General features: G+C 32.5%; 59 protein-coding genes, 1 other RNA gene, 1 riboswitch and 2 other annotated features (2 of these 63 only partly in view). Of the genes, 56 read left to right on the top strand and 4 right to left on the bottom strand.

The window, feature by feature from the left end:
* From SAMSHR1132_RS07915 to SAMSHR1132_RS07815, 21 genes are all read left to right on the top strand, one after another.
* A protein-coding gene (locus SAMSHR1132_RS07915) for a replication initiation and membrane attachment family protein (protein WP_000533505.1) crosses the window boundary here: on the top strand, positions 1–1,121 show its 3' portion. It extends 286 nt beyond the left edge of the window; only the last 1,121 of its 1,407 coding nucleotides appear in the window; its start codon lies beyond the left edge, outside the window; its stop codon occupies positions 1,119–1,121.
* Positions 1,121–2,041 (top strand): primosomal protein DnaI, encoded by a 921-nt coding sequence (gene dnaI / locus SAMSHR1132_RS07910; RefSeq protein ID WP_000808617.1) that lies wholly within the window; start codon positions 1,121–1,123, stop codon positions 2,039–2,041. Before SAMSHR1132_RS07915 ends, dnaI begins: the two co-directional genes overlap by 1 nt.
* A 107-nt stretch (positions 2,042–2,148) precedes the next feature.
* On the top strand, positions 2,149–2,265 hold the full coding sequence (locus SAMSHR1132_RS14230; RefSeq protein WP_031787571.1) for a hypothetical protein: 117 nt from the start codon (positions 2,149–2,151) through the stop codon (positions 2,263–2,265).
* A gap of 192 nt (positions 2,266–2,457) precedes the next feature.
* Positions 2,458–4,395, top strand: a complete 1,938-nt coding sequence (thrS, locus tag SAMSHR1132_RS07900; RefSeq protein ID WP_000435144.1) for a threonine--tRNA ligase — start codon at positions 2,458–2,460, stop codon at positions 4,393–4,395.
* A 106-nt stretch (positions 4,396–4,501) separates the two neighbouring features.
* A riboswitch (Lysine riboswitch) is annotated at positions 4,502–4,677 on the top strand.
* A gap of 145 nt (positions 4,678–4,822) precedes the next feature.
* Positions 4,823–6,316 carry an amino acid permease gene (locus SAMSHR1132_RS07895; protein WP_000049102.1) on the top strand — a complete coding sequence of 498 codons (1,494 nt, stop codon included), beginning with the start codon at positions 4,823–4,825 and terminating at the stop codon, positions 6,314–6,316.
* Between the two features lie 75 nt (positions 6,317–6,391).
* Positions 6,392–6,517: a sequence feature (ribosomal protein L20 leader region), on the top strand.
* A gap of 28 nt (positions 6,518–6,545) precedes the next feature.
* Positions 6,546–7,073: a translation initiation factor IF-3 gene (infC, locus tag SAMSHR1132_RS07890; protein WP_001791162.1), complete on the top strand. Its 528-nt coding sequence runs from the start codon at positions 6,546–6,548 to the stop codon at positions 7,071–7,073.
* Between the two features lie 28 nt (positions 7,074–7,101).
* The gene (rpmI, locus tag SAMSHR1132_RS07885; protein WP_001125540.1) at positions 7,102–7,302 is read left to right on the top strand and encodes a 50S ribosomal protein L35; all 201 of its coding nucleotides are present in this window, start codon (positions 7,102–7,104) and stop codon (positions 7,300–7,302) included.
* Between the two features lie 46 nt (positions 7,303–7,348).
* Positions 7,349–7,705, top strand: coding sequence for a 50S ribosomal protein L20 (rplT, locus tag SAMSHR1132_RS07880; RefSeq protein WP_001138360.1), 357 nt, complete (start codon positions 7,349–7,351; stop codon positions 7,703–7,705).
* Positions 7,706–7,848: 143 nt separating this feature from the next.
* Entirely contained in the window at positions 7,849–8,457 is a 609-nt protein-coding gene (locus SAMSHR1132_RS07875; protein ID WP_000032667.1) for an NUDIX domain-containing protein, read from the top strand.
* 18 nt (positions 8,458–8,475) lie between these two features.
* Positions 8,476–9,405: a hypothetical protein gene (locus SAMSHR1132_RS07870; RefSeq protein WP_001280029.1), complete on the top strand. Its 930-nt coding sequence runs from the start codon at positions 8,476–8,478 to the stop codon at positions 9,403–9,405.
* Between the two features lie 4 nt (positions 9,406–9,409).
* Complete coding sequence (locus SAMSHR1132_RS07865) at positions 9,410–9,520, top strand: hypothetical protein (RefSeq protein ID WP_031787568.1); 111 nt, start codon at positions 9,410–9,412, stop codon at positions 9,518–9,520.
* 47 nt (positions 9,521–9,567) lie between these two features.
* Positions 9,568–10,869, top strand: coding sequence for a trigger factor (tig, locus tag SAMSHR1132_RS07860; RefSeq protein WP_000127584.1), 1,302 nt, complete (start codon positions 9,568–9,570; stop codon positions 10,867–10,869).
* A gap of 150 nt (positions 10,870–11,019) precedes the next feature.
* Positions 11,020–12,282, top strand: a complete 1,263-nt coding sequence (clpX, locus tag SAMSHR1132_RS07855) for an ATP-dependent Clp protease ATP-binding subunit ClpX (protein ID WP_000472295.1) — start codon at positions 11,020–11,022, stop codon at positions 12,280–12,282.
* 153 nt (positions 12,283–12,435) lie between these two features.
* Positions 12,436–13,026 (top strand): ribosome biogenesis GTP-binding protein YihA/YsxC, encoded by a 591-nt coding sequence (gene yihA / locus SAMSHR1132_RS07850; RefSeq protein WP_000867699.1) that lies wholly within the window; start codon positions 12,436–12,438, stop codon positions 13,024–13,026.
* Positions 13,027–13,243: 217 nt separating this feature from the next.
* Entirely contained in the window at positions 13,244–14,590 is a 1,347-nt protein-coding gene (hemA, locus tag SAMSHR1132_RS07845; protein WP_000545462.1) for a glutamyl-tRNA reductase, read from the top strand.
* Positions 14,591–14,611: 21 nt separating this feature from the next.
* Positions 14,612–15,427 (top strand): cytochrome C assembly family protein, encoded by an 816-nt coding sequence (locus SAMSHR1132_RS07840; protein ID WP_014373848.1) that lies wholly within the window; start codon positions 14,612–14,614, stop codon positions 15,425–15,427.
* A gap of 41 nt (positions 15,428–15,468) precedes the next feature.
* Complete coding sequence (gene hemC / locus SAMSHR1132_RS07835; protein WP_001230231.1) at positions 15,469–16,395, top strand: hydroxymethylbilane synthase; 927 nt, start codon at positions 15,469–15,471, stop codon at positions 16,393–16,395.
* 21 nt (positions 16,396–16,416) lie between these two features.
* On the top strand, positions 16,417–17,085 hold the full coding sequence (locus SAMSHR1132_RS07830) for a uroporphyrinogen-III synthase (protein WP_000805958.1): 669 nt from the start codon (positions 16,417–16,419) through the stop codon (positions 17,083–17,085).
* A gap of 3 nt (positions 17,086–17,088) precedes the next feature.
* Entirely contained in the window at positions 17,089–18,063 is a 975-nt protein-coding gene (gene hemB, locus SAMSHR1132_RS07825; RefSeq protein WP_000667123.1) for a porphobilinogen synthase, read from the top strand.
* Positions 18,064–18,108: 45 nt separating this feature from the next.
* On the top strand, positions 18,109–19,395 hold the full coding sequence (gene hemL / locus SAMSHR1132_RS07820; RefSeq protein WP_001270891.1) for a glutamate-1-semialdehyde 2,1-aminomutase: 1,287 nt from the start codon (positions 18,109–18,111) through the stop codon (positions 19,393–19,395).
* Between the two features lie 156 nt (positions 19,396–19,551).
* Positions 19,552–20,625: an AbrB family transcriptional regulator gene (locus tag SAMSHR1132_RS07815; protein ID WP_001240847.1), complete on the top strand. Its 1,074-nt coding sequence runs from the start codon at positions 19,552–19,554 to the stop codon at positions 20,623–20,625.
* Positions 20,626–20,788: 163 nt separating this feature from the next.
* Here SAMSHR1132_RS07815 and SAMSHR1132_RS07810 read toward each other — a convergent pair whose 3' ends face one another.
* Complete coding sequence (locus SAMSHR1132_RS07810) at positions 20,789–21,349, bottom strand: DNA-3-methyladenine glycosylase I (RefSeq protein ID WP_001001235.1); 561 nt, start codon at positions 21,347–21,349, stop codon at positions 20,789–20,791.
* Between the two features lie 58 nt (positions 21,350–21,407).
* Positions 21,408–21,711: a binding site (T-box leader), on the top strand.
* Between the two features lie 43 nt (positions 21,712–21,754).
* Here SAMSHR1132_RS07810 and SAMSHR1132_RS07805 point away from each other — a divergent pair.
* The 5 genes from SAMSHR1132_RS07805 (at position 21,755) to SAMSHR1132_RS07785 (ending at position 27,660) form a co-directional block, all read left to right on the top strand.
* Positions 21,755–24,385 (top strand): valine--tRNA ligase, encoded by a 2,631-nt coding sequence (locus tag SAMSHR1132_RS07805; protein WP_000425361.1) that lies wholly within the window; start codon positions 21,755–21,757, stop codon positions 24,383–24,385.
* Between the two features lie 12 nt (positions 24,386–24,397).
* Entirely contained in the window at positions 24,398–25,669 is a 1,272-nt protein-coding gene (locus SAMSHR1132_RS07800) for a bifunctional folylpolyglutamate synthase/dihydrofolate synthase (protein ID WP_001108353.1), read from the top strand.
* Between the two features lie 247 nt (positions 25,670–25,916).
* Positions 25,917–26,624, top strand: coding sequence for a prepilin peptidase (locus SAMSHR1132_RS07795; protein WP_000231534.1), 708 nt, complete (start codon positions 25,917–25,919; stop codon positions 26,622–26,624).
* Positions 26,621–27,307 (top strand): RadC family protein, encoded by a 687-nt coding sequence (gene radC / locus SAMSHR1132_RS07790; RefSeq protein WP_000692863.1) that lies wholly within the window; start codon positions 26,621–26,623, stop codon positions 27,305–27,307. The genes SAMSHR1132_RS07795 and radC overlap by 4 nt, the downstream gene beginning before the upstream one ends.
* A gap of 68 nt (positions 27,308–27,375) precedes the next feature.
* Positions 27,376–27,660 carry a hypothetical protein gene (locus tag SAMSHR1132_RS07785; protein WP_000171864.1) on the top strand — a complete coding sequence of 95 codons (285 nt, stop codon included), beginning with the start codon at positions 27,376–27,378 and terminating at the stop codon, positions 27,658–27,660.
* 129 nt (positions 27,661–27,789) lie between these two features.
* Here the strand turns inward: SAMSHR1132_RS07785 and SAMSHR1132_RS07780 are convergent, their stop codons facing one another.
* The gene (locus tag SAMSHR1132_RS07780) at positions 27,790–27,981 is read right to left on the bottom strand and encodes a hypothetical protein (protein ID WP_000025834.1); all 192 of its coding nucleotides are present in this window, start codon (positions 27,979–27,981) and stop codon (positions 27,790–27,792) included.
* Positions 27,982–28,141: 160 nt separating this feature from the next.
* Between SAMSHR1132_RS07780 and SAMSHR1132_RS07775 the strand changes: the two genes are divergently transcribed.
* From SAMSHR1132_RS07775 to SAMSHR1132_RS07665, 25 genes are all read left to right on the top strand, one after another.
* Positions 28,142–28,615: a DUF4930 family protein gene (locus SAMSHR1132_RS07775; RefSeq protein ID WP_001211025.1), complete on the top strand. Its 474-nt coding sequence runs from the start codon at positions 28,142–28,144 to the stop codon at positions 28,613–28,615.
* 71 nt (positions 28,616–28,686) lie between these two features.
* Positions 28,687–28,806, top strand: a complete 120-nt coding sequence (locus tag SAMSHR1132_RS07770) for a hypothetical protein (protein ID WP_000840604.1) — start codon at positions 28,687–28,689, stop codon at positions 28,804–28,806.
* Between the two features lie 195 nt (positions 28,807–29,001).
* The gene (gene mreC / locus SAMSHR1132_RS07765; RefSeq protein ID WP_000911031.1) at positions 29,002–29,844 is read left to right on the top strand and encodes a rod shape-determining protein MreC; all 843 of its coding nucleotides are present in this window, start codon (positions 29,002–29,004) and stop codon (positions 29,842–29,844) included.
* A complete protein-coding gene (mreD, locus tag SAMSHR1132_RS07760) occupies positions 29,844–30,374 on the top strand; it encodes a rod shape-determining protein MreD (protein WP_001259922.1) in 531 nt (176 codons plus the stop codon). Before mreC ends, mreD begins: the two co-directional genes overlap by 1 nt.
* 294 nt (positions 30,375–30,668) lie before the next feature.
* Positions 30,669–30,977, top strand: a complete 309-nt coding sequence (gene rplU, locus SAMSHR1132_RS07755) for a 50S ribosomal protein L21 (RefSeq protein WP_000457386.1) — start codon at positions 30,669–30,671, stop codon at positions 30,975–30,977.
* Between the two features lie 5 nt (positions 30,978–30,982).
* Positions 30,983–31,303 carry a ribosomal-processing cysteine protease Prp gene (locus tag SAMSHR1132_RS07750; protein ID WP_000633694.1) on the top strand — a complete coding sequence of 107 codons (321 nt, stop codon included), beginning with the start codon at positions 30,983–30,985 and terminating at the stop codon, positions 31,301–31,303.
* A gap of 11 nt (positions 31,304–31,314) precedes the next feature.
* Entirely contained in the window at positions 31,315–31,599 is a 285-nt protein-coding gene (gene rpmA, locus SAMSHR1132_RS07745; RefSeq protein ID WP_000916187.1) for a 50S ribosomal protein L27, read from the top strand.
* Positions 31,600–31,953: 354 nt separating this feature from the next.
* Positions 31,954–33,246 carry a GTPase ObgE gene (obgE, locus tag SAMSHR1132_RS07740; RefSeq protein ID WP_000496088.1) on the top strand — a complete coding sequence of 431 codons (1,293 nt, stop codon included), beginning with the start codon at positions 31,954–31,956 and terminating at the stop codon, positions 33,244–33,246.
* A gap of 12 nt (positions 33,247–33,258) precedes the next feature.
* Complete coding sequence (locus SAMSHR1132_RS07735) at positions 33,259–33,714, top strand: ACT domain-containing protein (RefSeq protein ID WP_000368896.1); 456 nt, start codon at positions 33,259–33,261, stop codon at positions 33,712–33,714.
* Between the two features lie 13 nt (positions 33,715–33,727).
* Positions 33,728–34,330, top strand: coding sequence for a Holliday junction branch migration protein RuvA (ruvA, locus tag SAMSHR1132_RS07730; protein ID WP_000271553.1), 603 nt, complete (start codon positions 33,728–33,730; stop codon positions 34,328–34,330).
* 31 nt (positions 34,331–34,361) lie between these two features.
* Positions 34,362–35,366, top strand: a complete 1,005-nt coding sequence (gene ruvB / locus SAMSHR1132_RS07725; RefSeq protein WP_000344472.1) for a Holliday junction branch migration DNA helicase RuvB — start codon at positions 34,362–34,364, stop codon at positions 35,364–35,366.
* Position 35,367: 1 nt separating this feature from the next.
* Entirely contained in the window at positions 35,368–36,393 is a 1,026-nt protein-coding gene (gene queA, locus SAMSHR1132_RS07720) for a tRNA preQ1(34) S-adenosylmethionine ribosyltransferase-isomerase QueA (RefSeq protein ID WP_001019183.1), read from the top strand.
* Between the two features lie 22 nt (positions 36,394–36,415).
* Entirely contained in the window at positions 36,416–37,555 is a 1,140-nt protein-coding gene (gene tgt / locus SAMSHR1132_RS07715; RefSeq protein WP_001112044.1) for a tRNA guanosine(34) transglycosylase Tgt, read from the top strand.
* Between the two features lie 18 nt (positions 37,556–37,573).
* Complete coding sequence (yajC, locus tag SAMSHR1132_RS07710) at positions 37,574–37,834, top strand: preprotein translocase subunit YajC (protein ID WP_001160681.1); 261 nt, start codon at positions 37,574–37,576, stop codon at positions 37,832–37,834.
* Between the two features lie 275 nt (positions 37,835–38,109).
* Positions 38,110–40,389 (top strand): protein translocase subunit SecDF, encoded by a 2,280-nt coding sequence (secDF, locus tag SAMSHR1132_RS07705; RefSeq protein WP_000749805.1) that lies wholly within the window; start codon positions 38,110–38,112, stop codon positions 40,387–40,389.
* 203 nt (positions 40,390–40,592) lie between these two features.
* Entirely contained in the window at positions 40,593–42,866 is a 2,274-nt protein-coding gene (gene recJ, locus SAMSHR1132_RS07700; RefSeq protein WP_000595019.1) for a single-stranded-DNA-specific exonuclease RecJ, read from the top strand.
* 21 nt (positions 42,867–42,887) lie between these two features.
* The gene (locus SAMSHR1132_RS07695; protein ID WP_000364420.1) at positions 42,888–43,406 is read left to right on the top strand and encodes an adenine phosphoribosyltransferase; all 519 of its coding nucleotides are present in this window, start codon (positions 42,888–42,890) and stop codon (positions 43,404–43,406) included.
* Positions 43,407–43,687: 281 nt separating this feature from the next.
* A complete protein-coding gene (locus SAMSHR1132_RS14110; protein WP_155270620.1) occupies positions 43,688–43,837 on the top strand; it encodes a hypothetical protein in 150 nt (49 codons plus the stop codon).
* Entirely contained in the window at positions 43,827–46,016 is a 2,190-nt protein-coding gene (locus tag SAMSHR1132_RS07690; RefSeq protein WP_001058598.1) for a RelA/SpoT family protein, read from the top strand. The genes SAMSHR1132_RS14110 and SAMSHR1132_RS07690 overlap by 11 nt, the downstream gene beginning before the upstream one ends.
* 11 nt (positions 46,017–46,027) lie before the next feature.
* Entirely contained in the window at positions 46,028–46,480 is a 453-nt protein-coding gene (gene dtd / locus SAMSHR1132_RS07685; RefSeq protein ID WP_000869985.1) for a D-aminoacyl-tRNA deacylase, read from the top strand.
* Positions 46,477–47,352: an N-acetylmuramoyl-L-alanine amidase gene (locus SAMSHR1132_RS07680; RefSeq protein ID WP_000717813.1), complete on the top strand. Its 876-nt coding sequence runs from the start codon at positions 46,477–46,479 to the stop codon at positions 47,350–47,352. Before dtd ends, SAMSHR1132_RS07680 begins: the two co-directional genes overlap by 4 nt.
* A 444-nt stretch (positions 47,353–47,796) precedes the next feature.
* On the top strand, positions 47,797–49,059 hold the full coding sequence (hisS, locus tag SAMSHR1132_RS07675) for a histidine--tRNA ligase (RefSeq protein WP_000590829.1): 1,263 nt from the start codon (positions 47,797–47,799) through the stop codon (positions 49,057–49,059).
* Positions 49,060–49,074: 15 nt separating this feature from the next.
* Positions 49,075–50,841, top strand: a complete 1,767-nt coding sequence (gene aspS, locus SAMSHR1132_RS07670; RefSeq protein ID WP_000044808.1) for an aspartate--tRNA ligase — start codon at positions 49,075–49,077, stop codon at positions 50,839–50,841.
* A gap of 77 nt (positions 50,842–50,918) precedes the next feature.
* A non-coding RNA gene (gene ssrS, locus SAMSHR1132_RS13810) (6S RNA) lies at positions 50,919–51,109 on the top strand.
* A 191-nt stretch (positions 51,110–51,300) separates the two neighbouring features.
* Entirely contained in the window at positions 51,301–52,074 is a 774-nt protein-coding gene (locus SAMSHR1132_RS07665) for a tRNA threonylcarbamoyladenosine dehydratase (RefSeq protein ID WP_000682641.1), read from the top strand.
* Positions 52,075–52,236: 162 nt separating this feature from the next.
* On the opposite strand, the gene SAMSHR1132_RS07660 is transcribed toward SAMSHR1132_RS07665, so the two are convergent.
* Complete coding sequence (locus tag SAMSHR1132_RS07660; RefSeq protein ID WP_000102733.1) at positions 52,237–53,511, bottom strand: replication-associated recombination protein A; 1,275 nt, start codon at positions 53,509–53,511, stop codon at positions 52,237–52,239.
* Between the two features lie 84 nt (positions 53,512–53,595).
* Here SAMSHR1132_RS07660 and cymR point away from each other — a divergent pair, with 84 nt between their 5' ends.
* The 3 genes from cymR to SAMSHR1132_RS07645 all read left to right on the top strand — a co-directional run bounded on the left by cymR (position 53,596) and on the right by SAMSHR1132_RS07645 (position 54,479).
* Positions 53,596–54,018, top strand: a complete 423-nt coding sequence (gene cymR / locus SAMSHR1132_RS07655; protein ID WP_000704122.1) for a cysteine metabolism transcriptional regulator CymR — start codon at positions 53,596–53,598, stop codon at positions 54,016–54,018.
* A gap of 101 nt (positions 54,019–54,119) precedes the next feature.
* Positions 54,120–54,302, top strand: coding sequence for a CsbD family protein (locus SAMSHR1132_RS07650; RefSeq protein ID WP_000752908.1), 183 nt, complete (start codon positions 54,120–54,122; stop codon positions 54,300–54,302).
* Between the two features lie 36 nt (positions 54,303–54,338).
* The gene (locus SAMSHR1132_RS07645; RefSeq protein ID WP_000009234.1) at positions 54,339–54,479 is read left to right on the top strand and encodes an SAS049 family protein; all 141 of its coding nucleotides are present in this window, start codon (positions 54,339–54,341) and stop codon (positions 54,477–54,479) included.
* 267 nt (positions 54,480–54,746) lie between these two features.
* Here SAMSHR1132_RS07645 and SAMSHR1132_RS07640 read toward each other — a convergent pair whose 3' ends face one another.
* The gene (locus SAMSHR1132_RS07640; RefSeq protein WP_000178132.1) at positions 54,747–55,748 is read right to left on the bottom strand and encodes an LLM class flavin-dependent oxidoreductase; all 1,002 of its coding nucleotides are present in this window, start codon (positions 55,746–55,748) and stop codon (positions 54,747–54,749) included.
* A 313-nt stretch (positions 55,749–56,061) separates the two neighbouring features.
* Between SAMSHR1132_RS07640 and SAMSHR1132_RS07635 the strand changes: the two genes are divergently transcribed.
* Both SAMSHR1132_RS07635 and mnmA read left to right on the top strand, forming a co-directional pair.
* On the top strand, positions 56,062–57,204 hold the full coding sequence (locus SAMSHR1132_RS07635; protein WP_000409154.1) for a cysteine desulfurase family protein: 1,143 nt from the start codon (positions 56,062–56,064) through the stop codon (positions 57,202–57,204).
* Positions 57,205–57,671 carry the start of a tRNA 2-thiouridine(34) synthase MnmA gene (gene mnmA, locus SAMSHR1132_RS07630; protein WP_000066108.1) on the top strand. 652 nt of this gene lie beyond the right edge of the window, so 467 of the gene's 1,119 nt are visible here — the first part of the coding sequence; its start codon is at positions 57,205–57,207; its stop codon lies beyond the right edge, outside the window. It abuts the gene before it with no gap.

The following is a 57,671-nucleotide window of genomic DNA, read 5'->3' as shown; positions in this document are numbered from 1 at the left end:
CATTTGTCAAACATGATGAACAAGAAACTCAGTTTGTTTATCAGCTGATTCAACCGCCTACAGCACATTTGTTTTTTAATGACCCGATGTTGTCAATCTTCTTATATAGTGAAGTAGAGCATCGTCGATTTCAGGAATTAAAAAAATATTTTGAATATAAAGAAGTCGACTTAACTGAATATAAACAAACAACAAGACAGTTTACTGAGGTGTTTAAAGTTCCTACAACAAAAGTTGATATTGATACGAGTGATATTCCTATTAATCAGTCATATCAAGGTATAGATTTGGCAAGTGAAACTTTTGATTTTGAAATGTTGAGACAAATGTTAAATAAACATTTTATAAGTCAAGAAATAGTGACAAAAGATGCAAAACGTTTAATTACACAACTTGCTACATTATATGGTTTGACGCCCGATGGGATGAAGCATGTAATTTTAAATTCAATCACTAGTGGACAGCAACTATCATTCGAAGAAATGCGAAAACAAGCGCGTTCATATTATTTAATCGAACATGACAATCAAATGCCTAAATTACAAGTTAAATCAGCAACTTCTTCATTACCTGAGAAACATGAGTCGAACGAATTGAATCTGGCTCCACAAAGTGATGAGTGGTTTGATTTATTAGAACAAACGAGTCCGATTGACATGTTGTCATCGTGGTCTGAATCAGAGCCAACCGTTTCACAAAAGACAATGATTGAAGAGTTAATCGAGCGTGAAAAAATGTCATTTGGTGTCATAAACATTTTATTGCAATTTGTTATGCTAAAAGAAGATATGAAACTGCCAAAGGCGTATATTTTTGAAATCGCATCAAATTGGAAGAAAAAAGGAATTAAGACAGCTAAAGAAGCGTATGAATACGCTAAAAAAGTAAATCAACCTAAGAGTGAATCGTTAAGTGCTAATTATCAAAAACGTGGTACATATTCTGGACAACGTAAACGTATTTCGAAAGAAAAAACGCCAAAATGGTTGGAAAACAGAGATAATCCAGATAATAACCATTCAACAGCAAAGCATAATAGTTCAGATGATCAACAATTAGAACAAGATCGACAAGCATTTTTAGATAAATTATCTAAAAAATGGGAGGAGGACAGTCAATAATGAAGCAATTTAAAAATATAATGGGTACATCTAATGATTTTGAAAAAAGAATTAAAAAAATAAAAAATGAAGTCATCAATGACCCAGATGTTAAACAGTTTCTACAGGAACATCAGTCTGAATTAACAAATGCAATGATTGATGAAGATTTGAATGTTCTACAAGAATATAAAGATCAACAAAAACATTATGATGGTCATAAATTTGCAGATTGTCCTAATTTCGTGAAAGGTCATGTTCCAGAGTTATATGTTGATAACAATCGCATCAAAATTCGCTATTTGCAATGTCCGTGTAAAATTAAATATGACGAAGAACGTTTTGAAGCAGAATTGATTACATCTCATCATATGCAACGAGATACTTTAAATGCAAAGCTAAAAGATATTTATATGAATAATCGAGATAGATTAGATGTAGCGATGGCAGCAGATGAAATTTGCACAGCAATTACTAATGGAGACACGGTTAAGGGATTATATTTATATGGACCGTTTGGTACAGGGAAATCTTTTATTCTAGGTGCGATTGCAAATCAACTTAAATCAAAAAAAGTGCGCTCTACAATTATTTATTTACCTGAGTTTATTAGAACATTAAAGGGTGGCTTTAAGGATGGTTCTTTCGAAAAGAAATTACATCGTGTAAGAGAAGCGAATATTCTAATGCTTGACGACATAGGCGCAGAGGAAGTAACACCGTGGGTAAGGGATGAAGTAATTGGTCCATTGTTACATTATCGTATGGTACATGAATTACCTACATTTTTTAGTTCGAATTTTGATTATAGCGAGTTAGAACATCACTTATCAATGACAAGAGATGGTGAAGAAAAAACTAAAGCTGCTCGTATTATTGAACGTGTCAAATCTTTGTCTACGCCATACTTTTTATCAGGAGAAAATTTCAGAAACAATTGAAATTTAAAATGAGTGGTGTATAATAAAAACAAATCTAAATCGTTTAAATAATTGAAGACAAGATGATCTAATCAATATTACACAGAAAGCCATTACTTGTTGAGAATATGGTTAATAAATTAGATGATTACTCCTTCATTTTTGGTATTTGTAATGAATACCCGGCTCAAGACCGTTATCTTAAGCAGAGATATTTAATGCGATTGATAGTATTAAATAACTAGGGTGGTACCACGACGATCTCGTCCCTTGTATAGGGGGCGGGATTTTTTGTTTTTCAAGCATAAATAAATGTTAGTTGGTATCGTTTTATCCCTGTTTATTTTAAAATTGGTTATTGCAGGAACGATGATTGTTGTTCAATTTTTTAACGAGGTCAGATCAAAATACTTTTAAAGCATATAGGAGGGTTTAATATGGAACAAATTAATATTCAATTTCCAGATGGTAATCAAAAGGCATTTGATAAAGGGACTACAACTGAAGATATCGCTCAATCAATAAGCCCAGGATTACGTAAAAAAGCTGTAGCCGGTAAATTTAATGGACAGCTTGTAGATTTAACTAAACCGCTTGAATCAGATGGATCAATTGAAATTGTAACTCCAGGTAGTGAAGAAGCGCTAGAAGTATTGCGTCATTCAACTGCTCATTTAATGGCACATGCAATTAAACGATTATATGGTGATGTTAAATTTGGTGTTGGGCCGGTTATTGAAGGTGGTTTCTACTATGACTTCGATATTGACCAAAACATTTCATCAGATGATTTTGAACAAATTGAAAAAACAATGAAACAAATTGTTAATGAAAATATGAAAATTGAACGCAAAGTTGTTTCAAGAGAAGAAGCGAAGGCTTTATTTAGCAATGATGTATACAAGTTAGAATTAATTGATGCAATTCCTGAAGATGAAAATGTGACATTGTATAGCCAAGGCGACTATACTGATTTATGTCGAGGCGTGCATGTTCCGTCAACAGCTAAAATTAAAGAATTCAAATTATTATCTACTGCAGGTGCATATTGGCGTGGCGATAGTGACAATAAAATGTTACAACGTATTTACGGTACTGCCTTCTTTGATAAAAAAGAATTAAAAGAACATTTGAAAATGTTAGAAGAACGTAAAGAACGTGACCACCGTAAAATTGGTAAAGAATTAGAATTATTCACTAATAGTCAATTAGTTGGTGCTGGTTTACCATTATGGTTACCGAATGGAGCAACAATTAGACGTGAAATCGAACGATACATTGTTGATAAAGAAGTAAGCATGGGCTACGACCATGTTTATACACCAGTTCTTGCAAATGTTGATTTATATAAAACATCAGGGCACTGGGATCACTATCAAGAAGATATGTTCCCGCCAATGCAATTAGATGAAACTGAATCAATGGTGTTACGCCCAATGAACTGTCCGCATCATATGATGATTTATGCTAATAAACCGCATTCATATCGTGAGTTACCAATTCGTATCGCTGAGTTAGGAACTATGCATAGATACGAAGCGAGTGGTGCAGTTTCAGGATTACAACGTGTTCGTGGTATGACTTTGAATGATTCACATATATTTGTTCGTCCAGATCAAATTAAAGAAGAATTTAAACGTGTTGTTAACATGATTATCGATGTTTATAAAGATTTCGGTTTCGAAGATTACAGCTTTAGATTAAGTTACAGAGATCCTGAAGATAAAGAAAAGTACTTTGACGATGATGACATGTGGAATAAAGCCGAAAATATGCTTAAAGAAGCAGCAGACGAGCTGGGCTTATCATATGAAGAGGCAATTGGTGAAGCGGCATTCTATGGTCCGAAATTAGATGTTCAAGTAAAAACTGCAATGGGAAAAGAAGAGACATTATCAACAGCGCAACTTGATTTCTTACTACCAGAACGTTTTGACTTAACTTATATTGGTCAAGACGGCGAACAACATCGTCCAGTTGTTATCCATCGTGGTGTTGTTTCAACTATGGAACGTTTTGTTGCCTTCTTAACTGAAGAAACAAAAGGTGCATTCCCAACTTGGTTAGCGCCAAAACAAGTACAAATTATTCCAGTTAATGTTGATTTGCATTATGATTACGCACGTCAATTACAAGATGATTTGAAATCTCAGGGTGTACGAGTGAATATTGATGATCGTAATGAAAAAATGGGATATAAAATTAGAGAAGCACAAATGCAAAAAATTCCATACCAAATTGTAGTTGGTGATAAAGAAGTAGAAAATAATCAAGTGAATGTTCGTCGATATGGTTCAAAAGACCAAGAAACAATGGAAAAAGACGAATTTATTTGGAGCTTAGTTGATGAAATTCGTTTGAAAAAACATAAATAATTAAGCTTATAATTTGATACAACATCATGGTGATATTATGATTCATGTTTTACAAGCTTGATAAAATTAAGTGAATACTGTATATTACAATATAGTTAAAATATTAAATTGAGTTAGAGGTTGCATGTTTAAAGAGTAACTTGTCAGAAGTATTTATGGTACATATGTTGAACAAGTGAAAGGTAAATATGCCGAAATAGATATAAACCATAAATTATATCTGTTGGGACAGTTTTCGAACAGGAACTGTACTGTCACTGAATGTGATGTGCTACCTTATATAGATAATAGCCAAAGTGGTTGCATATCTTATAGGTATGTAACCACTTTTTTACTTTGAATATCTTTGAAAGAAAATTAAATTGGGTATTAAGGTAATTAAAGGTTATTTATTTCTTGGCCTCTAAAACATGGAAAGGGAGCTTATATGTCAAAAGTTCAAAAGGAAAGTCACAATTCTGTCAAAAGGGGATTAAAAGATCGCCATATATCGATGATTGCGATTGGAGGTTGTATTGGTACTGGATTGTTTGTAACATCTGGTGGTGCTATTCACGATGCAGGTGCTCTTGGTGCATTAATTGGGTACGCAATTATCGGAGCAATGGTCTTTTTCTTAATGACTTCACTTGGAGAAATGGCTACTTATTTACCTGTATCGGGTTCGTTTAGTACCTATGCTACAAGATTTGTAGACCCGTCATTAGGTTTCGCACTTGGTTGGAATTATTGGTTTAACTGGGTTGTTACAGTTGCAGCTGATATAACGATTGCAGCGCAAGTTATTCAATATTGGACACCTTTGCAAGCTATACCTGCATGGGCGTGGAGTGCGTTATTCTTAGTGATTATTTTTAGCCTGAATTCATTATCTGTACGTGTATATGGTGAAAGTGAATATTGGCTAGCATTAATAAAAGTAGTTACTGTAATTATCTTCATTGCTATCGGCTTGCTGACAATTGTTGGTATTATGGGTGGACACTATGTAGGATTTGAAGTATTTAATAAAGGTGAAGGTCCAATTTTAGGTGGAAACTTAGGTGGTAGTCTATTATCTATTCTAGGTGTATTCTTAATTGCAGGTTTCTCATTCCAAGGTACGGAATTAATTGGAATTACTGCTGGAGAATCTGAAAACCCAGAGCGAGCAGTTCCAAAAGCAATTAAACAAGTATTTTGGAGAATCTTATTATTTTATATCTTAGCTATTTTTGTTATTGGTATGTTAATACCTTATGATAGCAGTGCGTTAATGGGTGGTGGCGATAACGTAGCAACTTCTCCATTTACATTAGTATTTAAAAATGCTGGGTTTGCATTTGCAGCATCGTTTATGAATGCAGTTATTTTAACGTCTGTTTTATCAGCGGGTAACTCAGGAATGTATGCTTCAACGCGTATGCTTTATTCAATGAGTAAAGACAAATTGGCGTTTGATACTTTTGGAAAAACAAATAAGAGCGGTGTACCTTACATGTCTCTATTAGTTACAGCTATAATTGTAGTCATTATTTTTGTATTACAAAGTGTTACAGAAGGTGCATATCAATATATTGTTGCAGCAAGTGGATTGACTGGCTTTATAGCATGGGTAGGTATTGCGGTAAGTCATTATCGCTTTAGAAGAGCATATGATAAACAAAATTACGACAAATCAAAATTAAAATATACAGCTAAACTATTCCCATTCGGTCCGATTTTTGCTGGTATCTTATGTGTTGTTGTAATAATTGGTCAAGATGTTGATTTTATTAAAACAGGTGATTTCAATTTTAGTCGCTTTTTGATTACTTATATGGGTATTCCTGTATTTTTAGCATTCTTTATCTATCATAAATTGAGATATAAAACGAAAAAAATCCCTCTTGAACAAGTTGATTTACGTCAAGATGTTTCGATGGATGAAATTAAAGGATAAATAAAAAATAAATAACGGTTATAGTGTTGACTTAAATGTGAATTGCTGTTATGATTAACAACGTTGAATACGAAACGAACCAAGTAGAAGCACCCGCTTCTCACCTGTAGCGACGCATAAAGCAGTTGGCAGGTTAATCACGTTACACATAACTGTGTATAAGGAAGAGCGGGTATTTTATACCTGCTCTTCCTTTTTGCTTGGTACAAATTTCGTAAAAATTTTGGAGGTGTCAACCATAGCAAAAGATCAAACTCAAATCAATGACAAAATTCGTGCAAAAGAATTACGTTTAATCGGTCAAGATGGTGAACAAATCGGTGTTAAATCAAAGCGAGAAGCTTTAGAAATGGCTGAACGTGTAGATTTAGACTTAGTGGTCGTTGCACCGAATGCGAAACCACCAGTTGCAAGAATTATGGATTACGGTAAATTCAAATTCGAACAACAGAAAAAAGAAAAAGAAATGAAAAAGAAACAAAAAATTATCAATGTTAAAGAAATTCGTTTAAGCCCAACAATTGAGGAACATGATTTCCAAACTAAGTTGAAAAACGGACGTAAATTCTTAACTAAAGGCGATAAATGTAAAGTATCTATTCGTTTCAGAGGGCGTGCCATTACGCATAAGGAAATTGGTCAACGTGTGCTAGAAAAATATGCAGATGAATGTAAAGATATAGCAACAGTTGAACAAAAACCTAAAATGGACGGGCGTCAAATGTTTATCATGTTAGCGCCAACAGCTGAAAAATAATTAAAGCTATTACAGGAGGACTTATATTATGCCAAAAATGAAAACTCACCGTGGAGCAGCTAAACGTGTAAAAAGAACTGCTTCAGGTCAATTAAAACGTTCAAGAGCTTTCACATCTCACTTATTCGCAAACAAAAGCACTAAACAAAAACGTCAATTACGTAAAGCTAGATTAGTGTCTAAGAGTGATATGAAACGTGTAAAACAATTATTAGCATACAAAAAATAAGAACAAATACAGAAATCGGTAGGAACTACCTAAGGAGGAATTTTTTATGCCACGAGTTAAAGGTGGAACAGTAACAAGAGCGCGTCGTAAAAAAACGATTAAATTAGCTAAAGGTTACTTCGGTTCAAAACATACATTATACAAAGTAGCTAAGCAACAAGTAATGAAATCAGGTCAATATGCTTTCCGTGACCGTCGTCAACGTAAACGTGACTTCCGTAAATTATGGATTACACGTATCAATGCAGCAGCTCGTCAACATGAAATGAGCTACTCTCGTTTAATGAACGGTTTGAAAAAAGCTGGTATCGATATCAACCGTAAAATGTTATCTGAAATCGCAATTTCAGACGAAAAAGCATTTGCACAATTAGTAACTAAAGCTAAAGATGCTTTAAAATAATATTAATTATAAAAAAGAGATGGCAATGTCATCTCTTTTTTATTTTAGAAAAATTAATCTGTCACATTTAATCGCTAAAACATGACAGATTTGCTAAAATGCATGTAAGAGATTAAACATAAAAGTGAGGAGTTTTTAATACGATGTCTAAATTTGATGAGCAAATTATTGTAGTACCTAGAGAAACTATATTTGATAATGAAAAAAATACTTTCAATGGGTTTTTAAATAAAAATAAGCCAATAGGACAAAGCATATTTGATGCATTGCGTCACTATGAGGTCAAACGTCGAGGAGATATGGAAGAAGATCCATCATATAAACAACTCATTTCTTATTGTTTACTTGAAAATGAACATGGCGAAATATTAGTATATGAACGGTTATCTGGCGGTGGAGAAGCGCGTTTACATGGCCAATCATCAATAGGTGTAGGCGGTCACATGAACGATGTGCCAGGTGCCGAATCAATTAATGAAGTGTTAAGAGTTAATGCTCAACGTGAATTAGAAGAAGAAGTGGGTCTTAGTGAACAAGATTCGCAAAATATGGAATATATTGGTTTCATTAACGATGATAATAATGAAGTAGGTAAAGTACATATTGGTGTTGTATTTAAAATAACAGTTAGTTCCAACGATGTTGAAGCAAAAGAAACAGATACATTAAGAATTAAATGGGTTGAAAAAGGAAGCATTGAGTCATATGATGATTTTGAAACATGGAGCGCATTAATACTTCAAGATTTATAATCAATCGAGGTGACAATCATGTCTGATATTATTCAGTTTCCGAATGTTTCGCAAAAATTATTAAAAGATATTAAGCAAGCTGAAGAAAATCGTAATTATGAACAAATGTACGAATATATTGAACAGTATGAGCGTCAATTTGAGCTGACTGAAGAAATAGCAATGATGAAGTGCCGAATGTTGTATGAGACAGAATCTTATCTTGAATTAAGAGAAGAAGCCATTGTACTTTTGAAAAGTGGTATTCAACAATATGATACATTGATGATTTATTACGTGAAAAGCTTAATTGGTTTAAATCAATATTTTGAAGCGATAGAAGTTATAAATCAAATCATTGACGAAGTGAGAGACCATAAAACACGAATGGCTTTATATCCATTGAAAGAATTTGCAAAATCAAAATTAATCGAAGATGAAAAGGAAGTAACAAAGTCGCTCACAGATTTTAATTTGCTTTCGATGCGTGAACAAACTAATCTTTTATTAAAGCTGATAGATAATGGGCATTTTCAATTCAAAGAAACGATTTTTTATTTACTAGAATCACAGTCCCATAGTTATAATATGATGAGTTTAATGATTGAGTATTTAAGGTTTGCGAATTGTACACAAGAATTAATGATTGAAAAATATGGCATTAAGACTACAATAGTGCCTGCAAATTTAAAAGGGTTGGAACACACAACTCTTAAAGAGCAAGTATTACCAAGTGTAATGGAGTCTTTAGAAAATGGTGCTATTCATATTGCTGAAGAAGCCCATCATATTATGAACAATCACTCTATCTTACTATATCCCTTTGATATTGAATCACTTTTTGATATAGAATCATGGGTTAATGCATACGAATGCTATTTTAAAAATATGTTAGGAATAGAAAGTGAATTGCAAAATTATGATACTTTTAAATTTATTCAGCAATTAGATTTGAATGGAAATAGTTAAATTGTTGCAAAATTGTAATCGACATTTTAATATAGTTTTGACGAAAAAAGTTGATTTAAAAATATATAAACGTTGTGATTTCAATGTTTGTATAGGAAATCGTCCTATGATATAATAGGGAAGTTGAAAAAATAAATTAGTTAATCATGGAGGTATATATACATGACAGCAACTTGGGAAAAAAAGGAAGGTAATGAAGGTTTATTAACTGTTACTGTTCCTGCAGAAAAAGTAAACAAAGCGTTAGATCAAGCATTTAAAAAAGTGGTTAAACAAATTAATGTGCCTGGATTCCGTAAAGGTAAAGTACCACGTCCAATTTTCGAACAACGCTTTGGTGTAGAAGCATTGTATCAAGATGCTATCGATATTTTATTACCAGATGCTTATGGTGAAGCAATTGATGAAACTGAAATCAAACCAGTTGCACAACCAGAAGTAAGTGTAACTCAAATTGAAAAAGGTAAAGATTTCATTTTTGAAGCTACAGTTACTGTTGAACCAGAAGTGAAATTAGGTGATTATAAAGGTCTTGAAATTGAAAAACAAGAAACTGAATTATCTGATGAAGAATTACAAGAAGCAATCGACCACAGCTTAGGACACTTAGCTGAAATGGTAGTTAAAGAAGATGGCGTTGTTGAAAACGGCGATACAGTAAATATCGACTTTAACGGTTCAGTTGATGGAGAAGAATTTGAAGGTGGTCAAGCTGAAGGCTATGACCTAGAAGTAGGTTCAGGTTCATTCATCCCTGGCTTTGAAGAGCAATTAGAAGGTATGAAAGTTGACGAAGAAAAAGATGTTGTTGTAACATTCCCAGAAGAATACCATGCTGAAGAATTAGCTGGTAAAGAAGCAACATTCAAAACAAAAGTTAATGAGATTAAATTTAAAGAAGTTCCAGAGTTAACTGATGAAATTGCAAACGAATTAGATGCAGAAGCAAATACTGTTGACGAATACAAAGAAAACTTACGTAAACGTTTAGCAGAGCAAAAAGCTACTGATGCAGAAAATATCGAAAAAGAAGAAGCAATTACAAAAGCTACTGACAATACAACAATTGATATTCCAGAAGCAATGATTAACACTGAATTAGATCGTATGGTTTCAGAATTTGCTCAAAGAATTCAACAACAAGGTTTAGATTTACAAACGTACTTCCAAATCTCTGGTCAAGATGAATCACAATTAAGAGAGCAAATGAAAGACGATGCAGAACAACGTGTTAAAACAAACTTAACACTAACTGCAATTGCAGAAGCTGAAAACATTGAAGCTACTGATGAAGATATCGATAAAGAATTAGAAAAAATGAGTGGACAATTTAATATCTCAGTTGAAGATATCAAGAATACTTTAGGTAATACTGACATCATTAAAAATGATGTGCGTATTCAAAAAGTTATCGATTTATTAAGAGATAACGCTAAATTAGTCGAAGGTACTAAAGAAGACTAATCTTCATTTAACATTAAATTCTAAAAGTGAGTAGCAGATGCATAGCTTATGTATCTGCTACTATTCTTTAAGCAAAATGTTTGTATGTTAATATGTTGCATTGTAATATCCAATCTAGTATAGTCTTTAACGAATAGGGGTGTAAAAAGAATGTTTAAATTCAATGAAGATGAAGAAAATTTAAAATGCTCTTTCTGCGGAAAAGACCAAGATCAAGTTAAAAAACTTGTTGCAGGAAGTGGTGTATATATTTGTAATGAGTGTATTGAATTATGCTCAGAAATCGTTGAAGAAGAATTGGCACAAAATACTTCTGAAGCGATTACAGAATTACCTACTCCTAAAGAAATTATGGATCATTTAAATGAATATGTTATTGGCCAAGAAAAAGCTAAGAAATCATTAGCTGTGGCAGTATATAATCACTATAAACGTATTCAACAATTAGGACCAAAAGAAGATGACGTTGAATTACAAAAAAGTAACATTGCCTTAATTGGACCAACAGGAAGTGGTAAAACATTATTAGCGCAAACATTAGCTAAGACTTTAAATGTACCATTTGCTATTGCTGATGCTACTAGTTTAACTGAGGCTGGTTATGTTGGTGATGATGTAGAAAATATCTTATTAAGATTAATCCAAGCAGCTGACTTTGACATTGATAAAGCTGAAAAAGGCATTATTTATGTTGATGAAATTGATAAAATTGCGCGTAAATCTGAAAACACTTCAATAACTCGTGATGTTTCAGGTGAAGGTGTTCAGCAGGCTTTGCTTAAAATTTTAGAGGGTACAACTGCAAGTGTCCCACCTCAAGGTGGACGTAAACATCCAAACCAAGAAATGATTCAAATTGATACAACTAATATTTTATTCATTCTTGGTGGTGCATTTGATGGTATTGAAGAGGTTATTAAACGCCGTCTAGGTGAAAAAGTAATTGGTTTTTCAAGCAATGAAGCTGATAAATATGATGAACAAGCGTTATTAGCTCAAATTCGTCCAGAAGATTTACAGGCTTATGGCTTGATTCCAGAATTTATCGGACGTGTTCCAATTGTTGCTAATTTAGAAACGCTAGACGTAACAGCGTTGAAAAATATTTTAACGCAACCTAAAAATGCATTAGTTAAACAATATACTAAAATGCTTGAATTAGATGATGTAGAATTAGAATTTACTGAAGAAGCTTTGTCAGCAATTAGTGAAAAAGCTATCGAAAGAAAAACAGGTGCACGTGGTTTGAGATCAATTATCGAAGAATCTTTAATTGATATTATGTTTGATGTGCCTTCTAACGAAAATGTTAGTAAGGTTGTCATTACAGCACAAACAATTAATGAGGAAATTGAACCTGAACTATACGATGCAGAAGGTAATTTAATTAATAGTAGTAAAACATCAGCTTAAACGTTGATGTGATATATAAGTGAAAAGCTCCAATCAAAGTTGATGCTCAAATAGTTTAACTTTGATTGGAGCTTTTTTATAATGTATACCGAAAGGGTTAAATATTATATAATGGTAGAGTTGAAATAGAATATAAAAAAGCGAGGATATAAAATGAAAGTTAATCCTAATAACATAGAATTAATCATTAGTGCAGTTAAGGAAGAACAATATCCAGAAACTGAATTATCAGAAGTAGCACTTAGTGGTCGTTCAAATGTTGGTAAATCAACATTTATCAATAGCATGATTGGTAGAAAAAATATGGCACGTACGTCTCAGCAACCAGGAAAGACGCAAACATTAAATTTCTATAATATTGATGAGCAACTTATCTTTGTTGACGTACCAGGGTATGGATATGCAAAAGTAAGTAAAACTCAACGAGAAAAATTCGGGAAAATGATTGAAGAATATATAACTAAGAGACAAAATTTACAATTAGTGATTCAATTAGTTGATTTAAGGCATAAACCAACAGAAGATGATATTTTAATGTATAATTACTTAAAACATTTTGATATACCAACATTAGTTATTTGTACGAAAGAAGATAAAATTCCTAAAGGTAAAGTCCAAAAGCATATTAAAAATATTAAAGAACATTTAGACATGGATCCTGATGATACGATTGTAAGTTATTCATCAGTTCAAAATACAAAACAACAACAAATTTGGGATTTAATTGAACCATATATTTCGTAATGCCCATTAAAAATTATGAATTCATAAACTTTAACATCGATTGATATAAATATACTTAAAACTTGTGTGCAATTGATAACTATTTACAACGTTCATCAATTTGTCAAAAATGTGAGTTCAAATTAGAAAGATTCTAATTTATTTAAGCATCGTACTTAATTGGATTTTAAATTATGTTATAATATTTGTATTGTTAGTATATATGGGGGCGTTTCAAATGCATTTTATTGCAATTAGTATAAATCATCGCACAGCTGATGTAGCGCTAAGAGAGCAAGTTGCTTTTAGAGATGATGCCTTACGAATTGCCCATGAAGATTTATATGAAACTAAATCTATTTTAGAAAATGTCATATTATCAACATGTAATCGAACAGAAGTATACGCTGTTGTTGATCAAATTCATACAGGTCGCTATTATGTCCAACGATTTTTAGCCCGTGCATTTGGATTTGAAGTAGATGATATTAAAGCAATGTCAGAAGTAAAAGTGGGGGACGAAGCAGTAGAACATTTATTGAGAGTCACTTCTGGCTTAGATTCGATTGTACTTGGAGAAACTCAAATTTTAGGTCAAATAAGAGATGCGTTTTTCTTAGCGCAAAATACAGGTACAACAGGAACTATATTTAATCATCTATTTAAACAGGCAATTACTTTTGCTAAAAAAGCACATAATGAAACAGACATAGCAGATAATGCTGTGAGTGTATCTTATGCTGCTGTCGAATTGGCTAAAAAGGTTTTTGGCAAACTTAAAAGTAAACAAGCTGTCATTATTGGTGCAGGGGAAATGAGTGAATTATCACTATTAAATCTTCTTGGTTCTGGAATTACTGATATTACAGTAGTTAATAGAACTGTTGATAATGCTATGAAATTAGCAACAAAGCATCAAGTGAAATATGATGAGCTATCAGCTTTACCACTTTTACTAGAAAGTGCTGACATAGTTATTAGCTCAACAAGTGCACAGTCTTATATCATTACCAATGACATGATAGAAAGAATTGCAGAAAACAGAAAACAAGATTCACTCGTATTGATTGATATTGCAGTTCCTAGAGATATCGAACCAGGTATAAGTGCCATCACTAACATCTTTAATTACGATGTTGACGACTTAAAAGGTTTGGTTGACGCAAATTTACGTGAGCGACAATTAGCAGCTGCAACAATATCAGAACAAATTCCTTCAGAAATTCACGCACATAATGAGTGGATAAGTATGTTGGGAGTTGTTCCGGTGATTAGAGCTTTACGTGAAAAAGCAATGGCAATACAGGCCGAGACGATGGATAGTATTGATCGTAAACTGCCAGAGTTGTCTGAGAGAGAGCGTAAAATCATCTCTAAACATACAAAAAGTATTATCAATCAGATGTTGAAAGATCCTATTAAACAGGCCAAAGAATTAAGTAGTGACAAGAAAAGTAATGAAAAATTAGAGCTATTTCAAAATATATTTGATATTGAAGCTGAATGTCCTCATGAACAAGCTAAACAACAAAAAGAAAGCAAGGTCAAAGAGATTTCAGCAAGACGTATCTTTAGTTTTGAATAAGCATATTAATATGGTGATAATATGCAAGAAAACCTGTTTATTCGATTCAATGAAATTATATTATTAATATACTTAATCAGTATCATTTGCTATTTTTATGATTTTGTCCAAAAGAGTCATAAAATTAGAAGTTTAGGCATATATTTATTGGGGATTGTTTGGGTTTTACAAACAATCTCTTTATCTATTTTTATTATACAAACGAGGCATATTCCATTAGGATCTATTTCAGATGTTTTTTATACCTTAAGTTGGTTAATCATCTCCATCTCTTTAATTCTTAATCTTATAAAGGTCTTGAATTTTTCTGTATTTTTCTTAAATCTAATAGGATTAACTTTATTGGGAATGAATACTTTCCAACCTACGCATTATGATAACAAGGTACAGAAAATCGCTGTTATAGATGAATTGTTGTTAGTCCATATCGGTCTAGCTGTATTAAGTTATGTCTTTTTTGCACTAGCATTTGTAAATGCATTACTTTACATCATGCAATATCGTAATTTAAAGGAAAAACGTTTCGATCAAAAGTACTTCAGATTAGGTAGCGTTGCTACACTTGAGTCTATTGTCTTCTATTCTACGCTTAGCGGTTGGATAATTCTTATTTTTAGTATTATTTTAGGAACACAATGGGGTGTGATTTCAGTAGGTGAACGTATATTTATCGATCCCAAGGTGATACTTTCTTCAGTTATTACATTATTGTATGGAACATATATACTGCTAAGAATAAAGAAATGGATAAATTCGAGGTATTTAATATACTATAACATTATTTTATTTTGCTTAAATATGATCAATTTATTTTTTGCTACACATTTTGTAAATTAAAGAAAATGCCCAGAGTAATTCGTTACTAGGAGGAATTAATCATGCGTAAATTAGTCGTTGGCTCAAGAAGAAGTAAATTAGCTTTAACGCAAAGCCAGCAATTTATAAATAAGTTAAAAGCTATTGAGCCAAACCTAGAAATAGAGATTAAAGAAATTGTTACTAAAGGTGATAAAATTGTTGATAAACAATTATCTAAAGTCGGAGGAAAAGGCTTATTCGTTAAAGAAATTCAACATGAACTTTTTGAGAAAAATATAGATATGGCAATACATTCTTTAAAAGATGTACCAAGTGTAATTCCGGAAGGGCTAACTTTAGGCTGTATTCCTGATAGAGAATTACCTTTAGATGCCTATATTTCAAAAACACATACACCTTTATCTCAATTGCCTGATGGCAGCATAATTGGTACAAGTTCATTACGTAGAGGGGCACAAATTTTATCTAAATACCCAAACTTAGAAATTAAATGGATTAGGGGAAATATAGATACACGTTTAGAAAAGCTCCATACAGAGAATTATGATGCAATTATTTTAGCAGCGGCTGGTTTAAGAAGAATGGGTTGGTCAGACGATACGGTAACTACATATCTGGATAGAGATACGTTGTTACCCGCAATTGGACAAGGCGCCCTAGGTATAGAATGTCGTAGTGATGATGTGGAACTATTAGAACTTTTAAATAAAGTACATAATGAGGAAGTTGCAAAATGTGTAACCGCTGAAAGAACATTTTTAGCTGAAATGGATGGCAGTTGCCAAGTGCCAATTGCTGGATATGCAACGATTTCTGATCAGAAAGAAATAGAGTTTACAGGTTTAATTATGACGCCTGATGGTAAAGAAAGATTTGAATTTACATCTACTGGTACAGATCCAGTTGAATTAGGAAAATTAGTAAGTAACAAATTAAAAGAACAAGGTGCATATGATATTATCAAACGCTTAAATGAACAACAATAATTTTTGGAGTGACGTTTAAATATGAAACCAGTTGTAGTAATGACACAAACAAATGACGTGCAAAGTGACTTAGTAACTATAATTCATAAACCATTTATTGAAATTAAGCCACTTGCTTTCGATTTGAATTTGTTAGATCAACACTATGACTGGCTTATTTTTTCGTCTAAAAATGCAGTTAAATATTTTTATAAATATTTAAAAAGTTTAAATGTAGACTATATTGCAGTTATCGGAGTTAAAACGGCGCAATACTGTGAATCTTTAGGAATACATGTCGACTATATGCCAGATGACTTTTCACAAGAAGGATTTTTAGAAGCTTTTAATAAAATAAATAAAAAAATACTAATTCCATCAAGTGAATTAGCAAGGCCTTTGTTATCGACAAGTTTATCTAAAAAAAATGAAGTTGTTAAATTAGATTTATATACATCATTACCAAACAAACGAAATATTCAAGATGTTAAAGAAATGATACAACATCAACACATTGATGCATTAACATTTTCAAGTTCATCCGCAGTACGTTATTATTTTAATGAAGGATTTGTTCCAAAATTTCATCATTATTATGCTATTGGCGAGCAAACTGCACGGACCATAAAAGCAAATAAGCAACCAGTAACCATTGCAGATACTCAAACATTAGAATCGTTATTACAAAAGATTTTAGAAAGTAGGGGCTAAAAAATGAAATTTGATAGACATAGAAGATTAAGATCATCAGCATCAATGAGAAATATGGTTAGAGAAAATCATGTAAGAAAAGAAGATTTAATATATCCGATTTTTGTCGTAGAAAAAGACGATATTAAAAAAGAAATTAAATCATTACCTGGTGTGTACCAAATCAGTTTAAATTTACTTGAAAATGAAATTAAAGAAGCATATGACTTAGGTATTCGCGCCATTATGTTTTTCGGTGTTCCAAATTCGAAAGATGACATTGGTACAGGTGCATATATCCAAGATGGTGTAATTCAACAAGCGACACGTATCGCTAAAAAAATGTATGACGACTTATTAATTGTTGCTGACACTTGTTTATGTGAATATACTGATCACGGTCATTGTGGTGTAATTGATGATCATACTCATGATGTCGATAATGATAAATCGTTACCACTTCTTGTTAAAACGGCAATTTCACAAGTTGAAGCAGGTGCAGATATCATCGCACCAAGTAATATGATGGATGGTTTTGTTGCTGAAATTAGACAAGGATTAGATGAAGCTGGTTATTATAATATTCCAATTATGAGTTATGGCGTTAAGTATGCTTCAAGTTTCTTTGGACCATTCAGAGATGCAGCAGATTCTGCGCCTTCATTTGGTGATAGAAAAACATATCAAATGGATCCTGCCAATAGATTAGAAGCTTTACGTGAATTAGAAAGTGATTTAAAAGAGGGTTGTGACATGATGATTGTTAAACCGGCTTTGAGTTACTTAGATATTGTTCGAGATGTTAAAAATCATACAAATATTCCGGTTGTTGCATACAATGTAAGTGGAGAGTACAGTATGACAAAAGCTGCAGCTCAAAATGGTTGGATTGATGAAGAACGTGTTGTTATGGAACAAATGGTTTCAATGAAACGTGCAGGTGCTGATATGATTATCACATATTTTGCAAAAGATATTTGCCGTTACTTAGATAAATAGAGAATAATTGATTGCTTTTGATAAACTATAGGAGGAATTTACTTTATGAGATATACGAATTCAGAAGAAGCTATGAAAGTTGCTGAAACGTTAATGCCTGGCGGTGTAAATAGTCCAGTTCGAGCATTTAAATCAGTAGATACACCCGCAATTTTCATGGATCACGGTAAAGGTTCAAAAATATATGATATCGATGGAAATGAGTATATTGATTATGTACTAAGTTGGGGGCCATTAATTTTAGGCCATAGAGATCCACAGGTTATCAGTCATTTACATGAAGCTATCGATAAAGGAACAAGTTTCGGTGCATCGACATTACTTGAAAACAAATTAGCACAACTTGTGATTGATCGTGTACCTTCAATTGAAAAAGTACGTATGGTGTCATCTGGTACGGAGGCGACTTTAGATACATTAAGATTGGCACGTGGTTATACAGGTAGAAATAAAATTGTAAAATTTGAAGGTTGTTACCATGGGCATAGTGATTCACTTTTAATTAAAGCTGGTTCAGGTGTTGCAACTCTAGGATTACCTGATTCTCCAGGTGTTCCAGAAGGCATCGCTAAAAATACAATTACTGTTCCATATAATGATTTAGATGCACTTAAAATTGCTATTGAAAAATTTGGTGATGATATCGCTGGTGTCATAGTTGAGCCAGTAGCAGGTAATATGGGTGTCGTTCCGCCAGTCGAAGGCTTTTTACAAGGTTTAAGAGATATTACGAATGATTATGGTGCTTTATTAATTTTTGATGAAGTAATGACTGGTTTTAGAGTAGGTTATAATTGTGCGCAAGGATACTTTGGTGTTACTCCTGATTTAACTTGTTTAGGAAAAGTTATCGGTGGCGGACTTCCAGTAGGTGCTTTTGGTGGTAAAAAAGAAATCATGGACCACATCGCGCCATTAGGAAATATATATCAAGCTGGTACGTTGTCCGGTAATCCTTTAGCAATGACAAGTGGTTATGAAACATTAAGCCAGTTAACACCTGAAACATATGACTATTTTAATATGTTAGGTGATATTCTTGAAGAAGGATTAAAACGTGTATTTGCTAAACATAATGTGCCAATTACTGTAAATAGAGCTGGTTCAATGATTGGTTATTTCTTAAATGAAGGACCGGTTACTAATTTTGAACAAGCGAATAAAAGTGATTTGAAATTATTCGCAGAAATGTATCGTGAAATGGCAAAAGAAGGAGTATTTTTACCTCCATCTCAATTTGAAGGAACTTTCTTATCTACCGCACATACAAAAGAAGATATCGAAAAGACAATTCAAGCATTTGATACTGCTTTAAGTCGTATTGTAAAATAAATACACGGACAAAACGAGAGCCTGGACTTTGTTCAGGCTCTTTTTCAGTATTTAGGTTCAATTGATTAATAATTGTTAAAAGTAAAAAACGATTAAGTATTGATTTTAAATTTTAATAACAATATTTATATTATTTAATTGAAAGAAGTGGAAAACATGGCAATGATATATAGAAATAATTTCATTGTATTCGCTTTATCATTTTTAATAAGTGGCATTTTATACGTTTCCCATGTTTTACTGCCATTCATGTTTGGACCAATTATTGGGGCAATCATTTGTGTGAAAATTTTCAAATTGGAAGTTAAATGGCCCTTTTGGTTAAGTGAACTAGGAATCGTGCTACTAGGTGTACAAATAGGTACAACATTTACCAAAAATGTCATAATGGATATTAAAGATAATTGGTTATCTATTATTGTGGTATCAATTTCAATCTTATTAATTGCTTTAGTCATGGCGCTTATCTTTAAAAAGATTGCACGTATTAATACAGAAACAGCTGTACTTAGTGTTATTCCAGGTGCTTTGACACAAATGTTAGTGATGGCAGAACAAGATAAACGTGCTAATTTGTTAGTTGTTAGTCTTACGCAAACATCACGCATTATATTTGTTGTAGTGCTAGTTCCATTTATTTCTTATTTTTTCCATGATGATAGTGCCCATTCTGCAGGTAAAATAGCTAAAATATTGCCTTTATCCCAGGCTTTAAATATTTGGCAGATGCTAATTATAGCTATTGCAGTTTTTATCGTTTATTTAATTATGTCTAAACTTAATGTTCCAACATATCAATTGTTAGCACCACTAATAGTCTTAATAGTTTGGAACTTTAGTACTGGCATTACATTTGCTTTAGATCATTGGCTACTTAATATTGCGCAACTTATCTATATGATTAGAATTGGTGTACAAATTGCACATTTATTATCAGATTTGAAAGGTCGATTAGCTATTGCAATTACGATACAAAATATAATGCTGATTTTTGGTGCTCTTGTTATGGTATATATTATTCATTTCTTCGATAATAATCCAATTAATGAACTATTTCTTGGTGCCGCACCTGGAGGACTTAATCAAATAGTATTAGTTGCATTAGCTACTGATGCAGATGTTGCTATGATTACTAGCTATCATATATTTAGAATCTTTTTCATAATCTTTATCATCGCACCTTCGATAAACTATTTTTTAAAATATCGGTCGAAGAAAAATAAGGATTAGCTTGTTGGCAATATATAACTATAATAATGAAAGTAAGTTAATCTCGTTAGGGGAGATAATTTTCTGCTATTTTTATAACATACTTAATGGAAAGCAAATAAAACGAGACAGTCTATTAGTTAACATAGAATCTGTCTCGTTTGTTTTATGATGCTATAGCATATTAATTATGTTTAGGCTTTGATGGACAATCTTTTAAATGTGCATCGTATAGTCCCGCTGCTTCTAAAAATGAAAATACGGTTACAGGACCCAAAAATTTAAAACCGTATTTTTTCAAATCTTTTGAAAGTTGTGTAGCAGTCTCATCAACTGTTATTCGCTCAGATGAATGAATGTATTGTAAATCTTTAGGCTTACCATTGACGTAAGACCATAAAAATTTGCTAAAACTACCATATTCTTGTTCAATTTGTAAGTAGCCTTGAGCCTGACTAACTATGGCTTCCAGTTTTTTACGGTGATGGACAATATTTGGAAATGTCATTAATCTGTCGATATCTTTCTCAGTCATTTGTGCTACCTTATCTGGTTCGAAATCATAAAAAGCAGTCTCATAAGCTTCTTTCTTTTTTAAAATGGTTAACCAAGACAAACCAGCGTGCTGTGATTCTAATGCTAAAAGTTTAAACAGCTCTTTACTATCATATAAAGGTTGTCCCCATACATCATCGTGATAGTTTAAGTAAACTGGATCCTTTGTTCCAAATGCGCATTCATTCATAATTATTCCCACCAATACATTGACTTATTTTGACAATCATTATACTATAAGTTAAGAGTTTAATATATAAATTGGGAAGAGTAAGTTCAAATTGTTTTAAAGAGAGCATGTGGTTTGGTGTGAATATGCAAATGATTTTTACTGAAGGTAGCCCACAGAGTATCTTAGTTGAACATGATTGATAGAGTAGGCTAAGACGTGTTTGAGCGTTAATCATAATCTAGAGTGCTTGAAGAGATAGCTTATTTCAAATTTCCTGCTGTCAGCGTTAGTATACTAACTTCGATTTAGCTGATAATCAGTGTTTGATTTGTAGCATCCTTCTTGAATATAGGTGGTACCACGGAATATCCGTCCTATTGTTATATAGGATGGGTATTTTTTATTTTTTAGGAGGTATAGCAAATGGAAATGAAACCAAAATATGATCCACGCGAAGTTGAAGCGGGACGTTATGAAGAATGGGTTAAAAATGGTTATTTTAAACCATCGGAAGATAAATCAAAAGAAACATATACAATTGTTATTCCACCACCAAATGTAACTGGTAAATTACATTTAGGTCACGCTTGGGATACAACTTTACAAGATATTATTACGCGTATGAAACGCATGCAAGGGTACGATACTTTATATTTACCTGGTATGGACCATGCTGGAATTGCGACACAAGCAAAAGTTGAAGCAAAATTAAATGAACAAGGTATTACAAGATATGATCTTGGCCGTGAAAAGTTTTTAGAACAAGCTTGGGATTGGAAAGAAGAGTATGCGTCATTTATCCGTGCTCAATGGGCTAAACTAGGTTTAGGCTTAGATTATAGTAGAGAACGTTTTACTTTAGATGAAGGATTAAGTAAAGCGGTTAAAAAGGTTTTTGTTGATTTATACAATAAAGGTATTATTTATCGTGGTGAGCGTATTATAAACTGGGATCCTAAAGCACGCACTGCGTTATCGGATATTGAAGTCATACATGAAGATGTACAAGGTGCCTTTTATCATTTTAAATATCCTTATGCTGATGGAGAAGGTTATATCGAAATTGCAACTACAAGACCAGAAACAATGTTAGGCGATACGGCTATAGTTGTTAACCCAAATGATGAACGATATAAAGATGTTATTGGCAAAACTGTTATTTTACCAATTGTAGGCCGTGAGTTACCAATATTAGCAGATGAATACGTTGATATTGATTTTGGTTCTGGTGCGATGAAAGTTACTCCTGCACATGACCCTAATGACTTCGAAATTGGTCAAAGACATCATTTAGAAAATATCATCGTTATGGATGAAAATGGTAAAATGAACGACAAGGCTGGTAAATACGAAGGTTTGGACCGTTTTGATTGTCGTAAACAGTTAGTTGAAGATTTAAAAGAACAAGATTTAGTTATCAAAATTGAAGACCATGTTCATTCGGTTGGTCATTCAGAACGTTCAGGCGCAGTAGTTGAACCATATTTATCAACACAATGGTTTGTACGTATGGATGGTTTGGCAAAACGTTCATTAGATAATCAAAAAACAGATGATCGTATAGATTTTTATCCACAACGATTTGAACATACATTTAATCAATGGATGGAAAATATTAGAGACTGGACGATATCAAGACAATTATGGTGGGGTCATCAAATTCCAGCTTGGTATCATAAAGAAACTGGTGAAATCTATGTTGGTGAAGAAGCGCCTACTGATATTGAAAACTGGCAACAAGATGAAGATGTATTAGATACATGGTTCTCAAGTGCGTTATGGCCATTTTCAACATTGGGTTGGCCGGACCTTGATAGTGAAGACTTCAAGCGCTACTATCCAACGAATGCATTAGTTACAGGTTATGATATTATCTTTTTCTGGGTAGCACGTATGATTTTCCAAGGATTAGAATTTACGGATCGTCGCCCATTCAATGACGTATTATTACATGGATTAGTTCGAGCTGAAGATGGACGCAAAATGAGTAAATCTTTAGGTAATGGTGTTGATCCAATGGACGTTATTGATGAATATGGTGCGGATAGTTTAAGATACTTCTTAGCGACAGGTTCATCTCCAGGCCATGATTTAAGATATTCTACTGAAAAAGTTGAATCAGTGTGGAACTTTATCAATAAAATTTGGAATGGCGCACGTTTCAGTTTAATGAATATTGGTGAAGACTTTAAAGTAGAGGATATTGATTTAACTGGCAACTTATCATTAGCAGATAAATGGATTTTGACACGTTTAAATGAAACAATTGCAACAGTTACAGATTTAAGTGACAAATATGAATTTGGCGAAGTTGGAAGAGCATTATACAATTTCATTTGGGACGATTTCTGTGATTGGTATATTGAAATGAGTAAGATTCCGATGAATGGTACAGACGAAGAACAAAAGCAAGTAACTCGTTCTGTATTAAGTTATACTTTAGATAATATTATGAGAATGTTACACCCATTCATGCCATTTGTTACAGAAAAAATCTGGCAAAGTTTACCTCATGAAGGGGAAACTATTGTAAAAGCAGCGTGGCCAAAAGTACGTGAATCATTGATTTTTGAAGAAAGTAAACAAACAATGCAACAACTTGTTGAAATCATTAAATCTGTTAGACAGTCACGTGTAGAAGTGAATACACCATTATCTAAAGAAATACCTATATTAATTCAAGCTAAAGATAAAGAAATTGAACAAACATTATCACAAAATAAAGATTATTTATTCAAATTCTGTAATCCTAGTACTTTAGACATTAGTACGGACGTGGAAATACCTGAAAAGGCTATGACTTCAGTAGTATTAGCAGGTAAAGTAGTATTACCATTAGAAGGTCTTATAGACATGGATAAAGAAATTAGCCGTTTAGAAAAAGAGTTATCAAAACTTCAAAGTGAGTTGGATAGAGTTGATAAAAAATTGTCTAATGAAAACTTTGTAAGTAAAGCGCCTGAAAAAGTTATAAATGAAGAAAAACGTAAAAAACAAGATTATCAAGAAAAATATGACGGTGTGAAAGCGAGAATTGAACAATTAAAAGCATAGGAGTTAGTAACAATGAATTACCTAGAGAGCTTGTATTGGATACATGAAAGAACTAAATTTGGCATTAAACCTGGTGTTAAACGTATGGAATGGATGCTAGCACAACTTAATAATCCTCAAAATAATATTAAGGGTATTCATGTAGGTGGAACAAATGGTAAAGGCTCTACAGTTGCTTACCTTAGATCAGCTTTGGTTGAAAATGGTTATGAAGTAGGAACTTTCACATCACCATTTATTGAAACGTTTAATGAACGAATTAGTTTAAATGGTGCACCTATTTCGAATGATGATATTGTTGAATTAGTATCTCGTGTAAAACCAATTAGTGAAAAAATGGAGCTTGAAACTGATTTGGGAGTCGCAACTGAATTTGAAATTATCACTGCAATGATGTTTTTATATTTTGGTGAAATACATCCTGTTGATTTTGTCATTGTTGAGGCTGGATTAGGTATTAAAAATGATTCTACAAATGTCTTTACACCGATTTTATCAATTTTAACAAGTATTGGATTAGATCATACTGATATTTTAGGGAATAGTTATTTAGATATTGCAAAAGATAAAGGTGCAATAATTAAACCGAATATCCCTGTGATTTACGCAGTCAAAAACGAAGATGCACTTAAATATGTTCGCGAACGTGCTATTGAACAACATGCAAAACCGATTGAGTTAGACCGTGAGATTGTCGTAGTTTCACAAAATGATGAATTTACTTATCGTTATAAGGAATATGAGTTAGAAACAATCATTTTAAGTATGTTAGGAGAACATCAGAAACAAAATGCTGCATTGGCTATTACAGCATTAATAGAATTAAATGAACAAGGTTTAATTCAATTAGATTTCAATAAAATGATTGACGGAATCGAAACAGTTCGATGGACTGGTCGTATTGAACAAGTGCATGATAAGCCGTTAATCATTTTAGATGGTGCCCATAATTCTGAAAGTATAGACGCGTTAATTAATACTATTCAAAATTATCATCACAAAGACAAAGTTGATATTCTATTCTCAGCCATTAATGGTAAACCTATCAATGAAATGGTTAAGCATTTAAATCTTATTGCAAAAACTTTTTATGCAACTGAATTTGATTTTCCAAAGGCATTACGAAAAGAAGAAATTGTAGGTAGTGTAGAAGGAGATCATATACAACTTGTGGATGATTATGTTGAATTTATTAAAAATTATCAAGGTGAGGCACTTGTAATTACTGGAAGTTTATATTTTATTAGTGAAGTTAAATCTAAAATAGATTTTGGAGCATTTTAACCATAAAATTAAAATAACCGTGAAGATGACAATCAAATTGTTTCTTCACGGTTTTTTATGTTTAGTTCTGTTGTTTTACCATTGACTTGAAGCTATTTTATATAACGCTTAAGTGGTATTTTAAGTTATCAACAGACTTATTACTATTACAAGAAATCTGCACATCAAAGAGTATTGATTTTGCAGTAATGGTGTATATTTACATTATAGGGATAACTATTTATAATTTGCTTGAGGAGGTTATTACTTGGTATTTTTGTTGTCATATAGTTGTAGTTGTATCTTTAGTTTTTTGTATCAATTTATATCTGTTGAAGAAACTTCATTTGAATATTTACATAGACGTTCTAAATGTGATAATTGCCATGTTACATTGAAATGGTATGAACTATTTCCAATTTTTAGTTTCATAATGCTAAAAGGCAGGTGTCAATACTGTCGTTATAATACTTCTAAAAGTCATCTAATAGGAGAAATTTTGGCAATGTTACCTATAATATTCGTTTTATTTAATTTAACGGACGTAAATGCATTGTTATTTATTACAACTTATATTTTTCTACTCATTTTTTCTTTGACTGATATTAAAACTTTACTTATCGACTGTCGTTTAATTATTGTTTACATTGTAGTTACATTTTCGTTATCCACTATTTTTCCCACAGCCTTTTTAATTGTAAGTATTTCTGCTCATATTTTTTACTTTTTATTTAAATCATCTATTGGTTATGGTGATATTCTTCTTGTAAGCATAATTTCCTTATTTTTCCCTCTACAATTTACTATATACCTTATTTTATTTACATTTATCATCGCAGGACTTGTTGCGATAATCATAATGGTAATTAAGCCTATTAAGACATTACCTCTAATACCTTTTTTAACTATCTCATTTCTATTAAATGCTGTTTTTTATAATGACATCTATCAATTATTAGGAGGAATATATTATTGAAAATTAAAGAAATGGTTACTTCAGAAATGCCTAGAGAACGTTTATTAAGTCATGGTGCGAAAAGTCTTTCGAATACTGAATTATTAGCGATTTTAATTAATACTGGACGAAAAGGGTTTTCTAGTATTGATATTAGTAATGAATTGTTGAAAGCTAATTCGAATTTAAACGAACTAAAAAAAGCATCAGTAAACGATTTGATTCAAGTAAAAGGAATTGGTTTGCAAAAAGCAATTACATTAAAAGCTGCATTTGAATTGGGCGAGCGAATGGGGCGACGTTCAGAAAGTAACAGGGTTAAAATAACACAACCTAGTGATGTTGCCGATCTTATGATGGCTTCGATGAAAGATTTATCGCAAGAACATTTTATGATTTTATTATTGAACTCAAAAAATATTGTTATAAAAGAAGCATGTGTATTTAAAGGGACATTAAATAGTTCTATAGTGCATCCGCGTGAAATTTTTAGTATCGCTATTCGAGAAAATGCGAATGCAATCATTGCAGTTCATAATCATCCATCTGGTGATGTAACACCTTCACAAGAAGATATCATGACGACACTAAGGTTAAAAGAATGTGGCTTGATACTTGGTATTGATTTATTGGATCATATTATTATTGGTGATAATAGATTTACAAGCTTAGTTGAAGCAGGTTATTTTGATGAAAATGAATAAAGTTAATAGAATTACTAACAATTCTTGTGTATAATACCTACGAAGTACAATCATATGGAGGAAAAACAGTGACGCTATTTATAATTATCGGTGTTCTAGTACCAATGGTGTATACAATGCAATTAAACATAAAGAATGAACCTGTAACAAAACGTAATCTATTAATGACTGTGATATTATCATCAGTAGGTTTATTAGTTACAGCACTAGCAGGTGTGATCGTCACGAAGCAATCAATTCCTTTATTTAGTGTAGCTGTTGGTTCAATATTTACTGGTGTCGTATGGGCATTATTATTAAGCGGAAGTTATGCATTATTACGATTTTTATCTAATGCATTTGGACGTAAATAATGAATTGTTACACATAAGTTGTTTATCAGAATTAAAAAATAAATTAAAACTCCTAATGCTTAACTAGTTAAACAAATATTTAATCTAGTTCATTAGGAGTTTTGTTATATTAATATGATTTTATTTTTATTATAATTGGAATTGTGGTAATAACCCTGTATTAATTTGGAAAAAATCAAGTAACCAAATTAAGCCTTGATATCCTAAATACAAACATAATAAAATGACGCCGATATAAATTAAAAATCGCAAAATAGAAAGTCCAACTCTAAAAAGGAGGATTACTAATAGTGCTATTAAAATGATTGTTAGTATACTCAATATTACGAACCTCCTCATAAGCATTTATAACATAAATAAATTATAAGCCATTTTTAATTAAGATGCATCAGTCCAAAGATATAGTGTGATTAAGCCTGAAGACTGATGAAAATTTATATGTCAAACTATATAATAGTTTGAAGACTAATGGAGGCGACCTATGAGATTTATATTAAGTATGATTAAAAATATTATAGCAGTAATTGCGATTATAGTGATTGTATACATTGCCTTAAAATACGCGCCTTTTTTAAAAGAACAAGATTGGAACCCAGTTAACCAATCACCAAATCATACTGGGCAAGTTGCACAGCCAACAAATGATGCGCAACATGTGTATGTAAGTGGAGAGAAATATTCATTGAAAGAAAATGATTTGATTAAAAATGTACCTTTAAGTCAAATTAAAAATGTATTTAATATGATAGATAAACAAGAATTTATGGCTGTATCGGGTATGAATCGAATGGCGTACAATGATAAATATGTAATTGGTCAAAGAGGGGATGAATTTATACTTTATAAATTTGGAGATGAATCCATGAGAGTTTATAATACAGAATTCGAAATGCAACAAGACTTAAATGAATTAGGGCAAAATTTACAATTAAAACCAGAAAATGCATATCAATAGAAATTCTTTGCATACATAAATCATTTTAGTTATCCTGTCACTAGAATATATAAAAGGTTGGTGTAGTTCAAATGGCAGAACAATCAAAACAAAAACAAGCTAATGAACAACAAAAGGCCCAAAATTTATTCGCCCGTTGGAGACAATTACAGTCAACCAACAGCGAAAATTCGAACGACACAAACAAATGAATATTAAAAATAATTATGATAACTACTAGCACTTGAAAAAATTTGCTAGTAGTTATTTTTATTATAACGAAGCTAGTTTTATTAAAAGCTAAGTTTAATTTCATAGCAATTAAAAGTTAGTGCTTTATTTCATTAAGGGAGTAATATAAAATAGAAAAGGATATATAATATTTTGACAAAATAGAGGTGTTCTGGGTGCTTAAGTTTTTTAAAAATAACAAATTAATTGTTGTTTTATGTGCAATCATCGTTTTTATTGCACTTATTGGGCTGTCCATACGATCACAATCTCAATCACCTCCTGAACAATACATAGGTGATTCTGTGTCTTTTGGGCAACGAGTTGTGAGTTATCCAGTTAATTTTGTTGCTGGTGCAATTGGAGACTTTTTTAAAAAGGGCGATTCAAAAGAGGATAAAAATAAAATAAGCCAATTAGAATCTAAAAACCAACAATTAGAAGCGGAAAATAATAAATTGAAAAAAGAGCTTGATTTAAAAGATATTTCAAAATATGATCCGATTTCTACTACAGTATTAGCAAGAAATCCTGATCAATGGATGAATACACTTGTAATTGATAAAGGTTCGAAATCAGGTATTACTTCTAATATGGCCGTAATGACGTCACAAGGGTTTGTTGGAAGAGTAACAAAAGTGAATAAGTTTTCTTCACAAGTAGATTTAATTTCTACTAATACACGTGCTGGTAAATTATCGGTAAATATACAACATGGTTCTAAAAATATTTTTGGTTTGATTGATCGATATGATGAAAAGAACTCTGAGTTAATAATTAGTGATATTAATAACCGAGACAATATTTCTAAAGGGGATAAAGTAGTTACTAGTGGACTTGCAGATCAATTGCCAAGTAATTTGTATATAGGTGAAGTCACGAAGGTACAGAATGATCAATACGGCTTAGCTAAAGAGGTTAGAGTTAAAACTGGTGCAGATTTAGCAGATTTAAGTCATGTTTATGTCGCTAAAAGAGATCCTAAAACAATACCTGACGATGAAAGCAGGGATAAATAATGCGTACTTTGTATTATTTTTTGATAGGGATTTTATTATTTTATATTGATACCGCAATTGGACTACTCATTCCAATGCATATTGGGAAATTTGAAATTATTTTTGTGCCACACTTAACCTTTATGTACATATTAATGATGGTAGTTTATAGAGGCTTTGGCGTATCATTAATGCTGAGTATATTTATTGGTTTAATGACTGATGTATATTACGGAAGCATTTATGGCGTATATTTATTTGGTTATATACTATTTTTAGCTCTAATAGATCGTTTCTTTAAGATTTTTTACAAAGATCACACAATGTTATTCGGAATTATTTTAGGGAGTACAATATTATTAGAGATATATGTTGCATTGATTTATGGCATGCTAGGATTTATCCAATTTGACTTTATACATTTTGTTGTATTTAGATTGCTGCCGACAGTATTGTTAAATTTTGTACTGTTAATAATACTGTATCCATTGATTATAAAGTTCATTAAAAAAACGAACAATGACATTGACATGAAACGTCGTCAATGGTAAGATGCAATAGTTGAGTAGTTATAAGTAGCTACATACAACCGCTCAAATATAGGTTCAAGAACATGATTAAGGAATAAAGCGATTGAAACAACGCAGAGTGCGAACGCTTTACTCATTTGCAAAAGTTATTGAAAGAAAGCGATTGACAATCAAGGCGATGAAGAGAGAAACGAGAAGAGTTTATTTTTATAAATGACTTGAGTTTCGACTGAAACAACGCAGAGTGCGAACGCTTTACTCAATAACATATGTCACCTATATATGGCGTGACTTATTATACAGGAGGTGCAAAGTATGTTTGCTATTATTGAAACAGGTGGAAAACAAATCAAAGTAGAAGAAGGTCAAGAAATCTTCGTTGAAAAATTAGACGTAAACGAAGGTGATACTTTTACATTTGATAAAGTATTATTTGTAGGTGGAGATTCAGTTAAAGTTGGAGCGCCAACAGTTGAAGGTGCTACAGTTACTGCTACTGTTAATAAACAAGGACGCGGTAAGAAAATCACTGTATTCACATACAAACGTCGTAAAAATTCAAAACGTAAAAAAGGCCATCGTCAACCATACACTAAATTAACAATCGATAAAATCAACGCGTAATTATTATGATTACTGTTGATGTCACAGTTAATGATGAAGGCAAAGTAACAGACGTTATTATGGATGGCCATGCTAACCATGGTGAATATGGTCATGATATCGTTTGTGCTGGAGCTTCAGCTGTATTGTTTGGTAGTGTTAATGCGATTATAGGATTGACATCTGAAAGACCAGATATCAATTATGATGACAATGGTGGTCATTTTCATATAAGAAGTGTTGATACAAATAACGATGAAGCGCAATTAATTCTTCAAGCAATGCTTGTTTCTTTACAAACTATTGAAGAAGAATATAATGAGAATATTAGATTAAATTATAAGTGAGGTGCATTCCGATGTTAAAATTAAACTTACAATTCTTCGCATCTAAAAAAGGGGTAAGTTCTACAAAAAACGGACGTGACTCTGAATCAAAACGCTTAGGTGCTAAACGTGCTGACGGTCAATTCGTAACAGGTGGTTCAATTTTATATCGCCAACGTGGTACTAAAATTTACCCTGGTGAAAATGTAGGTCGTGGTGGCGATGATACATTATTCGCTAAAATCGACGGCGTTGTTAAATTCGAACGTAAAGGTCGCGACAAAAAACAAGTTTCTGTATACGCAGTAGCTGAATAATTTTGTCTAGTTAACACCAGAAGTGAATCTTCTGGTGTTTTTTACTTTTTATAGAGAAATTTTTATTAATATAACGAATTTGGCCAAAAGTAAATTTAAAATTTAAGGCGAATAGACTTAAGAGCAACTGCATAAGAGCCCCTAATCAGTAAACTAAAAGGGGGCTAAAGGAATACAGTTGCAGTATTTAACGTACTAAAAAGTATCGTATTTGATATTGGAAATTATAAAAAATTAAGGCGAATAGACATAAAAGCAACTGCATAAGAGCCCCTAATTATTTACAATAAAAGGGGCTCTAATATGCTATAATTATTGGGAAAATGAAAATTATATGTAAAAGAGGTGAGATATATGTTTGTCGATCAAGTCAAAATATCTCTTAAAGCCGGTGATGGTGGTAATGGAATTACCGCGTATAGAAGAGAAAAATATGTGCCATTTGGTGGTCCAGCTGGTGGTGACGGCGGTAAAGGTGCTTCTGTTGTATTCGAAGTAGATGAAGGATTAAGAACATTATTAGATTTTAGATACCAACGTCATTTTAAAGCAAACAAAGGTGAAAATGGACAAAGTAGTAATATGCATGGAAAAAATGCTGAAGACTTAGTCTTAAAAGTACCACCGGGCACAATTATAAAAAATGTTGAAACTGACGAAGTATTAGCAGATTTAGTTGAAGATGGTCAAAGAGCTGTCGTAGCAAAAGGTGGTCGCGGAGGTCGCGGAAATTCACGTTTTGCAACGCCAAGAAACCCTGCACCTGACTTTAGTGAAAAAGGAGAACCAGGTGAGGAATTAGACGTTTCTTTAGAATTGAAATTATTAGCTGATGTAGGATTAGTAGGTTTCCCTAGTGTTGGTAAATCAACATTATTATCAATTGTTTCAAAAGCGAAACCCAAAATTGGTGCTTACCATTTTACTACTATTAAGCCGAACTTAGGTGTCGTTTCAACACCAGATCAACGTAGTTTTGTTATGGCTGATTTACCTGGGTTAATTGAAGGTGCATCAGATGGTGTTGGTCTAGGTCATCAGTTTTTACGACATGTTGAAAGAACTAAAGTTATTGTGCATATGATTGATATGAGTGGATCAGAAGGAAGAGATCCAATTGAGGATTATAAAGTCATCAATCAAGAATTAGCTGCATATGAACAACGTTTAGAAGATAGACCACAAATCGTCGTTGCTAATAAAATGGATTTACCTGAATCGCAAGATAATTTAGAACTATTTAAAGAGGAAATTGGTGATAATGTAGAAGTCATTCCAGTTTCAACAATTACACGTGAAAATATTGATCAATTACTTTATGCAATTGCTGATAAATTAGAAGAATATAAAGATGTTGACTTCTCAGTTGAAGAAGAAGAGTCAGCAGGTATCAATCGTGTTCTTTATAAACACACACCTTCACAAGATAAGTTTACAATTACAAGAGATGATGATGGTGCATATGTAGTGAGTGGTAATGCCATAGAAAGAATGTTCAAGATGACTGACTTTAATAGTGATCCAGCAGTACGCCGTTTTGCACGACAAATGCGTTCGATGGGTATTGATGATGCTCTAAGAGAACGCGGTTGTAAAAATGGAGATATCGTTAGAATTCTTGGTGGAGAATTTGAATTCGTTGAATAGGAGTGTATCATGATGGACAATAAAGATTATAAAAAGTTTTATTTAATTAGAGAAGATGTATTGCCAGAATCAGTGGTTAAAACTTTGAAAATTAAAGATGCCTTAAAAAATGATCCTACATTGTCCATTTATGATGCAGTTAAGCAGTTTGATTTATCTAGAAGTGCATTTTACAAATATAGAGAAACTATATTTCCAGTAGATGATAAAATGTTAGACCATAGAGAGTTTACATTAATATTGTACGTTACTGACATTGTCGGTATGTTAGCGCGTGTTTTAGATGTTATTTCTAAATTAGAACTTTCGGTTTTAACAATTCATCAAAGTATTCCAATGGAAGAAAAAGCGACCATCACATTGTCTTTAAATGCAAAATCTAAGGACACTTCTGCAGAAGATGTCATCGTAGCTTTAAGAAATTTAGATTATGTATCTAAAGTAGAATTAATTAGTATGAGTATGTAAGGATGTGCAAAAAATGTACGCGTATGTCAAAGGTAAGTTAACACATTTATATCCAACACATGTGGTAGTTGAAACTGCAGGTGTTGGGTATGAAATTCAAACACCAAATTCTTATCGTTTTCAAAAGTATCTAGATCAAGATGTTTTAATACATACATCTTTAATAGTTCGCGAAGATGCCCAACTATTGTATGGTTTTAGTAGCGAAGAAGAAAAAGATATGTTTTTGAGTTTAATTAAAGTTACTGGTATAGGACCTAAATCTGCATTAGCTATTTTAGCAACTAGTACACCTAACGAGGTAAAACGTGCTATTGAAAATGAAAATGACACGTATTTAACTAAATTCCCTGGAATCGGTAAAAAGACAGCAAGACAAATTGTATTAGATTTAAAAGGTAAAGTTAAAATTACCGAAGAAGATAGCGATTCAATATTGCAAGTAGATCCAACCTCTACAGTACAAGATCAATTTGTACAAGAGGCAATGTTAGCATTAGAAGCATTGGGTTATTCTAAACGAGAACTTACAAAAGTAGAGAAAACGTTAAATAAAAATAAATACGACTCTGTTGATGAGGCTGTAAAAGCAGGTCTACAAATAGTTGTATCTTAAATTTAAATAGATTGATGGGGGAAGTGTTGTCATGGATGAACGTATGGTTGATCAATCAATGCATAGTGAAGAATCTGATTTTGAATTGTCGTTAAGACCTACGAGATTACGACAATATATTGGTCAAAATTCAATAAAAAGTAATTTAGAAGTCTTTATAAAAGCAGCTAAACTACGCCATGAACCATTAGACCATGTATTGCTTTTTGGCCCCCCTGGACTAGGTAAAACAACATTATCTAATATTATTGCTAATGAAATGGACGTTAATATACGTACAGTGTCAGGCCCTTCCTTAGAAAGACCTGGTGATTTAGCTGCTATTTTATCGGGACTTCAACCAGGAGATGTGTTATTTATTGATGAAATACACAGATTAAGTAGTGTAGTTGAAGAAGTTTTATATCCTGCAATGGAAGATTTCTTTTTAGATATAATTATAGGTAAAGGGGATGAGGCTAGAAGTATCCGAATCGATTTACCTCCATTTACTTTGGTCGGTGCAACTACCCGAGCTGGGAGTTTAACAGGCCCCTTAAGAGACCGATTTGGTGTACATTTAAGGTTAGAATATTATAACGAATCAGACTTAAAAGAGATTATCATTAGAACTGCAGAAGTTCTAGGAACAGGTATAGATGAAGCTAGTGCCATTGAGCTTGCTAAACGTTCGCGTGGTACACCACGTGTAGCGAATCGTTTATTAAAACGCGTGCGTGATTTTCAACAAGTGAATGAAGATGATCAAATCTACATCAAAACTACTAAACATGCATTAGGTTTACTTCAAGTTGATCAACATGGATTGGATTATATTGATCATAAAATGATGAATTGCATAATTAATCAATATAATGGTGGACCTGTCGGATTAGATACGATTGCTGTAACAATTGGTGAAGAGAGAATAACAATTGAAGACGTTTACGAACCTTTTTTAATTCAAAAAGGATTTTTAGAACGTACACCGCGTGGTAGAAGAGCTACACCATTAGCTTATGAACATTTTGCAAAGTCAAATGAGGAGAGGGAATAACGTGAATATTGAAGAATTTGACTACGACTTGCCAGAATCTTTAATAGCTCAAACGCCATTAAAAGATCGTGATCAAAGTCGTCTATTAGTCATGGATAGAGAAACTGGCGAGATGAAACATTTACATTTTAAAGATATTATTGAATACTTTCGTGCAGGTGATACGTTAGTGTTAAATGATACTAGAGTGATGCCTGCTAGACTCTTCGGTTTAAAAGAAGAAACAGGTGCTAAAGTTGAAATGTTAATGCTGACTCAAATAGAAGGTAATGATTGGGAAGTCTTGCTTAAACCTGCTAAAAGAATCAAAGTTGGTAATAAATTAAGTTTTGGTAATGGTAAAATTGTAGCCGAATGTATTAAAGAAATGGACCAGGGCGGACGCATTATGCGCTTGCATTATGAAGGTATTTTACAAGAACGCTTAGATGAATTAGGTGAGATGCCGCTACCACCATATATCAAAGAGCGCTTAGATGATCCTGATCGTTACCAAACGGTTTATGCTAAGGAAAGTGGCTCGGCAGCAGCACCGACAGCCGGATTACATTTCACAGATGAGTTATTAGCCAAAATTAAAAATAAAGGAGTTAATATCGCATTTGTTACATTGCATGTTGGCTTGGGTACATTTAGGCCTGTCAGTGTTAATGATGTAAATGATCATGAAATGCATAGTGAATATTATCAAATGACTCAAGAAACCGCTGACTTATTAAATGATACGAAGTCTAAAGGGCATCGAATCATTTCAGTTGGTACAACTTCTACACGCACACTTGAAACTATTCGACGAGACTATGATCAATTTGTAGCGACAAGTGGTTGGACTAATATTTTTATTTATCCAGGGTTTGAATTTAAAGCAATTGATGGTCAAATAACTAATTTTCATTTGCCAAAATCAACTTTGGTTATGCTTGTGTCAGCGTTTAGTACTCGTGAAAATGTTCTAAATGCATATAGAACAGCTGTAAGTTTAGAGTATAGATTCTTTAGTTTTGGCGATGCAATGTTAATTATATAAAAAGAATGTGAGGATTATAAATATGCCTGCAGTAACATATGAACACATTAAAACTTGTAAACAATCTGGTGCTCGTTTAGGTATTGTACACACACCACACGGTTCATTTGAAACACCGATGTTTATGCCAGTAGGTACTAAAGCGACTGTTAAAACAATGAGTCCAGAGGAGTTAAGACAGATTGAGGCGAAAATCATTTTAGGGAATACGTATCATTTGTGGTTACAACCTGGAAATGATATTATCAAACACGCTGGGGGATTACATAAATTCATGAATTGGGATGGTCCAATTTTAACAGATTCAGGCGGTTTCCAAGTGTTTAGTTTGAGTAATTTACGTAAAATTACCGAGGAAGGTGTCGAATTTAGACATCATACTAATGGTTCTAAATTATTTTTGAGTCCTGAGAAATCAATGCAAATTCAAAATGATTTAGGTTCTGATATTATGATGGCATTTGATGAATGCCCGCCTATGCCTGCGGAATATGATTATGTAAAAAAATCAATTGAACGTACAACACGTTGGGCAAAAAGATGTCTAGATGCACACCAACGACCTGAAGATCAAGCACTATTCGGCATTATTCAAGGTGGCGAATATGAAGATTTAAGAGAGCAAAGTGCAAAGGATTTAGTAGAATTAGATTTTCCTGGTTATGCAATCGGAGGTTTGTCAGTCGGTGAGCCTAAGCCAGTTATGTATAAAATGGTTGAACATACAGAGCAATTTATGCCTAAAGATAAACCAAGATATCTAATGGGTGTAGGATCTCCAGATGCATTAATCGAATGTAGTATTCGCGGTATGGATATGTTTGATTGTGTTTTACCGACACGTATTGCCAGAAATGGTACTTGTATGACATCGCAAGGGCGATTGGTTATTAAAAATGCAAAATTTGCAGATGATTTAAGACCTTTGGATGAGAATTGTGATTGTTACACATGTCAAAACTACTCAAGAGCGTATATACGTCATTTAATCAAAGCAGAGGAAACTTTTGGTATTCGTCTTACTACTATTCATAATTTACATTTTCTGCTAAAATTAATGGAAGATATAAGACAAGCCATTCGAGAAGATCGTCTTTTAGATTTTAAAGATGAGTTCTTCGAGCAATATGGATTAAATGTTGAGAACCCAAAAAACTTTTAAGCAAGAGGAGCGTACAAAATGCAATTTTCATTACTTATATATATAGTCGTAATTTTTGCGGTTATGTATTTCTTAATGATCAGACCACAACAAAAACGTGCTAAGCAGCACCGTGAGTTGATTAATAACATTGAATCTGGTCAAAGAATTACTACAATTGGTGGTATTAAAGGTACTGTTAAAGCGGTAGATGAAACAACTGTTGTAATTACAGTAAACGGTCATGGTACTGAATTAACATTCGAAAAACCAGCAATTAAACAAGTTGACCCTTCATAACATGAAGAGGTAATAAAAAGGGATGAAACGATTTATGTTTCATCCCTTTTTATATTTAGCTGTAATGTATTGTACTGTTTTTGCATTCGAAAAAAAGAAAATGTGATTCATAATAATTGTTAAATTTAAATTAAATATAACCGTGTCTAATTTTACTAGCAGTTATAGTATGTTAATATGTATAAGGCTAATAAATTTTGTAAGAAAAATTTAACTTGCGTAATAAAATAGTATTAAAGTATTCTAAATACATACGTAAATAATGAGGTGTTCATGTGAAGAAAAGTAGTAGAATAATTGCATTCTTACTTTTAGTCGTATTGTTGTTTGCCGGAATGGCTGCAACTTATAAAAGTGTAGTAAAGAATGTCAATTTAGGACTTGATTTGCAAGGTGGATTTGAAGTGCTTTATCAAGTTGACCCGTTACATAAGGGCGATAAAATAGATAAAAAAGCTTTACAATCAACGGCGCAAACTTTAGAAAATCGTGTAAACGTATTAGGTGTTTCTGAACCTAAGATACAAGTTGAAGAACCAAATCGAATTAGGGTTCAACTTGCTGGTGTAACAGACCAGAACGAAGCACGTAAAATTTTATCTTCTCAAGCAAATTTAACAATTCGTGATGCCGAAGATAAAGTGAAATTAAATGGTTCTGATATTAAGCAAGGCTCTGCAAAGCAAGAGTTTAAACAAGAAACGAACCAGCCAACAGTTACTTTTAAAGTTAAAGATAAAAATAAATTCAAAAAGGTAACTGAAGAAATCTCTAAAAAACGTGACAACGTCATGGTAGTTTGGCTAGATTTCAAAAAAGGCGACAGCTATAAAAAAGAAGCTCAAAAGAAAAATCCTAAATTTATTTCTGCAGCAAGTGTTGATCAACCGATTAACTCAGATAGTGTAGAAATCTCTGGTGGATTTAAAGGGCAAGAAGGCGTTAAAAAGGCTAAACAAATTGCTGAATTGTTAAACGCAGGTTCATTACCAGTTGACTTAAAAGAAATTTACTCAAATTCAGTTGGTGCTCAATTTGGACAAGATGCATTAGATAAAACTGTATTTGCATCATTCATTGGTGTAGCTTTAATTTATCTATTCATGTTAGGTTTCTACAGATTACCTGGTTTAGTAGCAATTATTGCTTTAACAACATACATCTATCTAACATTAGTTGCATTTAATTTCATTTCAGGTGTACTTACACTGCCAGGCTTAGCAGCATTAGTATTAGGTGTAGGTATGGCCGTCGATGCTAATATTATTATGTATGAGCGTATTAAAGATGAACTTCGAATCGGACGCACGATTAAGCAAGCCTTTTCTAAAGCGAATAAGAGCTCATTCTTAACAATCTTTGACTCAAACTTAACAACTGTTATAGCCGCAGCAGTATTATTCTTCTTCGGTGAAAGTTCAGTTAAAGGTTTTGCTACTATGTTATTATTAGGTATCTTAATGATCTTTGTTACAGCAGTCTTCTTATCAAGATTCTTATTATCATTATTAGTTTCATCAAACGTCTTCAAAAATCAATATTGGTTGTTTGGAGTTAATAAGAATAAGAGACATAACATTAGTGAAGGCGTTGATGTTCACGACCTTAAAACATCATTTGAAAAATGGAACTTTGTTAAATTAGCAAAACCATTAATTGGTGTGAGTATTTTAATAGTTGTTGTTGGATTGGTTATTCTTTATATCTTCAAGTTGAATTTAGGTATTGATTTCTCAAGTGGTACACGTGTAGATTTCCAATCAAAACAAACTATTTCACAACAAAAAGTTGAACAGGTTGTAAAAGATAGCGGACTTAAGGCGGATCAAATTCAAATTAATGGTAAAGATAATAAAGTAGCAACAGTTCAATTTAAAGATGATTTAACACGTGCTCAAGATAATAAGTTGAGCGATAATATTAAATCAAAATTTGGTGACACGCCTCAAATTAATACTGTATCACCTATAATTGGACAAGAATTAGCTAAAAATGCCATGTTAGCGTTAATCTATGCATCTATTGGTATCATTATCTATGTGTCATTACGATTTGAATGGCGAATGGGTCTGTCATCAGTATTGGCATTATTACATGACGTATTCATAATCGTTGCTATCTTTAGTTTATTTAGAATTGAAGTAGATTTAACATTTATTGCAGCGGTTCTTACAATTGTTGGTTATTCAATTAACGATACAATTGTTACGTTTGACCGTGTACGTGAGAACCTTCAGAAAATAAAAGTTATTACTACACCTGAACAAATTGACGATATCGTTAATAGATCGATAAGACAGACAATGACTCGTTCAGTCAATACGGTGTTAACAGTAATTGTTGTTGTGGTTGCTATCTTATTCTTTGGAGCGCCTACAATATTTAACTTTACATTAGCATTATTTATCGGATTAATTTCTGGTGTGTTCTCATCAATCTTTATAGCAGTTCCTCTATGGGGAATGATGAAAAAACGTCAATTGAAAAAATCTCCAAAACACAAATTAGTTGTGTATAAAGATAAAAAATCAAATGACGAAAAGATATTAGTATAATTTTAATAATAAGAGCAGTGTTGTGAACCAGTATAGGTTCAGACACTGCTTTTTATTTTGTTTGAATTTAACAAAATAGATAAATCTAACTTATCACACCTACTTTTAAAAAAATGATATAATTAAACTCTTGATTATTTATATTAGTGCTTTTTATTTATAGCAATTTTAGATATAATGTCTTTTGGAAATGAGGCGTAGAAATGATAAAACCAAAGTATAAGTGGAAATTAACAAAACCAACTGAATACATAAATGAAGAAACAATATCTAAATTAAAATTGACGCCAATTGTGAAGAAAATATTAGAAAGTAAGGCAATTATTGATGAACATGATATTGAATCAATTATTGCGGACATAGATATAAATCATGATCCTTACCAATTAAGCGACATGAGTAAGGCCGTTGAAAGAATTAAAAATGCGGTATCTAATGATGAAAAAATCTTAGTATATGGTGACTATGACGCTGATGGTGTTACTTCAACGACTATTTTAGTTACGACATTACAGCTTTTAGGTGCACAAGTAGGTTGGCATATACCTAATCGTTTTACTGAAGGATATGGTCCAAACGAATTAGCATTTCGAAATGCACACGATGAAGGCATCTCTTTAATAATAACAGTTGATAATGGTATACAAGGTCATAATGAAATTAAAATGGTTCAAGAACTTGGTGTTGATGTAATTGTTACTGATCACCATGAAATTGGTAAAACATTACCAGAAGCATACGCAATTGTACATCCGATGCACCCATCATTTGAATATCCGTTTCAACAATTATGTGGTGCAGGTGTAGCTTATAAATTGTCTCAAGCATTAATAGGAAATGTACCTGACTATTTTAAAGCATTAGCAGCCATAGGTACTATTGCAGACTTGGTTTCGTTAACGGATGAAAATCGTTCACTTGTGAAACAAGGTTTGAAAATATTAAATAACAATTGTCCAATATCTATTAAAGCATTGCTTCAAGAAGCGGGATACAATGATCACATCGATGAAGAGACTATAGGCTTTATCATTGGACCTAGATTAAATGCTGTTGGGCGTTTAGATGATGCTTCATTAGCTTGTGAATTACTGATGACAGAAGACGAAGAAGAAGCTGTATTTTTAGCAGAACAGGTTGAACACTTTAATCGTGAAAGAAAAGATATTGTTGCATCTATTACTGAAGAAGCTATGGCAATGGCTGATGAACAAGTTAAAGCAGGGAATTTATTCCTTCTTCTAGCAAAAGAAAATTGGCATGAAGGTGTGTTAGGTATTGTCGCGTCGAAAATTGTTGAAACATATGCATTACCGACTCTTATTTTAAATATTGATAGAGAACAAAATCATGCTAAGGGTTCAGCGAGATCAATCGATCAAGTGTCTATGTTCGAAATATTATCAGCACATCAAGATTTAATTGCTAAGTTTGGTGGTCATCATATGGCTGCAGGTATGACGATGGATATCGAAAATGTTGATATGTTAGCTAAAGGTTTGAATGAATGGATGAATGCTTTAGCTGAAACAACATCACTAGATCCTGTAAAAACAGTAGACGTGTTATTAACAGAGAATGATATAACAATTAAAAATATACGCGATATGAATCGTTTGCGACCATTTGGAACGGATTTTTCTAGACCACTTTTTGAAATGGACGATTTATCAGTTTCATCGGTTAAAGCAATTGGTCAACAAAAAAATCACTTGAAAATGACATTAGGTGAAAGTAATATAGCTGCATTATTTTGGCAAAATGGACATTTAGAAACAGAATTGCAAGATGAACAACCAATCAATATTTTGGGTTCAGTTCAAATCAATGAATGGAATGGTAATCAAACACCACAATTGATTATTCAAGATATAGCGATGAATGAACAACAAATATTAGATTATCGAAGTAAAAGAAAAAGTTTACCTTTTACAGAAAATGATGAAAATATTGTCGTGCTTATTCATCCTAAAAGTGATAAAGTAAATGCGAATGAATATTATTATGGGGAAGAAATTAATCAGCAGTCGGATAAAGTTGTGTTAAGAGATTTGCCAACTTCTATGGATGACTTGTCAAGTACATTACGACAGCTACAATTTTCTCAACTCTATTTAGTTTTACAGCATAGTCATTCGATTTATTTCGAAGGTATACCTCACATGAATGTCTTTAAAAAATGTTATAAAGCTTTAATTACTAAACAAGAAACAAATATTCAACAAGATGGTATGTTATTGTGTCAGCATTTAAATGTTAAACCAGATGCACTTAAATTCATGCTCAAAGTTTTCTTAGATTTAAACTTTATAACACAAGAAGATGGTACGATTTACATTAATCAACAACCAGATAAAAGAGCAATCGATTCTAGTAAAGTATATCAATTAAGACAACAACGTATGGATGTAGAAAAGCAATTATTATATCAAGATTTTTCAGAATTAAAAAATTGGATAAAGTCACAATTGTCGTGAGCAATTTAGGAGGAAATATTAATGGATTTAAAGAAATACGTATCAGAGGTACAAGACTGGCCGAAACCAGGTGTAAGTTTTAAAGATATAACAACTATTATGGATAATGGTGAAGCATATGGCTATGCAACAGATAAAATTGTTGAGTATGCAAAAGATAGAAACGTAGATATCGTTGTTGGACCTGAAGCGCGTGGTTTCATTATAGGTTGTCCAGTGGCTTATTCAATGGGAATTGGTTTTGCACCAGTAAGAAAAGAAGGGAAATTGCCACGAGAAGTTATTCGTTATGAATATGATTTGGAGTATGGTACAAATGTTTTAACAATGCATAAAGATGCTATTAAACCAGGACAACGTGTTTTAATCACAGATGATTTATTAGCAACAGGTGGTACGATTGAAGCGGCAATCAAATTAGTTGAAAAATTAGGTGGTATCGTTGTTGGTATTGCATTTATTATCGAATTAAAATATCTTAACGGCATTGAAAAAATTAAAGATTACGATGTTATGAGTTTAATCTCATACGATGAGTAAATAATAGCATAATAAAATAAAATCCTACATTGAATGTTATAGAATGAATGAAATGATAAAATATTGTTCACGATTTCTTGACATTAGATGATAGGATTTTTTATATACTGAAAATGTTAGAAGATTGAGCATTATACCTTAATATCATCGTTTATTTATTTCATAAATTGTAGTATCATAGAACTAATATTTAAAAAATGAAACAGTTGATTTACGATGAATTTTTGTAAAAGTTTTAAAAGTAGGAATAGTATACAAATTAAACTCACTCAAGTAAAATTATGATTACGATTAATGACGACAGGATAATTATTTATCGTCGACGAATGTATGATTTATGTGGGGAAATGACTATTCAACGTAATCATCAAAATCATTGTTTAAGACGACGTAATAAAGATGAATGGGGTGTATCATATTATGAACAATGAATATCCATATAGTGCAGACGAAGTTCTTCACAAAGCAAAATCGTATTTGTCATCAGATGAGTATGAATATGTTTTGAAAAGTTATCATATTGCTTATGAAGCGCACAAAGGTCAGTTCCGGAAAAACGGCTTACCATACATTATGCATCCTATACAAGTTGCGGGCATTTTAACAGAAATGCGATTAGACGGTCCAACCATTGTTGCAGGATTTTTGCATGATGTAATTGAAGATACACCATATACTTTTGAAGATGTAAAAGAAATGTTTAACGAAGAAGTTGCACGAATCGTTGACGGTGTAACAAAACTTAAAAAAGTTAAATATAGATCTAAAGAAGAGCAACAAGCTGAAAATCATCGTAAACTATTTATTGCAATTGCTAAAGATGTACGAGTGATTTTGGTGAAATTAGCTGATAGATTACATAATATGCGTACATTAAAAGCGATGCCTCGAGAAAAGCAAATAAGGATTTCAAGAGAAACATTAGAAATATATGCACCATTAGCACACCGTTTAGGTATTAACACAATCAAATGGGAATTAGAAGATACGGCACTTCGATATATTGACAATGTACAATACTTTAGAATTGTTAATTTGATGAAGAAGAAACGAAGTGAACGTGAAGCATACATTGAAACTGCTATTGATCGAATTCGTACTGAAATGGATAGAATGAACATTGAAGGCGATATAAATGGTAGACCAAAACATATTTATAGTATCTATCGTAAAATGATGAAGCAGAAAAAACAATTTGATCAAATCTTTGATTTGTTGGCTATACGTGTCATTGTAAATTCAATCAATGATTGTTATGCGATACTGGGATTGGTCCATACATTATGGAAGCCGATGCCTGGTCGATTCAAAGATTATATTGCTATGCCAAAGCAAAATATGTATCAATCATTGCATACAACTGTTGTTGGACCAAATGGCGATCCACTTGAGATTCAAATTCGAACGTTCGATATGCATGAAATTGCAGAACATGGGGTTGCAGCACATTGGGCTTACAAAGAAGGTAAAAAAGTTAATGAAAAAGACCAAAACTATCAAAATAAATTAAATTGGTTAAAAGAATTAGCTGAAGCAGATCATACTTCATCTGATGCGCAAGAGTTTATGGAAACTTTAAAATATGATTTGCAAAGTGATAAAGTATACGCCTTTACGCCTGCAAGTGATGTCATAGAATTACCATATGGCGCAGTACCAATTGATTTTGCATATGCGATTCATAGTGAAGTAGGAAATAAAATGATAGGTGCCAAAGTGAATGGCAAAATTGTACCGATAGATTACATTTTACAAACTGGAGATATAGTTGAAATACGTACTAGTAAACATTCATATGGGCCAAGCCGTGACTGGCTGAAAATTGTTAAATCATCAAGTGCTAAAGGTAAAATTAAGAGTTTCTTTAAAAAGCAAGATCGTTCATCGAATATTGAAAAAGGTCGAATGATGGTTGAAGCTGAAATTAAAGAGCAAGGATTTAGAGTCGAAGATATTTTAACAGAAAAAAATATTCATGTTGTTAATGAAAAATACAATTTTGCAAATGAAGATGATTTATTTGCTGCAGTCGGATTTGGTGGCGTAACATCTTTGCAAATTGTTAATAAATTAACAGAAAGACAAAGAATTTTAGAAAAACAACGTGCATTAAATGAGGCACAAGAAGTCACAAAATCATTACCAATCAAAGACAATATTATTACGGATAGTGGTGTATATGTCGAAGGTTTAGAAAATGTACTTATTAAGTTGTCAAAATGTTGTAATCCTATACCAGGTGATGATATTGTAGGTTATATCACCAAAGGACATGGCATTAAAGTACACCGCACAGATTGTCCAAATATTAAGAATGAAACCGATCGTCTAATCGATGTTGAATGGGTAAAATCAAAAGATGCTACTCAAAAATATCAAGTTGATTTGGAAGTAACTGCATATGATCGCAATGGATTATTGAATGAAGTATTACAAGCGGTTAGTTCAACAGCAGGAAATTTAATTAAAGTTTCTGGACGATCAGATATTGATAAAAATGCAATTATAAACATAAGTGTCATGGTAAAAAATGTAAACGATGTTTATCGTGTGGTTGAAAAGATAAAACAACTTGGTGATGTTTATACTGTAACAAGAGTTTGGAACTAGAGGTGCAAAATATGAAAGTAGTTGTGCAAAGAGTAAAAGAGGCATCGGTGACAAATAATTCAATCAATAATCATATCGGCAAGGGATATTGCTTATTGGTTGGTATTGGTCAAGATTCGACAGAACAAGACGCAGATGTTATTGCTAAAAAAATTGCAAATGCTAGGTTATTTGAAGATGACAATGATAAATTGAATTTTAATATCCAACAAATGAACGGTGAAGTATTATCAGTTTCACAATTTACACTCTATGCAGATGTTAAAAAAGGTAACCGTCCAGGATTTTCCAATTCTAAAAATCCTGATGAGGCAGTAAAAATTTATGAATATTTTAACGATGCGTTAAGATCATATGGATTAACTGTGAAAACTGGTGAATTTGGAACGCACATGAATGTAAATATTAATAATGACGGTCCAGTAACGATTATTTATGAAAGTCAGGATGGCAAAATTCAATGAAAAAAATAGAGGCATGGTTATCTAAAAGGGGTCTTAAAAACAAACGTACTCTAATAGTAGTAATTGCCTTTATCTTATTTATCATCTTTTTATTTCTACTATTAAACAGTAATAGTGAAGATAGTGGTAATATAACAATCACTGAAAATGCTGAATTACGTACAGGTCCAAATGCTGCGTATCCAGTCATATACAAAGTTGAAAAAGGTGACCATTTTAAAAAGATAGGTAAAGTAGGCAAATGGATTGAAGTTGAAGATGCTTCCGGTAATGAAAAAGGTTGGATAGCTGGTTGGCATACGAATTTAGATATTGTTGCAGATAACACTAAAGAAAAGAATCCTTTGCAAGGCAAAACGATAGTGCTTGATCCTGGTCATGGAGGAAGTGACCAGGGTGCTTCAAGCAATACTAAATATAAAAGTTTAGAAAAAGACTATACACTAAAAACGGCGAAAGAGTTGCAGCGTACTTTAGAAAAAGAAGGCGCGACAGTTAAAATGACAAGAACTGACGATACATACGTTTCATTAGAAAATCGTGATATTAAAGGCGATGCCTATATAAGTATACATAATGATGCATTAGAATCATCAAATGCAAATGGAATGACAGTCTATTGGTATCATGAAAATCAAAGAGCTTTAGCAGACACATTAGATGCCACGATTCAAAAAAAGGGATTGCTTTCTAATCGTGGATCAAGACAAGAGAACTATCAAGTTTTAAGACAAACTAAAGTTCCTGCAGTGTTATTAGAATTAGGTTATATTAGTAATCCAACTGACGAAACAATGATTAAAGATCAATTACATAGACAGATATTAGAACAAGCTATTGTAGACGGTCTGAAATTTTATTTTTCAGCATAGGGCTTGCAAAAACATGTGAAACTAGTTATCATTGATATTGAATTTTATAACTAAAACCGTTAATATTCTTGAAATGTTAAATGAAATAGGTAGCAATCTATTGAAGATTGTGCAGGAATATAATCCCTAGACTGAAAGATTATACTGAGTAGTTTAATACATTGAACACAAGAAAAGGTGCTTTATGAAAGTAAAGCCGTTGAACGTACGTTAAACGTTTTGAGTGGGTTTAATAACTTTTTATGATTGTAGCGTTAAGTAGCAGTTGTAAGAGAAACTATTAAATCAATAAGGGTGGCAACACGGATATTCGTCCCTTGTACAGTTATAAACTGTGCAAGGGCTTTTTTAATTTTTAAAATAAAACGAATATAAAGTGTAAACCTTTATTGTTTAGAGTAAGAAAAGGTAATGAAAAAATAATTTGCCAAGGGAGATGTCAAAATGATTAAAATACCTAGAGGAACGCAGGATATTTTACCTGAAGAATCGAAAAAGTGGCGTTACATCGAAAATAAATTAGATGAATTAATGACATTTTACAATTATAAAGAAATAAGAACGCCAATCTTTGAAAGTACAGATCTTTTTGCTAGAGGAGTCGGCGATTCTACCGATGTTGTACAGAAGGAAATGTATACATTTAAAGATAAAGGTGACAGAAGTATTACATTAAGACCTGAGGGAACAGCTGCTGTTGTGCGTTCGTATATTGAACATAAAATGCAAGGAAATCCAAATCAACCAATAAAATTATATTATAATGGGCCAATGTTTAGATATGAGCGTAAACAAAAAGGTCGTTATCGCCAGTTTAGTCAATTTGGTGTAGAAGCAATTGGAGCTGAAAACCCAAGTGTAGATGCAGAAGTATTGGCAATGGTTATGCACATTTATCAATCATTTGGATTAAAACATTTAAAGCTAGTTATTAATAGTGTTGGGGACATGGAATCTCGTAAAGAATATAACGAAGCTTTAGTAAAACATTTTGAACCTGTGATTGATGAATTTTGTTCGGATTGTCAATCACGTTTACACACTAATCCAATGCGAATTTTAGACTGCAAAGTTGATCGTGATAAAGAAGCGGTTAAAACCGCACCTAGAATCACTGATTTCTTAAATAAAGAATCCAAAGCATATTATGAACAAGTAAAAACTTACTTAGATGATTTAGGTATTCCATATGTTGAGGATCCTAATTTAGTGCGCGGTTTGGACTATTACACACATACGGCTTTCGAGCTAATGATGGATAATCCGAATTATGATGGTGCAATCACAACACTATGTGGTGGTGGTCGTTATAATGGATTATTAGAATTACTAGATGGACCAAGTGAAACAGGTATTGGTTTTGCCTTAAGTATAGAACGTTTATTACTTGCACTAGAAGAAGAAGGTATTGACCTTGAAATTGAAGAAAATTTAGATTTATTCGTAGTAACAATGGGTGATCAAGCAGATCGCTATGCTGTTAAATTATTAAATCATTTGAGACATAATGGCATTAAAGCTGATAAAGATTACTTAAAACGAAAAATTAAAGGTCAAATGAAGCAAGCAGATAGATTGGGAGCTAAGCATACTATCGTCATTGGCGATCAAGAGTTAGAAAATAATAAAATCAATGTTAAAAATATGACAACTGGTGAATCTGAAACGATTGAATTAGACACATTAGTCGATTATTTTAAGAAGTAGAGAGGGCGTTATATTATGAGTAAGAGAACAACTTATTGTGGATTAGTTACTGAGACATTATTAGGACAGGAAATTACATTAAAAGGATGGGTTAACAATCGTCGTGACTTAGGCGGATTGATTTTTGTTGACTTAAGAGATAGAGAAGGTATTGTACAAATCGTATTCAATCCCGCATTTTCAGAGGAAGCATTAAAAATTGCTGAGACAGTACGTTCTGAATATGTAGTAGAAGTAAAAGGTACAGTTACTAAGCGTGATGCTGAAACGGTGAACCCTAAAATAAAAACTGGACAAGTTGAAGTACAAGTTTCAAATATTAAAGTTATTAATAAATCAGAGACACCACCATTTTCAATAAATGAAGAAAATGTAAACGTTGATGAAAATATTCGATTGAAATATCGTTATTTAGATTTACGTCGTCAAGAATTGGCTCAAACATTTAAAATGAGACATCAAATTACACGTTCTATTCGTCAATATTTGGATGATGAAGGGTTCTTTGATATTGAAACACCTGTATTAACAAAGTCAACGCCTGAAGGTGCACGTGACTATTTAGTACCATCTCGTGTCCATGATGGTGAATTTTATGCTTTACCTCAATCACCACAATTATTTAAGCAATTATTGATGATTAGTGGATTTGACAAATACTACCAAATCGTAAAATGCTTCCGTGACGAAGATTTACGTGCAGATCGTCAACCTGAATTTACACAAGTCGATATCGAAATGAGTTTCGTTGATCAAGAAGATGTGATGTTGATGGGTGAAGAAATGCTTAAAAAAGTTGTTAAAGAAGTAAAAGGCGTTGAAATTAATGACGCGTTCCCAAGAATGACTTATAAAGAAGCAATGCGTCGCTTCGGTTCAGATAAACCAGATACACGTTTTGATATGGAATTAATTGATGTTTCACAATTAGGACGCGATATGGACTTCAAAGTATTTAGAGATACTGTTGAAAATAATGGTGAAATTAAAGCAATTGTTGCAAAAGGTGCAGCTGAACAATATACTCGTAAAGATATGGATGCATTAACTGAATTTGTAAACATTTATGGTGCTAAAGGATTAGCGTGGGTTAAAGTTGTTGAAGAAGGTTTAACAGGCCCGATTGGACGTTTCTTTGAAGCGGAAAACGTTGAAACTTTACGTTCATTAACTGGTGCTGAAGCTGGAGACTTAGTTATGTTTGTTGCAGATAAGCCAAATGTTGTAGCACAAAGTTTAGGTGCTTTACGTGTGAAACTTGCTAAAGAATTAGGATTAATAGATGAATCTAAATTAAACTTCTTATGGGTGACTGATTGGCCTTTATTAGAATATGATGAAGATGCAAAACGCTATGTAGCAGCACATCATCCATTTACATCTCCTAAAGAAGCTGATATTGCTAAACTTGATTCTGCTCCTGAAAAAGCTGAAGCAAATGCATACGACATAGTATTGAATGGATATGAACTAGGTGGAGGATCAATCAGAATTCATGATGGTGAATTACAACAAAAAATGTTTGAAGTACTTGGATTTACTAAAGAACAAGCACAAGAACAATTTGGTTTCCTATTAGATGCATTCAAATATGGTGCACCTCCACATGGCGGAATAGCCCTTGGATTAGACCGATTAGTTATGCTATTAACTAATAGAACAAACTTGAGAGATACTATTGCATTCCCGAAAACTGCATCAGCTACATGTCTATTAACAAATGCACCAGGTGAAGTATCTGATAAGCAATTAGAAGAACTTTCTTTACGAATTCGTCACTAAATTTTAAAAAATCAATAAACTTTAGATTGTTATAATTTCATTAATATAAAATCTATGGTAATATAACATCATAAGATAGTCATCTGAGTTGTTCGTAAGTTTGCTTTTTAATTTGGGCCTAACAATCTTTGATCAAGGGAGCCCAATGGGTTTTCTTGCAGCGTACACGCCTTATTTGAAGGACGTACAAAACAAGAAACAGGGCACCCACCTGTATATAACAGGCCGAATGATCAAGCTATTATAACTACGGCAATACGGACTCTATCGATACGCAAGACTTTGTCTTGCGTATTTTTATGCGCTTATTTAAGACGATTTATTAAATTAAGTTAATGGACAATGATTAACTATCAAGTGAAGGTACCGATGTTAATAAAATATTTAAACCTATAATGATAAAATTTAAAAATTAAGTTACTATGTAATTAAGTATAAATCAGTGAAAGAGGTATAATGATGAAACATCAATTTTCAAGAAATGAACTTGCAATAGGACAACAAGGATTAGATTTATTAAAGGAACAAACGGTTGTCATACTAGGTGTTGGAGGCGTAGGTTCATTTGCTGCTGAAGCCTTAGCAAGAACAAATATAGGGCATATTATATTAATAGATAAAGATGATGTTGATATTACAAACGTTAACAGACAGTTACATGCGCTAACTACTACTGTAGGCCAAAGTAAAGTTTCACTTATGGAAGAACGTATTAAATTAATTAATCCAGATTGTAAGGTCACGCCTTTACATATGTTTTACACAGAAGAAACATATGAAGAAATTTTTGATAATTATGATATAGATTATTTTGTTGATGCTAGTGATACGATTATGTATAAAGTTCATTTAATGAAAGAATGTCTTGAAAGAGGGATTAAAGTAATTTCAAGTATGGGTGCTGCAAATAAAACAGACCCAACACGTTTTACTATAGCTGATATTTCTAAAACACACACTGATCCTATGGCTAAAATTATCCGTCATAAATTGAAAAAATTAGGTATTCGCAAAGGTATACCTGTTGTATTTTCAGATGAAAGTCCAATAGTTATTAGAGAAGATGTAAAAGAAGTAGTAGGAGATAAAAATGCTATTAACCGAAAAGGGCAAATGCCGCCTTCATCTAATGCTTTTGTTCCAAGTGTAGTTGGATTAATTTGTGCGAGTTATGTCGTAAATGATGTATTAAAAGACATTCCTGTACGACGTATTAAAGACAAAGGACAATAATTATTATAGAGTTAATTTAAACTAATTATAGTGAATTCTAAATTGCATAAATACAATAAAAACTGACTAGTTCTTAAATGCATCATACGATGCATCATGATCTAGTCAGTTTTTATTTGTTGATAGGATTATAAATGTTTTGAATTTGATTTAACATATTTTCTATGGTCTTTGTTTTAATAAATTGTTATATATTTCTTTAAATTGTTGTTCACTTTTCGATGTTGTTTTTGGTTCATAATAAATTTTGTTTTTAAGTTTATCAGGCAAATATTGTTGTGAAACATATCCGTTCACATATTGGTGTGGATACTTGTAGCCAATAGCACGACCTAAATCTTTTGCGCCTTGATAATGTCCATCTTTTAAATGATTTGGAATTTGACCGACGTTTCCTTTTCTAATATCTGATAATGCGCTGTCAATAGCGCTCATTGCTGAGTTCGACTTAGGAGATAAACATAGTTCAATAACTGCTTGACTTAAAGGTATTCTGGCTTCTGGTAAACCAAGGCGTTCAGCTGATTCAATAGCAGCAAGTGTTCTTTGACCGGCATTTGGTGACGCTAAGCCTATATCCTCATAACTGATGACTAATAAACGTCGAACAATTGTAGGTAAATCTCCAGCCTCAATTAATCGTGCTAAATAATGTAAAGCAGCATTCACATCGCTGCCGCGAATAGATTTTTGGAATGCGCTCATAACATCATAATGCATGTCTCCATCTTTATCACTTACAAATGCACCTTTCTGTAAACAATCTTTCGCATCTTGTAAAGTAATATGTCGATATCCATCTGTATCTACTTCAGCACTTAATACAGCTAATTCTAGTGCGTTTAAGGCACTTCGAACATCACCTTGACTTTGTGTTGAAAAGTAAATCATCGCATCTTCATCAATTTTTGGTTGGTATGTCTTTAATCCATTTGCCTCATCATCAACTGCACGATTTAATGCGTGGCGCACATCATCATCATTAAGTGGATATAGCTCGAAAATTTGCGCTCTTGAGCGAATTGCAGGATTAATGGCATGATAAGGATTAGAAGTTGTAGCACCAATCAAAATGATTTTACCGTTTTCTAAATGTGGTAATAAAAAATCTTGTTTAGCTTTATCTAATCGATGGATTTCATCTAGTAGTAATATAACTTGACCAGACATTTTTGCTTCTTCTACAACGAGTTGCATATCCTTTTTCGTATTTGTTACCGCATTTAATTGTCTAAACTTAAATTGACTGCTTCCAGAAATAGCTTTAGCAATACTTGTCTTTCCAATGCCAGGTGGGCCATAAAAAATCATCGATGATAATTTTTTAGTGTCAACCATTCTTCTAATAATGCCGCGTGGACCAACTAAATGTTGTTGGGAAATAATTTCATCTATATTTTTAGGGCGCATTCTCGACGCTAATGGTTCTGTACTCACATTTGTCACACCTTTCTAATACTATCTTAACGTAAAAAATGGTAAAATGGGAATATGAATATTCGAATTAAGTGAGGTTATATAATGAAAATTTCTACTAAAGGGAGATATGGACTTACATTAATGATTTCCCTTGCTAAAAAAGAAGGGCAAGGATGTATATCATTAAAGTCAATCGCTGAAGAAAATAATTTAAGCGATTTGTATTTAGAACAACTTGTAGGTCCACTAAGAAATGCGGGATTAATTCGAAGTGTACGTGGTGCTAAAGGTGGCTATCAATTAAGAGTACCAGCAGAAGAAATCTCAGCAGGGGATATTATTAGATTGTTAGAAGGTCCAATTACGTTTGTTGAAAGTATTGAATCAGAACCACCCGCACAAAAGCAATTATGGATTCGTATGAGAGATGCTGTTAGAGACGTTTTAGATAATACGACATTGAAATATTTGGCGGAATATGTTGATACAAGTGAAGATTTAGATGGCTACATGTTTTATATTTAATTATTTATAGAGTTTGAAGATTAATATGAGAACTAAATTATATTATGTTTAAATCGCCTCCTTTGTGGTATATAAAATTATACATCAGAGGAGGTTTTACTATGGCAGATGAAAGTAAATTCGATCAGTTTAAAGGAAATGTTAAAGAAACAGTAGGAAACGTAACAGATAATAAAGAATTAGAAAAAGAAGGACAAGAAGATAAAGCGGCTGGTAAAGCAAAAGAAGTAGTTGAAAATGCTAAAAACAAAATAACAGATGCAATTGATAAGTTAAAAAAATAAATTTTCAATTAATTTATTATTAGAGGAGAGATAAATATGAGTTTTATGGATAAAGCAAAAGATGCAGTAGATAAATTTAAAAATAGTGATAATGAACAAGTTCAAAAAGTAAAAGATAAAATTAATGAATATACAGGTTCAAATAAAGAAGAGAAAAAAGAAGACGAAGATAAATAATTATACTTAAAAGTTAATGTATCAAATGAAAACATCATTTTTTCATAAGCAATATACAACTCCCCATTTCTTAAACATTCAAAAGTTTAAAGGAAATGGGGAGATTTATATTTGTTCAACAATTTTTATGGAAATTTATGCCATTACATAAAGTAGATTAGATAGCTAATCTGTTATATATAAATACATTTATACTTCGCTACAATTTTCATAAAATGTATAGTTGAGCGTATTCAAAATAGAACATTTATTGCATTTTAAACTATTTTAAAGATTTATCTGATCTATAACGTTTTTTAATCTACGATACGATTCAATTTGTTTATCTTTATCATAAATGTAACTTACAGCCATTATTTCATTTACTTCACCATAATCCGTTATAAACTTTTGAATCTGTTGTTTGACGGTGTCTTCAGATCCGATTAATGAATGGCGTTGTCTGTCAATGGCCATTGCGTATTCTCTCGGTGTTAACAAACTTTGTAACTCATGTGTTGGAGGTTGGACTGGTTGCATTCTTCCCCGTGTTATACTTACCATCACTTGTGACATTGTTGAAGCTAGGAATTGTGCTTCGTCATCAGTTTCAGCAACAATTGCATTTAAGCAAACAATTACATATGGTTCATCTAATACATCTGAAGGTTCAAATAATTCTTTGTAAATTTCGATTGCTTCTTTCATTTGTTGAGGTGCAAAATGCCCTGCGAATACATAAGGAAGCCCTTTACGTGCTGCTAAGTGAGCAGAGTCAGTCGATGATCCGAGAATATATAATGGTACATGTTTATCAACTGCTGGGTAAGCACGTACATATGCTTGTTGATTACTAGGGCCAAAATATTGTTGTAATAATGACACTTCTTCGGGAAATTTATATACGCCATCATGTTGATCACGTCTTAATGCGCTCGCTGTCATCATATCTGTTCCAGGTGCACGACCTAGTCCTAAATCAACGCGATTAGGGAATAGTGTTTCCATTGTGCCAAATTGCTCGGCAACAATTAAAGGTGCATGGTTAGGCAACATAATACCTCCAGAGCCAACACGAATACGTTTGGTATGTTCGAGAGTATGTTGTATTAATAGAGCTGTGGCTGAACTGACTAAATTTGGTGCATTATGATGTTCAGCAATCCAGTATCGTTCATAAGATAAATCATCTAAGTTTTGTGCGAGTGTGATCATATCACTAATTGCTGTGCGCTCATTTTCGCCTTCGCGAATCGGTACGAGATTTAAAGCTGAATATTTCATCGTCATTTTTGCAACGTCCTTTCATCTATATGATATAAGAAGTATACCAGTCAGATGTGAAGATAAATATAAAATTGCTCAATTTAAAAAAAACAGTTTTGTATCACATAATACTAATTTCAAATAATCAAGAATTACTGATTTTAAAAAAATGACATAATTAAAGTGCTAAAGTTTGAAAAGTCTCTCGAAAAGCAAGTAAAGAAAATGGTAAAATATAATTAAAAACATTATAAATAAAGTTAAACAGAAAAGTAGAAAAATAGTATGTAAGGTGCTATTATTGGAACATTGATAAAATTGTGAGGAGTGTCCAAACATGGAAATTTATGCAGATTATGCTGCGACCACGCCGGTAAAACCTGAAGTGATAGATGCAATGATGACAATATACGATTCTCATTATGGTAATCCATCTTCAATTCATGCTAAAGGTAGAGATGCACGTAAATATTTAGATGAATCAAGACGTAAAATTGGTCAATTATTAGGTGCAAATACCCATGAAATTATATTTACAAGTGGTGCAACAGAATCAAATAATACTGCAATTAAAGGCATAGTAAAGGCGAATGAACAGTTAGGGAATCATATTATTACTTCGAAAATAGAACATCATTCTGTGTTACATGTATTTGAACAACTTGAACGAGAAGGATTTGATGTAACTTATCTTGATGTAGATGATACTGGTGCGATTGACTTAGACCAACTAGAAGAAACAATTACGGATAAGACAATCTTAGTATCGATTATGTTTGTAAATAATGAAGTTGGTACAGTTCAACAAATTTATGATATTCAAGACATCATTGCTGAAACTAATGCATATTTCCATGTTGATGCAGTACAAGCAATAGGACATCTTGATGTTAAATTTGATGAATTTAATATAGATGCAATGAGTATTACTGCCCATAAATTTGGCGGTCCTAAAGGTGTAGGTGCATTGCTTGTTAAAGATCATGTAACACTAGATTATCCTCAACTTGGTGGGGAACAAGAATTAAAGCGTCGTGCAGGAACTGAAAATCTGGCACAAATAGTTGGAATGGCAAAGGCTTTACAATTAGCAGAAGAAAACAGAGATAGTAATAATATTCATTTAATGAATTTGAAAGAGCAATTTTTAGTGAAGTTGCAAGAAAGAGCCATTCCATTTGAATTAAATGGATCTATGACGGATGCAACAGGGCATATTGTAAATCTTTATTTCCCATTTGTTGAAGTAGAAACAATGTTAACTTTACTTGATATGGCACAAATTTATGTTTCATCAGGTTCAGCTTGTACAGCAGGTTCAACACAACCATCTCATGTGTTAGATGCAATGTTTGAAGATGAAGAGCGTTCAAATCATTCAATTAGATTTAGCTTTAATGAATTAACAACTGAAAACGAAATTAATGCAATTGTAGCTGAAATTCATAAAATATATTTTAAATTTAAGGAGGAGTCATAGGTGTCAAATAAAGATATTCGCGTTGTAGTTGGCATGTCAGGCGGTGTAGATAGTTCTGTAACGGCCCATGTTTTAAAAGAACAAGGTTATGATGTCATAGGCATATTTATGAAAAACTGGGACGACACAGATGAAAATGGTGTGTGTACTGCCACAGAAGATTACAATGATGTAATTGAAGTTTGTAATCAAATAGGTATACCATATTATGCAGTGAATTTTGAAAAAGAATACTGGGATAAAGTGTTTACGTACTTCTTAGATGAGTATAAAAAGGGACGTACACCAAATCCAGATGTGATGTGTAATAAAGAAATAAAATTCAAAGCATTTTTAGAGCATGCGATGAATTTAGGTGCGGATTATGTGGCAACAGGACATTACGCACGTATTCGTCGTCATGAAGATGGACACGTAGAAATGTTGCGAGGCGTCGATAATAATAAAGATCAAACATATTTCTTAAA

The organism is Staphylococcus argenteus (genome assembly GCF_000236925.1).
Classification (GTDB): domain Bacteria; phylum Bacillota; class Bacilli; order Staphylococcales; family Staphylococcaceae; genus Staphylococcus; species Staphylococcus argenteus.
Note: the sequence above shows the minus strand (reverse complement) of the source record. Positions and strands in the feature narration are given on the sequence as shown.

Bases quoted from the DNA above. Each gene is read 5' to 3' on its own strand.
- SAMSHR1132_RS07650 (WP_000752908.1), top strand. From the start codon at position 54,120: ATGGCAGATGAAAGTAAATTCGATCAGTTTAAAGGAAATGTTAAAGAA.
- ruvB (WP_000344472.1), top strand. From the start codon at position 34,362: ATGGATGAACGTATGGTTGATCAATCAATGCATAGTGAAGAATCTGAT.
- SAMSHR1132_RS07690 (WP_001058598.1), top strand. From the start codon at position 43,827: ATGAACAATGAATATCCATATAGTGCAGACGAAGTTCTTCACAAAGCA.
- obgE (WP_000496088.1), top strand. From the start codon at position 31,954: ATGTTTGTCGATCAAGTCAAAATATCTCTTAAAGCCGGTGATGGTGGT.
- SAMSHR1132_RS07805 (WP_000425361.1), top strand. From the start codon at position 21,755: ATGGAAATGAAACCAAAATATGATCCACGCGAAGTTGAAGCGGGACGT.
- SAMSHR1132_RS07810 (WP_001001235.1), bottom strand. From the start codon at position 21,349: ATGAATGAATGCGCATTTGGAACAAAGGATCCAGTTTACTTAAACTAT.
- hisS (WP_000590829.1), top strand. From the start codon at position 47,797: ATGATTAAAATACCTAGAGGAACGCAGGATATTTTACCTGAAGAATCG.
- SAMSHR1132_RS07870 (WP_001280029.1), top strand. From the start codon at position 8,476: ATGTCTGATATTATTCAGTTTCCGAATGTTTCGCAAAAATTATTAAAA.
- ruvA (WP_000271553.1), top strand. From the start codon at position 33,728: ATGTACGCGTATGTCAAAGGTAAGTTAACACATTTATATCCAACACAT.
- rpmA (WP_000916187.1), top strand. From the start codon at position 31,315: ATGTTAAAATTAAACTTACAATTCTTCGCATCTAAAAAAGGGGTAAGT.
- SAMSHR1132_RS07735 (WP_000368896.1), top strand. From the start codon at position 33,259: ATGGACAATAAAGATTATAAAAAGTTTTATTTAATTAGAGAAGATGTA.
- SAMSHR1132_RS14110 (WP_155270620.1), top strand. From the start codon at position 43,688: ATGATTACGATTAATGACGACAGGATAATTATTTATCGTCGACGAATG.
- thrS (WP_000435144.1), top strand. From the start codon at position 2,458: ATGGAACAAATTAATATTCAATTTCCAGATGGTAATCAAAAGGCATTT.
- hemA (WP_000545462.1), top strand. From the start codon at position 13,244: ATGCATTTTATTGCAATTAGTATAAATCATCGCACAGCTGATGTAGCG.
- SAMSHR1132_RS07680 (WP_000717813.1), top strand. From the start codon at position 46,477: ATGAAAAAAATAGAGGCATGGTTATCTAAAAGGGGTCTTAAAAACAAA.
- SAMSHR1132_RS07770 (WP_000840604.1), top strand. From the start codon at position 28,687: ATGGCAGAACAATCAAAACAAAAACAAGCTAATGAACAACAAAAGGCC.
- yajC (WP_001160681.1), top strand. From the start codon at position 37,574: ATGCAATTTTCATTACTTATATATATAGTCGTAATTTTTGCGGTTATG.
- hemL (WP_001270891.1), top strand. From the start codon at position 18,109: ATGAGATATACGAATTCAGAAGAAGCTATGAAAGTTGCTGAAACGTTA.
- aspS (WP_000044808.1), top strand. From the start codon at position 49,075: ATGAGTAAGAGAACAACTTATTGTGGATTAGTTACTGAGACATTATTA.
- tgt (WP_001112044.1), top strand. From the start codon at position 36,416: ATGCCTGCAGTAACATATGAACACATTAAAACTTGTAAACAATCTGGT.
- clpX (WP_000472295.1), top strand. From the start codon at position 11,020: ATGTTTAAATTCAATGAAGATGAAGAAAATTTAAAATGCTCTTTCTGC.
- SAMSHR1132_RS07815 (WP_001240847.1), top strand. From the start codon at position 19,552: ATGGCAATGATATATAGAAATAATTTCATTGTATTCGCTTTATCATTT.
- rpmI (WP_001125540.1), top strand. From the start codon at position 7,102: ATGCCAAAAATGAAAACTCACCGTGGAGCAGCTAAACGTGTAAAAAGA.
- rplT (WP_001138360.1), top strand. From the start codon at position 7,349: ATGCCACGAGTTAAAGGTGGAACAGTAACAAGAGCGCGTCGTAAAAAA.
- yihA (WP_000867699.1), top strand. From the start codon at position 12,436: ATGAAAGTTAATCCTAATAACATAGAATTAATCATTAGTGCAGTTAAG.
- SAMSHR1132_RS14230 (WP_031787571.1), top strand. From the start codon at position 2,149: ATGGTTAATAAATTAGATGATTACTCCTTCATTTTTGGTATTTGTAAT.
- cymR (WP_000704122.1), top strand. From the start codon at position 53,596: ATGAAAATTTCTACTAAAGGGAGATATGGACTTACATTAATGATTTCC.
- hemB (WP_000667123.1), top strand. From the start codon at position 17,089: ATGAAATTTGATAGACATAGAAGATTAAGATCATCAGCATCAATGAGA.
- SAMSHR1132_RS07645 (WP_000009234.1), top strand. From the start codon at position 54,339: ATGAGTTTTATGGATAAAGCAAAAGATGCAGTAGATAAATTTAAAAAT.
- SAMSHR1132_RS07895 (WP_000049102.1), top strand. From the start codon at position 4,823: ATGTCAAAAGTTCAAAAGGAAAGTCACAATTCTGTCAAAAGGGGATTA.
- SAMSHR1132_RS07635 (WP_000409154.1), top strand. From the start codon at position 56,062: ATGGAAATTTATGCAGATTATGCTGCGACCACGCCGGTAAAACCTGAA.
- SAMSHR1132_RS07775 (WP_001211025.1), top strand. From the start codon at position 28,142: ATGAGATTTATATTAAGTATGATTAAAAATATTATAGCAGTAATTGCG.
- SAMSHR1132_RS07695 (WP_000364420.1), top strand. From the start codon at position 42,888: ATGGATTTAAAGAAATACGTATCAGAGGTACAAGACTGGCCGAAACCA.
- hemC (WP_001230231.1), top strand. From the start codon at position 15,469: ATGCGTAAATTAGTCGTTGGCTCAAGAAGAAGTAAATTAGCTTTAACG.
- SAMSHR1132_RS07750 (WP_000633694.1), top strand. From the start codon at position 30,983: ATGATTACTGTTGATGTCACAGTTAATGATGAAGGCAAAGTAACAGAC.
- SAMSHR1132_RS07640 (WP_000178132.1), bottom strand. From the start codon at position 55,748: ATGACGATGAAATATTCAGCTTTAAATCTCGTACCGATTCGCGAAGGC.
- SAMSHR1132_RS07840 (WP_014373848.1), top strand. From the start codon at position 14,612: ATGCAAGAAAACCTGTTTATTCGATTCAATGAAATTATATTATTAATA.
- SAMSHR1132_RS07875 (WP_000032667.1), top strand. From the start codon at position 7,849: ATGTCTAAATTTGATGAGCAAATTATTGTAGTACCTAGAGAAACTATA.
- SAMSHR1132_RS07665 (WP_000682641.1), top strand. From the start codon at position 51,301: ATGAAACATCAATTTTCAAGAAATGAACTTGCAATAGGACAACAAGGA.
- dnaI (WP_000808617.1), top strand. From the start codon at position 1,121: ATGAAGCAATTTAAAAATATAATGGGTACATCTAATGATTTTGAAAAA.
- mreD (WP_001259922.1), top strand. From the start codon at position 29,844: ATGCGTACTTTGTATTATTTTTTGATAGGGATTTTATTATTTTATATT.
- recJ (WP_000595019.1), top strand. From the start codon at position 40,593: ATGATAAAACCAAAGTATAAGTGGAAATTAACAAAACCAACTGAATAC.
- SAMSHR1132_RS07800 (WP_001108353.1), top strand. From the start codon at position 24,398: ATGAATTACCTAGAGAGCTTGTATTGGATACATGAAAGAACTAAATTT.
- rplU (WP_000457386.1), top strand. From the start codon at position 30,669: ATGTTTGCTATTATTGAAACAGGTGGAAAACAAATCAAAGTAGAAGAA.
- tig (WP_000127584.1), top strand. From the start codon at position 9,568: ATGACAGCAACTTGGGAAAAAAAGGAAGGTAATGAAGGTTTATTAACT.
- dtd (WP_000869985.1), top strand. From the start codon at position 46,028: ATGAAAGTAGTTGTGCAAAGAGTAAAAGAGGCATCGGTGACAAATAAT.
- SAMSHR1132_RS07830 (WP_000805958.1), top strand. From the start codon at position 16,417: ATGAAACCAGTTGTAGTAATGACACAAACAAATGACGTGCAAAGTGAC.